The 57,671-nt window shown below is 71.4% G+C and carries 47 protein-coding genes and 3 pseudogenes (2 of these 50 running past the window's edge); 20 read left to right on the top strand and 30 right to left on the bottom strand.

From position 1 onward, the window contains the following. The 10 genes from ACTMTU_RS18705 to ACTMTU_RS18660 form a co-directional block, all read right to left on the bottom strand. Window positions 1–2,013: the beginning of an eCIS core domain-containing protein gene (locus tag ACTMTU_RS18705; protein ID WP_441264613.1), read on the bottom strand. It extends 4,743 nt beyond the left edge of the window; 2,013 of the gene's 6,756 nt are visible here — the first part of the coding sequence; it begins with the start codon at window positions 2,011–2,013; its stop codon lies off the left edge, out of view. Then, window positions 2,010–2,294: a hypothetical protein gene (locus ACTMTU_RS18700; RefSeq protein ID WP_441264612.1), complete on the bottom strand. Its 285-nt coding sequence runs from the start codon at window positions 2,292–2,294 to the stop codon at window positions 2,010–2,012. Before ACTMTU_RS18700 ends, ACTMTU_RS18705 begins: the two co-directional genes overlap by 4 nt. Continuing rightward, a complete protein-coding gene (locus tag ACTMTU_RS18695; protein ID WP_441264611.1) occupies window positions 2,285–4,543 on the bottom strand; it encodes an AAA family ATPase in 2,259 nt (752 codons plus the stop codon). Before ACTMTU_RS18695 ends, ACTMTU_RS18700 begins: the two co-directional genes overlap by 10 nt. A gap of 33 nt (window positions 4,544–4,576) precedes the next feature. Continuing rightward, window positions 4,577–5,458: a DUF4255 domain-containing protein gene (locus ACTMTU_RS18690; protein WP_441264610.1), complete on the bottom strand. Its 882-nt coding sequence runs from the start codon at window positions 5,456–5,458 to the stop codon at window positions 4,577–4,579. A gap of 4 nt (window positions 5,459–5,462) precedes the next feature. Next, window positions 5,463–6,179, bottom strand: a complete 717-nt coding sequence (locus ACTMTU_RS18685) for a hypothetical protein (RefSeq protein WP_441264609.1) — start codon at window positions 6,177–6,179, stop codon at window positions 5,463–5,465. Further along, on the bottom strand, window positions 6,172–6,936 hold the full coding sequence (locus ACTMTU_RS18680) for a hypothetical protein (RefSeq protein ID WP_441264608.1): 765 nt from the start codon (window positions 6,934–6,936) through the stop codon (window positions 6,172–6,174). Before ACTMTU_RS18680 ends, ACTMTU_RS18685 begins: the two co-directional genes overlap by 8 nt. Before the next feature lie 28 nt (window positions 6,937–6,964). Continuing rightward, window positions 6,965–7,489 carry a phage tail protein gene (locus ACTMTU_RS18675; RefSeq protein ID WP_159694533.1) on the bottom strand — a complete coding sequence of 175 codons (525 nt, stop codon included), beginning with the start codon at window positions 7,487–7,489 and terminating at the stop codon, window positions 6,965–6,967. Window positions 7,490–7,526: 37 nt separating this feature from the next. Continuing rightward, entirely contained in the window at window positions 7,527–9,377 is a 1,851-nt protein-coding gene (locus ACTMTU_RS18670) for a phage tail sheath family protein (RefSeq protein WP_441264607.1), read from the bottom strand. Window positions 9,378–10,115: 738 nt separating this feature from the next. Further along, entirely contained in the window at window positions 10,116–10,901 is a 786-nt protein-coding gene (gene nagB, locus ACTMTU_RS18665; protein WP_441264606.1) for a glucosamine-6-phosphate deaminase, read from the bottom strand. 267 nt (window positions 10,902–11,168) lie between these two features. Further along, window positions 11,169–11,756, bottom strand: coding sequence for a CGNR zinc finger domain-containing protein (locus tag ACTMTU_RS18660; protein ID WP_441264605.1), 588 nt, complete (start codon window positions 11,754–11,756; stop codon window positions 11,169–11,171). 163 nt (window positions 11,757–11,919) lie between these two features. Here ACTMTU_RS18660 and ACTMTU_RS18655 point away from each other — a divergent pair, with 163 nt between their 5' ends. From ACTMTU_RS18655 to ACTMTU_RS18640, 4 genes are all read left to right on the top strand, one after another. Beyond that, window positions 11,920–12,402, top strand: coding sequence for a VOC family protein (locus tag ACTMTU_RS18655; RefSeq protein WP_441264604.1), 483 nt, complete (start codon window positions 11,920–11,922; stop codon window positions 12,400–12,402). Between the two features lie 64 nt (window positions 12,403–12,466). Beyond that, a complete protein-coding gene (locus ACTMTU_RS18650; protein WP_441264603.1) occupies window positions 12,467–13,396 on the top strand; it encodes a pyridoxamine 5'-phosphate oxidase family protein in 930 nt (309 codons plus the stop codon). Further along, window positions 13,393–13,581 (top strand): ferredoxin, encoded by a 189-nt coding sequence (locus ACTMTU_RS18645; protein WP_441264602.1) that lies wholly within the window; start codon window positions 13,393–13,395, stop codon window positions 13,579–13,581. Before ACTMTU_RS18650 ends, ACTMTU_RS18645 begins: the two co-directional genes overlap by 4 nt. A 2-nt stretch (window positions 13,582–13,583) precedes the next feature. Further along, entirely contained in the window at window positions 13,584–14,816 is a 1,233-nt protein-coding gene (locus ACTMTU_RS18640; protein WP_441264601.1) for an NAD(P)/FAD-dependent oxidoreductase, read from the top strand. 264 nt (window positions 14,817–15,080) lie between these two features. Here ACTMTU_RS18640 and ACTMTU_RS18635 read toward each other — a convergent pair whose 3' ends face one another. After that, on the bottom strand, window positions 15,081–15,860 hold the full coding sequence (locus ACTMTU_RS18635) for an SCO2400 family protein (RefSeq protein ID WP_441264600.1): 780 nt from the start codon (window positions 15,858–15,860) through the stop codon (window positions 15,081–15,083). 491 nt (window positions 15,861–16,351) lie between these two features. Here ACTMTU_RS18635 and ACTMTU_RS18630 point away from each other — a divergent pair, with 491 nt between their 5' ends. Further along, window positions 16,352–16,867, top strand: a complete 516-nt coding sequence (locus ACTMTU_RS18630) for a hypothetical protein (RefSeq protein ID WP_441264599.1) — start codon at window positions 16,352–16,354, stop codon at window positions 16,865–16,867. Between the two features lie 31 nt (window positions 16,868–16,898). On the opposite strand, the gene map is transcribed toward ACTMTU_RS18630, so the two are convergent. Continuing rightward, window positions 16,899–17,666 carry a type I methionyl aminopeptidase gene (gene map / locus ACTMTU_RS18625; RefSeq protein ID WP_441264598.1) on the bottom strand — a complete coding sequence of 256 codons (768 nt, stop codon included), beginning with the start codon at window positions 17,664–17,666 and terminating at the stop codon, window positions 16,899–16,901. A gap of 62 nt (window positions 17,667–17,728) precedes the next feature. Here map and ACTMTU_RS18620 point away from each other — a divergent pair, with 62 nt between their 5' ends. After that, on the top strand, window positions 17,729–18,004 hold the full coding sequence (locus tag ACTMTU_RS18620; RefSeq protein ID WP_441264597.1) for a helix-turn-helix domain-containing protein: 276 nt from the start codon (window positions 17,729–17,731) through the stop codon (window positions 18,002–18,004). Between the two features lie 182 nt (window positions 18,005–18,186). Here ACTMTU_RS18620 and ACTMTU_RS18615 read toward each other — a convergent pair. After that, window positions 18,187–18,692 (bottom strand): annotated as a pseudogene (locus ACTMTU_RS18615) (GNAT family N-acetyltransferase). A 130-nt stretch (window positions 18,693–18,822) separates the two neighbouring features. After that, window positions 18,823–21,651 carry a glycoside hydrolase family 3 C-terminal domain-containing protein gene (locus ACTMTU_RS18610; RefSeq protein WP_441264596.1) on the bottom strand — a complete coding sequence of 943 codons (2,829 nt, stop codon included), beginning with the start codon at window positions 21,649–21,651 and terminating at the stop codon, window positions 18,823–18,825. A 353-nt stretch (window positions 21,652–22,004) separates the two neighbouring features. Between ACTMTU_RS18610 and ACTMTU_RS18605 the strand changes: the two genes are divergently transcribed. The 7 genes from ACTMTU_RS18605 (at window position 22,005) to ACTMTU_RS18575 (ending at window position 33,110) form a co-directional block, all read left to right on the top strand. Next, on the top strand, window positions 22,005–23,672 hold the full coding sequence (locus ACTMTU_RS18605) for an extracellular solute-binding protein (RefSeq protein WP_441264595.1): 1,668 nt from the start codon (window positions 22,005–22,007) through the stop codon (window positions 23,670–23,672). Window positions 23,673–23,709: 37 nt separating this feature from the next. Beyond that, a complete protein-coding gene (locus tag ACTMTU_RS18600) occupies window positions 23,710–24,768 on the top strand; it encodes an ABC transporter permease (RefSeq protein WP_441264594.1) in 1,059 nt (352 codons plus the stop codon). Next, window positions 24,765–25,694, top strand: a complete 930-nt coding sequence (locus ACTMTU_RS18595) for a carbohydrate ABC transporter permease (protein ID WP_441264593.1) — start codon at window positions 24,765–24,767, stop codon at window positions 25,692–25,694. Before ACTMTU_RS18600 ends, ACTMTU_RS18595 begins: the two co-directional genes overlap by 4 nt. A gap of 160 nt (window positions 25,695–25,854) precedes the next feature. Then, window positions 25,855–28,092 carry a WD40/YVTN/BNR-like repeat-containing protein gene (locus ACTMTU_RS18590; protein ID WP_441264592.1) on the top strand — a complete coding sequence of 746 codons (2,238 nt, stop codon included), beginning with the start codon at window positions 25,855–25,857 and terminating at the stop codon, window positions 28,090–28,092. 41 nt (window positions 28,093–28,133) lie between these two features. Beyond that, window positions 28,134–30,131, top strand: coding sequence for a beta-galactosidase (locus tag ACTMTU_RS18585; protein WP_441264591.1), 1,998 nt, complete (start codon window positions 28,134–28,136; stop codon window positions 30,129–30,131). Next, window positions 30,128–32,362 (top strand): glycosyl hydrolase family 95 catalytic domain-containing protein, encoded by a 2,235-nt coding sequence (locus tag ACTMTU_RS18580; protein ID WP_441264590.1) that lies wholly within the window; start codon window positions 30,128–30,130, stop codon window positions 32,360–32,362. The genes ACTMTU_RS18585 and ACTMTU_RS18580 overlap by 4 nt, the downstream gene beginning before the upstream one ends. 25 nt (window positions 32,363–32,387) lie before the next feature. Further along, window positions 32,388–33,110 (top strand): glycoside hydrolase family 12 protein, encoded by a 723-nt coding sequence (locus tag ACTMTU_RS18575; RefSeq protein ID WP_441264589.1) that lies wholly within the window; start codon window positions 32,388–32,390, stop codon window positions 33,108–33,110. Between the two features lie 59 nt (window positions 33,111–33,169). On the opposite strand, the gene ACTMTU_RS18570 is transcribed toward ACTMTU_RS18575, so the two are convergent. From ACTMTU_RS18570 to ACTMTU_RS18560, 3 genes are all read right to left on the bottom strand, one after another. Beyond that, window positions 33,170–35,194, bottom strand: coding sequence for a glycoside hydrolase family 31 protein (locus ACTMTU_RS18570; protein WP_441264588.1), 2,025 nt, complete (start codon window positions 35,192–35,194; stop codon window positions 33,170–33,172). A gap of 84 nt (window positions 35,195–35,278) precedes the next feature. Then, the gene (locus tag ACTMTU_RS18565) at window positions 35,279–36,295 is read right to left on the bottom strand and encodes a LacI family DNA-binding transcriptional regulator (protein ID WP_441264587.1); all 1,017 of its coding nucleotides are present in this window, start codon (window positions 36,293–36,295) and stop codon (window positions 35,279–35,281) included. A gap of 282 nt (window positions 36,296–36,577) precedes the next feature. Beyond that, window positions 36,578–37,414, bottom strand: a complete 837-nt coding sequence (locus ACTMTU_RS18560; RefSeq protein WP_441264586.1) for an SMP-30/gluconolactonase/LRE family protein — start codon at window positions 37,412–37,414, stop codon at window positions 36,578–36,580. A gap of 275 nt (window positions 37,415–37,689) precedes the next feature. Between ACTMTU_RS18560 and ACTMTU_RS18555 the strand changes: the two are divergent. Further along, window positions 37,690–37,968: pseudogene (locus ACTMTU_RS18555) on the top strand (phosphatase domain-containing putative toxin); the annotation flags it as partial. A 168-nt stretch (window positions 37,969–38,136) separates the two neighbouring features. Here the strand turns inward: ACTMTU_RS18555 and ACTMTU_RS18550 are convergent. Further along, entirely contained in the window at window positions 38,137–38,853 is a 717-nt protein-coding gene (locus tag ACTMTU_RS18550) for a MerR family transcriptional regulator (RefSeq protein WP_441264585.1), read from the bottom strand. 201 nt (window positions 38,854–39,054) lie between these two features. Between ACTMTU_RS18550 and ACTMTU_RS18545 the strand changes: the two genes are divergently transcribed. After that, window positions 39,055–39,252, top strand: a complete 198-nt coding sequence (locus ACTMTU_RS18545) for a hypothetical protein (RefSeq protein WP_441264584.1) — start codon at window positions 39,055–39,057, stop codon at window positions 39,250–39,252. Between the two features lie 127 nt (window positions 39,253–39,379). Here the strand turns inward: ACTMTU_RS18545 and ACTMTU_RS18540 are convergent, their stop codons facing one another. Continuing rightward, window positions 39,380–40,462, bottom strand: a complete 1,083-nt coding sequence (locus tag ACTMTU_RS18540) for a YihY/virulence factor BrkB family protein (RefSeq protein WP_441264583.1) — start codon at window positions 40,460–40,462, stop codon at window positions 39,380–39,382. Window positions 40,463–40,898: 436 nt separating this feature from the next. Between ACTMTU_RS18540 and ACTMTU_RS18535 the strand changes: the two genes are divergently transcribed. Next, the gene (locus ACTMTU_RS18535; protein WP_441264582.1) at window positions 40,899–42,104 is read left to right on the top strand and encodes an IS110 family transposase; all 1,206 of its coding nucleotides are present in this window, start codon (window positions 40,899–40,901) and stop codon (window positions 42,102–42,104) included. A gap of 135 nt (window positions 42,105–42,239) precedes the next feature. On the opposite strand, the gene ACTMTU_RS18530 is transcribed toward ACTMTU_RS18535, so the two are convergent. The 5 genes from ACTMTU_RS18530 to ACTMTU_RS18510 form a co-directional block, all read right to left on the bottom strand. Continuing rightward, entirely contained in the window at window positions 42,240–42,506 is a 267-nt protein-coding gene (locus tag ACTMTU_RS18530) for a DUF4235 domain-containing protein (RefSeq protein ID WP_441264581.1), read from the bottom strand. Next, entirely contained in the window at window positions 42,503–42,901 is a 399-nt protein-coding gene (locus ACTMTU_RS18525) for a DUF3618 domain-containing protein (RefSeq protein ID WP_441264580.1), read from the bottom strand. The genes ACTMTU_RS18530 and ACTMTU_RS18525 overlap by 4 nt, the downstream gene beginning before the upstream one ends. Continuing rightward, window positions 42,898–43,305, bottom strand: coding sequence for a phage holin family protein (locus ACTMTU_RS18520; RefSeq protein WP_441264579.1), 408 nt, complete (start codon window positions 43,303–43,305; stop codon window positions 42,898–42,900). Before ACTMTU_RS18520 ends, ACTMTU_RS18525 begins: the two co-directional genes overlap by 4 nt. A gap of 209 nt (window positions 43,306–43,514) precedes the next feature. Then, a complete protein-coding gene (locus ACTMTU_RS18515) occupies window positions 43,515–44,420 on the bottom strand; it encodes a recombinase family protein (RefSeq protein WP_441264578.1) in 906 nt (301 codons plus the stop codon). A 233-nt stretch (window positions 44,421–44,653) separates the two neighbouring features. Then, complete coding sequence (locus ACTMTU_RS18510) at window positions 44,654–45,289, bottom strand: TetR/AcrR family transcriptional regulator (RefSeq protein ID WP_441264577.1); 636 nt, start codon at window positions 45,287–45,289, stop codon at window positions 44,654–44,656. A 147-nt stretch (window positions 45,290–45,436) separates the two neighbouring features. On the opposite strand from ACTMTU_RS18510, the gene ACTMTU_RS18505 reads away from it, so the two are divergent. Further along, window positions 45,437–46,195 carry an SDR family NAD(P)-dependent oxidoreductase gene (locus ACTMTU_RS18505; RefSeq protein WP_441264576.1) on the top strand — a complete coding sequence of 253 codons (759 nt, stop codon included), beginning with the start codon at window positions 45,437–45,439 and terminating at the stop codon, window positions 46,193–46,195. Between the two features lie 47 nt (window positions 46,196–46,242). Here the strand turns inward: ACTMTU_RS18505 and ACTMTU_RS18500 are convergent. Both ACTMTU_RS18500 and ACTMTU_RS18495 read right to left on the bottom strand, forming a co-directional pair. Beyond that, window positions 46,243–47,987 (bottom strand): annotated as a pseudogene (locus ACTMTU_RS18500) (DUF4158 domain-containing protein). Window positions 47,988–48,441: 454 nt separating this feature from the next. After that, window positions 48,442–48,810 carry an ArsR/SmtB family transcription factor gene (locus ACTMTU_RS18495; RefSeq protein ID WP_159694553.1) on the bottom strand — a complete coding sequence of 123 codons (369 nt, stop codon included), beginning with the start codon at window positions 48,808–48,810 and terminating at the stop codon, window positions 48,442–48,444. A 121-nt stretch (window positions 48,811–48,931) separates the two neighbouring features. Between ACTMTU_RS18495 and ACTMTU_RS18490 the strand changes: the two genes are divergently transcribed. After that, entirely contained in the window at window positions 48,932–50,917 is a 1,986-nt protein-coding gene (locus ACTMTU_RS18490) for a heavy metal translocating P-type ATPase (RefSeq protein ID WP_441264575.1), read from the top strand. A 118-nt stretch (window positions 50,918–51,035) separates the two neighbouring features. Here ACTMTU_RS18490 and ACTMTU_RS18485 read toward each other — a convergent pair whose 3' ends face one another. From ACTMTU_RS18485 to ACTMTU_RS18470, 4 genes are all read right to left on the bottom strand, one after another. After that, entirely contained in the window at window positions 51,036–53,063 is a 2,028-nt protein-coding gene (locus ACTMTU_RS18485) for a CocE/NonD family hydrolase (protein ID WP_441264574.1), read from the bottom strand. 82 nt (window positions 53,064–53,145) lie between these two features. Continuing rightward, a complete protein-coding gene (locus ACTMTU_RS18480) occupies window positions 53,146–54,453 on the bottom strand; it encodes an ATP-grasp domain-containing protein (RefSeq protein ID WP_441264573.1) in 1,308 nt (435 codons plus the stop codon). Between the two features lie 191 nt (window positions 54,454–54,644). Then, the gene (folE, locus tag ACTMTU_RS18475) at window positions 54,645–55,280 is read right to left on the bottom strand and encodes a GTP cyclohydrolase I FolE (protein ID WP_441264714.1); all 636 of its coding nucleotides are present in this window, start codon (window positions 55,278–55,280) and stop codon (window positions 54,645–54,647) included. A gap of 25 nt (window positions 55,281–55,305) precedes the next feature. After that, complete coding sequence (locus tag ACTMTU_RS18470; protein ID WP_441264572.1) at window positions 55,306–55,446, bottom strand: hypothetical protein; 141 nt, start codon at window positions 55,444–55,446, stop codon at window positions 55,306–55,308. Between the two features lie 123 nt (window positions 55,447–55,569). On the opposite strand from ACTMTU_RS18470, the gene ACTMTU_RS18465 reads away from it, so the two are divergent. Then, window positions 55,570–56,385, top strand: coding sequence for a helix-turn-helix transcriptional regulator (locus ACTMTU_RS18465; RefSeq protein WP_441264571.1), 816 nt, complete (start codon window positions 55,570–55,572; stop codon window positions 56,383–56,385). Window positions 56,386–56,654: 269 nt separating this feature from the next. Next, window positions 56,655–57,671, top strand: partial view of an NAD(P)/FAD-dependent oxidoreductase gene (locus ACTMTU_RS18460; protein WP_441264570.1) — the 5' portion only. It continues 234 nt past the right edge of the window; the window shows 1,017 of its 1,251 coding nt (coding positions 1–1,017); its start codon is at window positions 56,655–56,657; its stop codon lies off the right edge, out of view.

Genomic DNA, 57,671 nt, shown 5'->3' with positions numbered 1-57,671 from the left:
GGCGTCCTCGTCCGCCTTGGCCAGGCGCTCGGGACCGACCGGTCCGCCGGCCGTCGGGGGAGCGGTTTCCGCACCGTCGGCGTTGCGAGCCTCCTCGTCCCACCGAAGAGCCTCGGCGTCCTCCGAACGCTGCTCCGCCTGTTGCTTCTCGGCGTCCCCTTCCACGGCTTCCGACGAGGTGAGCCCCGGCAGCGGCCCGCTGTCACCCGGCCCGCCCGTTCCCTCGGGGCCGAGGTCCTGCTCGGCCGGCATGACGTCCGACAGCTCCTGGGCGGTCCGGCTCTCGGAGTCCGCCTCGTCCGTGCGATCGGGGGCGCTCCCGGAGCCGTCGGGCTCCGCCGCTTCCTCGACGGGCTCCGGCTCCGAATCACTCTCGGTGGACGAGATCCCGGGCACCCGGCCCGCGCCCCTCTTGCGCCGCTGGAACAGCCGCGGGTCGTCGGAGGTCTCCGGGCCCGTCGGGCCGGCGCCGGTGTCCGCCGCACCAGAGCCCTCCGCCGCCCCGGCGTCCGGTTCTTCTGCCGCGTCCTGCTCGGATTCGGCCTCCAGCCCCAACGGTTCGTCGTCGACGTCCTGTTCGTTGTCCGGATCGCCCGTGGTCCGGACCGGCCGGGCATCACCGGTACGGGACCTCTCGCCGGGCTCGGCGCCGCTCTTGTCGACGGGCGACGGGGCGGCAGCCAGGTTCCCGGCGACCGCTGCCGCCTCGTCCTCACCTGCCGGCTGCTCTCCCGCCTGCTGCTCCGGCTCCTGCGGCGCCTCCTCCTGGCCTCCGGCCTCCTCCCGCTCCTCTTCGGCGGCCCGGTCGTCCTGCCTCGCCTTGTCCTTCTGCGCGCCGTCATCCTGGGCCTTCTGCTGCTGCTCCTGGGCGGAGGCGTTGTTGTCCTCGCGGACGGAGGCGTCCTTGTCCACCTGCTGGGACCGGGACCGGTCCTGCTGCCGCGCCCCGGCCTCCTCCTGGTCCTGCGAAGCGGCCTCTTCCGGCGGAGTGCTGCCCTTCCCGTCGCCGGCCGCTCCCTCCTTGCCAGCGGTCCCGGGCCGCCCATCGTCGCCCGCGCCGGGCTCGTCCTGCCGACCCTCAGGACCGCCTCCGGCGCCCTCCCGCCGTTCGCGGGCATCCGGCCGCTCATCGGCGGACCGGTCGCGCAGGCGCTCCTCCGCGATCTCCTCTCCCGCCCCGGGCAGAGCCACCGGCGCCACTGCGGCATCCAGCGGCAAGGGCCCAGCCGCCTCGGTCTCCTCGACGAGGTCCAGCACCCGGTCGAGGGCGGGTGCCGACAGCCGTATCTCCAGTCGGTCGAGGACCAGCTCCTGCAGCTGGGGTGCCAGGCGCGCCAGTTGCAGCCGGACCCGGCCCGATCGGTCTTCCGGGTCGCCGCGCAGGGATCGCAGGACGCCGTTCGCGACGCGGTCGATCAGGGTCGCGGGGTCCAGCTCCTCCATCCGGCGGCGATCGGCGTCCACGGTCGCGTAGCGCAGCCAGCCGGGCGTCGCCCGGCCGGTCCGGACGTCGGCTTCCTCCGGCCGTACGGCCTTCTCGCCCGATGTGGCTGCCGCCTCCCCTACGAGGCTCTGCGCCGCCGACTCCGCCTCGCGCTCCATCGCCTGTTGCGGCAGGCTCACCGCGCCCAGGTCGCGCCCGGCCCGCAGGGTGCCGAGACCGTGCGGGTTCTGCACCGTGTGCAGCAACTCGTGGGCGAGCAGGCGCTGTCCGTCGACCGTGCCGGGCCGGTAGGCGCCTTCGCGGAAGAAGATGTCCTGGCCGACGGCGACCGCGTCGGCGCCCAGCATCTCGGTGAGCGCGCCCGCGTCCCGGTCGGTGTGCAGCCGTACCCGCCCGAAGTCGTGGCCGAGCTGCTCCTCCAACTCCCTGCGCACGCTCACGTCGAGCGGCTGGCCCGCACCGCTGACGATGTTCTTCGGCTCCACAGTGCCCGACTTGGCGCGGTCCTTGCGCTTGCGCCGCTTGCCCGCCTGGTCCGGCCGTGACTCCTGCGAGTGGGAGGTGCTCATGACGTCACCTCGCCACGGCCCGACAGGCCGGCGTGCACCGCGCGCGCCAGCTCCTGGCCCAGACGGCGGGCGGACGCGGTCGCGGGCAGCGGCGGCAGCCCCGCGAGCCCGTCCAGCGCACGGCCGCCGTCAGCCGCGAGCGGCACGCCCCGTTCCCGTACGAGCCGGGTCAGTTCGGCCTGGAACGCCGCGGTGACACGCTCGGCGTCGACGCCCCGGCCGAATCCGTCGAGCGCCAGCTCGCCGATGTCCACCCGCACGGTCGCCTCGTTCAGACCCATCCGTGGACCTCCGAAGGTGTCAAGGAGCGGTCCAGCTTGAGATATTCGGTGCGCGCGGCCTCCAGCATGTGGCGCATCCGGAGCCGGTCGCCCTCCTCCGCCGCGAGGAACGCGCCGGACAGTGCGATGTTGCGGATGGAACCGCCGGCCACGGTCAGCCGGGCCAGCAGTTCGGGGTCGATGTCCTTCATCGGGGCTTGCGCGGGCAGCACCCGCCGCCAGATCTCGGCCCGCTCGCTCTCCCCCGGGAAGGGGAAGTCGACCACGAACCGGATGCGGCGCATGAACGCCGTGTCCAGTGCCTGCTTCATGTTCGTGGTCAGGATCGCGAGACCCCGGTACGCCTCCATCCGCATCAGCAGATAGCTCACCTCGAGGTTGGCGTACCGGTCGTGGCTGTCCTTGACCTCGCTGCGCTTTCCGAACAGCGCGTCGGCCTCGTCGAACAGCAGCAGCGCGCCGCCCCGTTCGGCGGCGTCGAAAACCTTTCGCAGGTTCTTCTCGGTCTCGCCGATGTATTTGCTGACCACCTGGGACAGATCGATGATGAACAGGTCCAGGCCCAGTTCCTTCGCCATCACCTCGGCGGCCAGGGTCTTGCCGGTGCCGGAGCCGCCGGCGAACAGGGCGGTGACGCCGAGACCCCGCCGCAGGGTGTGGGCGAAGCCCCACTCCTGGTACACGGTGGGGCGCCGGCGCACATGCGCCACGATCTCCCGCAGGATCTTCAACTGCCGCTCCGACAGGACGAGATCGCCCCACCCGGCCTTGGGTTCGATGCGCCGGCCGAGCTCGTCCATGCCCATCCGGGCCTCGGTGAGACCGGCACGCCAGGCGAGCCCCGTCGCGTCCAGCTCGTCCTCACCGGGCAGGTCGCGCGCGACGGCCGCACCGGCCGAACGCACAAGGTGCGGCGGCAGCGAGAACTGGGCCACGAGGTCACGGAGGGCGGCCTCCGGCACCTCGGGCACCGACGCGAACGCGTCGGTCCACACGCCGAGCTGCTCGTCGGCGTCGAGCGGGGGCACGGAGACGCGTTCGCCCCTCGGACGGTCCGTCGCCCGCGGTTCGAGGCTGGAGACGACGAGCGGGACGGCGGCGCTCTCGATGAACACGTCGGCGGCGGCCGCCTGTTCGCGATCCAGGTCGCCGAACTCCACCAGCAGGGCGGCGGGCAGCAGGATCGCCTCGCGCTGCCACAGCCGGGCCAGCCGGTCCCGGTCGGCCGGCGCGGCCGGGACGTCGGCCGCCGACATCTCGTACAGGCCGAGCCCGGAACGTCGGGCGGCCGCAGCCGCGATGTCCGCGCGGCTGCGCAGGTCCCCGCCGACCAGTTCCACCCGCAGCGGCGCCCCCGGGGCCGCGCCCGCCCAGCCGGCCGCGACCCGGCTCGCCGCCAGGTCGTACGAGGCGGGGAGGGAGTCCGGGACGGAGGTGCGGCGCAGCAGCCCGTGCAGCCGGGAGTCCAGGTAGGGGGAGCCCGCGAGGAAGTGCAGGATGCGCTCGTCGAGGCGGAGCCGGGAGGTGGTGAGCCGGGTCTCGTCGTCGAGCTCGACGATCCGCCACCGACGCAGCGGTGCGACGGGGGTCAGCGCGCTCCAGTGCGGCGCGTCGAGTGCCGCGAGCGCCAAGGAGAACGTGGGGTGGGCCCGCTCGGGATCCCCGCATGCCGCCGCGCACCGGGCACCGGTGGTGGGATCGAGTTCGGCCGCGGCGGCGAGCAGCACGATGTCGCGTTCGAAGGAACTGAGCCCGAAGCAGGCCACGAGCGCGTCGAGCGCGGTGGGCCCGTCGGCGGTTGACGCGTCGCCACGGTGATCCTCGCGCCGCGCGAGATCGTCGCCGGGGCCGTCGAGCGCCTCTGCCGCTCCGCTCGCCGGGTCCATGTCCGCGTCCGCACGGGAGGGTTCAACGCCTTGGGCGCCGCCCGCCGGGGGCGCCTCCGCCCGGGTGGCCGGGGCCTTGCCCGCGTGGCGCGGACGGACCGTGTCTGCTCCGTCCGGCGCGGCCTCGTCGTTCTGGGCGCCGCCCGCCGGGACCGTGTCCGCCCCGTCCGGTGCGGGCCTGCCGGCTCGATCCCGGCCGGGCACGGCCGCGGACGTGTCCGGCCGCGCGGCGCCGCCGCCCGTGTGCCCCGCCCGCGCCGCGTGCGCGTCGACACGAGCCAGGACCGCCCGGATCGCCGACGTCAGCGCGCGGCCCTGGGCCGCCGCCCCGGCGGGGCCGCCGCCCTCCTTGTACGTGCCCATGTCCTCACCCGCCCCCGTCCGCGACACCCCGGCTCAGCTCTTTCCGTCCTGCTGCGGCTGTGGCTCGTCGGGTCCGCCCGCCTTACGGGAACGGCCCGACGCCGCCGCCCGCTTGACCGCCTGCTTCGCCGGCGTGCGTCCGCCGGCCGGCTGCTCCTTTCGGGCGCGTGCCGGTACGGACCGCTTGGCCGCCGCCTCTACGCCCGCTCCGGCCCGAGACGTCTCCACCGGCCCGGCGGTCCCGTCGGGCGCCTCCCCGGTCTCTTCGGAGGGTGTGCCGGAGCCCGACGGCACCGGCGCGCCGGGCGCGCCGAACGGCAGTACCCGTACGGTCCGTTCCGTCACCGGCTTCGCCGGCACCGGCCGCTCACGGCCCTCGATCAGCACCAGCGACGCCTGGTACGCCACCGACAGGGCGTACGGGGTCTGGTGCAGCATCCCCCACAGCTTCGACGTCTCGTCGATGTCCATCACCGTCGGCGTGAAGCGGACCTTCTGCGTCGACTCGGCCAGATCGGAGCCCGCGAGGTACGGCGCCTGGGCCGCCAGTTCGATGACGTCCTTCGGCAGCACGGGGATCTCGTGGAGCGTGCGGATCACGCAACCGATGAGCCGCTGGCCGACGAGCGTGGCCTCTTCCCCGTAGGCGCTGATCAGATAGTGCAGGTCCAGTGCGGCGGCGGGGCGCTTGCGCAGGGTGCCGTCCGGGCCGCGGGTGGGCAGGTCGACATGGCGCATGGCCGGGTTGGGCGTCACCTGGTAGAGGAACACCGTGATGGTCGGGTCGGTGGGCGGCTCGTTCGGCGGCTTGCGCGTCTCGACGTTGACGGCGAGGTCCATCTCGGGGGCCAGATTGTCCGCGATGAGCAGGCTCAGTGCCTGGGTGACCGTCGCGACGGCGAGTGCGTTGCTCATGTCGTCAGTCCCTCTTCCCGCCGCGTGAGGCGCGTGACAGATAGTCGTCCAACGTCAGTGCCGGCGCGGCCCGGCCGGCGGGGGCCGCCGGCCGCCGGTCCTGGCCGGGCGGCGGAGCGGCGCTGACCTCCAGCCGGCCGATCTGCACATGCACGACCCGCTCGGCCGGCTTCGGCGCACGGCGGCCGACGGAGGCACGGGCCGCGCCGCGGGCGGCCGCCGTGTCGGACCCGCGCGGCACGGGCGTGGCAGCCGCGGGAGCGGGCCCGGCGGCGGACGGCTGCCGGCCGGCGGCTGCCGTGGTGGGCGGCGGAGTGCCCGGGGCGTCGGCGGTGCGGCCGCGCCGACCGGCGCGAGCCGGCGGCTGCTGCGGAACCGGCCGTACGGGGGTCCGTTCCGTGGCGGCGGGCCGCGGTTGCGGTTCCGGCGCCGTGCGCCCCGTCCGCGCGGAGTCGTCCGGCCGGATCCGCTCGGTACGCACCACCGTGTGACGCTCGGTGCGCACCTCGTGCTCGCGGCGCACGGTCGTGGACGGTGCGGCCGGTGCCGCCGGGGCAGACGGGATCAGCGCAGCGGGCTCGTCCGGGTCCGGCGGACCGTACCGGAGCGCCTCGACGCGCTCGAACGGTCCGGGCAGGCGCGGCCGCACACGCGCCGGCGCCGGCTCGGCCGCACCCAGCGGCGTGTACCGGGCGAGCAGCCGGTCGAAGTGGTCAGACATCTGCGCACAGCTCCAGGTAGTAGCGACGCCGCAGCGGGCTGAGCGCCAGGATCTCCGGCTCGCTCCACCCGTAGGCGGTGGCGAGCAGGTGGACGTCGAGCATCAGGTCCCGCGCCCAGGTGTCGAGTTCGGTCCACAGGTAGGAGGTGATGTCCAGCTCGGCCGGGGTGGCGTCGCCGCATTCGGGGCAGGCGACGGTGAGCCGCACGTCCGCCGTAGGGTCGGCCTCCGCCGCCGCCTCCGCGATCCGCCGCTCCACCCGCTCGGGCAGCAGCCCGGGCAGGTCGTCGGCGTCGACCGGTTCCCCGTGCCGCAGCGCCCGTACCGTGCAGCTCCGCACGAGCCGGCCGCGGGCCTGTGCCGGGCCGGACGCCGTCGCGGCCTCCGTGAGATCGGCGACGGTGGGCAGCCGGAAGTCGACCACCCACTCGCCCTCCGTCACCCGCAGCGGTTCCCGCGGCAGTTCGGCCCCGGCGCCCAGCACCCGGGTGTCGAGGTCGAACTCCATCTCCTCGCCGCACGCGCCGCACTCGACGCGCACCTGCATGCGCTCGCCGAACAGCGCACGGCGCAGCGCGAGCAGGTCCGCCTCCCGCTGCCCGACCGGTACCGACAGCAGCTCGTCGGTACCGGCCCCGGGCCTCGCGGCCCGGTGCAGCAGCAGTGAGCGGTCGGACGGGTGCTGTGCCAGCCCGGTCTCCCAGACGGCCAGCAGCTCGGCCGGCCCCGCGGCCGACGCCCCGATGGGACCGTTCATCGTTCGCCCCTCCGCGCGCGGACGGCGGTCAGGCCGGGTGCGTGAAGGACGGTTCGACCGGCTCCGGCACCTCGTAGTCCCGCTCCCAGCCCTCGCATTCGAGCTTGACGCTCTGGATGGCGACGGCGTTCGCGTTCGCGTCGAGCTCACCGAGGACCTGGTACTCGCTCACCCAGGCCCGGTAGAGCTTGTGCGAGACGGCCACCTGCCCGGCCTCGTTGAGGACCTGGATGATGATGTCCTTGCGGAAGTCGCGCAGGGACACCTCGGAGCCGAGCCCCGCACCGACCTGCCACACCTTGTTGGCCCATCGGTCGAACTCGGGATCGTGGGTGACACCGCGCTCCAGGGTGACGCCCTCGAACTCGGAGCGGCCCGGGGACTTCCGCGGCGAACTGGGATCGCCGCCGTGCCGGTGCTTGACCACCTCTGTGGTGCGCTTGAGCGGACTGATCTTGCTGATGCCCGCGACCGTCCGACCGTCCCACAGGACCAGGAACTTGAAATTCTTGTAGGGGTCAAAACGATGGGCGTTTACCTGGAACTCAGCCATCGGTTTCCTTTGTGTTCCTTTTCCTCGGGCCTGGAGACTATGAGAGGTCGAACTGGCCGGCCATCTGCTGGATCTTGACGATCACGAACTCGGCGGGCCTGACCGGCGCGATACCGATCACGACATTCACGACGCCCCGCTCGATATCGGCGTCCGTGGTGGTGTCCTTGTCGCATTTCACGAAGTACGCCTCACGGGGGGTGCCGCCCTTGAACGCGCCCAGGCGGAACAGATCGTTCAGATACGCCGACGCCTTGAGCCGGATCTGCTGCCACAACTGCTCGTCGTTCGGCTCGAACACGACCCACTGCAGCCCGCGGTACAGGCTCTCCTCGACATGGAGCGCGAGCCGGCGCACCGGCACGTACTTCCACTCGCTGTCCAGCGCGTCCGCGCCCTTGAGCGTCCGGGCGCCCCACACCAGCGGGCCCACGACGGGGAAGGTGCGCAGGCAGTTGACGCCCAGCGGGTTCAGCAGACCGTTCTCACGGTCGGTGAGCCTGACGGTGAGCGAACGGACGCCCGCCAGACGCGCCTCGGTGCCCGCGGGCGCCTTCCACACACCGCGTTCGCCGTCCGTGCGGGCGATGACACCGGCGACCGCGCCGGACGGCGGGAAGGCCCGGAGCCGGCCGGTGAGCGGGTCGGTGAGCTGCAGATGCGGGAAGTACAGGCCCGCGTGGTCGCTGCGTACGGAGTCGAACGCGCCGATCCCCGCCCGCGCCGAATTCACGCTGCCCCAGGTCGACGGCGAGTCGACCAGCAGGAAGATCCGCCGCTCCCGGCACAGTTGCTCCGCCGCGGAGATCACGGTGACCATGTCCTCCGTGGACGCGTAGGCCGCGAGTTCCGGAAGCGCCAGCAGGTTGACGTCGTCGACGTCGCGCAGCGCCTGTACGCCCGTCTTGTCCGCCGCGCTGCCGATGAGGTCGCGCGGCCCGGGCGGGTCACCGTCCTTGCCGCCCTCCAGCGCGAAGACCGGCGGGTTCACCGACGCCTCCAGGCCGAGGTCGTTGGCGCACTCGCCGACGAAACGGACGACGTCGTCGGGGTCCACCGAGCCGGCGACGACCTGGAGTCGGCGGCCGAAGGCGGTGACCTCGGCCCCCGCGTAGGCGTGCTTGCCCGGGGCGTCGGGCAGGGCCCGCAGCTTGCGCTCGAGCAGCAGGGCCAGTTCGGTGACGTCCGTCGGCGGTTCGCCGTCGCGGTCGGGCTCGTAGAACGTGAACTCCCGCTCCACGTCACCGATCTTGACCTTCACCTCGACGTTCAGGTTCGGCAGGTCGGCGGCGAACGGCTTGGACACGGTGCCCGACGGGTCGGGCCGGTCCTCGTCCAGGACCTTCACCCGCACCAGCGACGAGCCCGCGTTCACGACGGTCTCCGCGAAGCGGCCGTGGCCGGCGTGCATGGACAGGCCGGTGAAGGTCTCCCGCGCGTCGCCCCGCGCGTCCAGGACGTGCAGGTTGAACGTCTTGTCCGGCGTGGAGGTGTCGTGGTCCACTGCCACCCGCAGGCCGGAACCCCACACTCCGGGTTCCTTCGCGTGCACCTCGAGCACGGGGCACTCGCTGCGCCCCTCGGTGGATTCGAGCGTGACGCAGGCCTCTTCGCCGGTGCCGGCCTTGGCCACACGGACGACGACGGCCACCGTGCCGCCGTTGCCGAAGAACTGGTGCACCGCGTAGCCGACGGCGCTCTGGGCGGTGAGGCCGCCGAAGCGCCTCTCGAAGTCCGCGAAACTCGTGATGCGCACCGGTTGGTTGAGCGGGCCCCGGCGGGTGTGCCCCACGAACGCGGTCACCGATGTGGTGACCGAGGCGATGGTACGGACGCTGCTGGGAAGTTCCTCGATGTATACGCCGGGATAGCCCATGTGCGTCGGCATTCCCCCTCCATTCCCTTCCGCGCACCAAGAGATGGGAAGAGGGGGTCAAGAATTGGTCGCATGCGTAGAACGCATGCGACATCTTCGCTGTTTTCCCCCGCCGCACACCCCGTGCGATATCGGTCTCGCAGGGCCATTCGCAGGCGCATGCGCCTGTGGCTCCTGATGCATGAGTGCCACTGCGAGTCTCGTTCGTCGCTCGAGTGCGGGTCAAGAGACCGATTCGGTCAGTGGTGCGGATGGCGCATGTGAATGTCCGTCGGTCGGCAATCGCATGGTCAGCGGCGCGCGAGGGGTCGAATATGGAGACGAATTCACGATCACTTCACATGAATGGGACGTGTGAGGAGTGATTCAGGCCGATCGGGAACCGCCTTCGGCGCGCCGTCTTGCGTTCGTTGGCCGGGTACGGGTCCCTCGCTTCACTCGATCGTGAGCAAGTTCGACCGTGCCGTTCGAGTCGTTGCATGTGCGGTCCGGGACGGACGGGTGCGGGCGTACCTCGTGGTGGCCTGGCGGGTGCGTGCGGTGAGCCGCCTGCCCGCCCTCGGGTGTGATGACACATGGCCCGCTGATGAGGCTCCGGCCCGCTGCTCGTGCGTACCCGCATCGCCCGACGGCGTGCGTGTCCGGGTGGAGTCACGATGCGGCGGCGCCGAAGTGGCGGACGCTGACGTGAACGCGCACAGCGGGCGGCGGCCTGTCCGGCCGCCGCCCGCTGTGCCGTGCCCGAACCGCTCAGATGCCCTGCCAGTCAGGCTTGGCCGCGTAGGTGGCGCGGAAGTAGTCGGCGAGCTTCAGACCGGCCGCCGCCGCCTCGTCGACGACGACGGTGGCGTGCGGGTGCAACTGCAGTGCGGAGGCGGGCACCAATGCCGAGAGCGGGCCCTCGACGGCGAGCGCCACGGCGTCCGCCTTGGCCTCTCCGGTGGCGAGCAGCACCAGGTGGCGGGCCTCCAGGATGGTGCCGATGCCCTGGGTGATGACGTGGTGGGGGACCTGCTCGATGTCGCCGTCGAAGAAGCGGGCGTTGTCCACCCGGGTCTGCTGTGTGAGCGTCTTGATGCGGGTGCGGGAGGCCAGCGAGGAGCAGGGCTCGTTGAACCCGATGTGGCCGTCCGTGCCGATGCCCAGCAGCTGGAGGTCCACGCCGCCGGCCTCGGCGAGCGCCCGGTCGTACGCCAGGCAGGCCGCGGCGACGTCCTCCGCCGAGCCGTCGGGTCCCATGAAGGAGTCCTGGTCCAGCCCGAGCGGTTCGACGACCTCGCGCAGCACCACCGAGCGGTAGGACTCCGGGTGCCCGGCCGGGAGGCCGACGTATTCGTCGAGCTGGCAGACACGGGCGCGGGAGGCGTCCACCTCCTTGTTCGCGACCTTGGCCGCGAGGGCCTGGTAGATCGGGAGCGGGGTCGACCCCGTGGCGACGCCGAGAAGGGCGTCGGGCTTGCGTCGCAGCAGGTCGGCCATGGCTTCGGCGATGAGCTCGCCGCCCGCGGCGGAATCCGGAACGATGACAACTTCCACGAAGATCCCTGTCTCTGAAGCGCTCAGTGGTGTAGACCAATCTACCTGCTGAGGGGGCGTCCTGTCCTGTCCTGACAGCATGTGGACACGGCGAGGCGTCCGCGACGGGGCGGGATCGCCGCCGTCGCCGCGACCGTCGTTGCCGTATGTATGGGGCGGAGGCGCTCGCCGATCCGTGGCGGCCGCTTCGGGACGCGGAGCGCTCACCGGTCCCTGGGCCCGGGGTGCTCACGGTCCGTCGTCGTTGCGGCGCGTGGCGCGGGTCGCTCATCCGTCCGTGGTGGCCGGCGGGGACTGCTTGTGGCGGGCGTAGTGGCGGGAGGCCTTCGCCCGGTTGCCGCAGCCGGCCATGGAGCACCATCGGCGCTTGCCGTTCTTCGAGATGTCGTAGAAGTGCAGTACGCACTCGGGGTTGGCGCACTTGCGGATCCGGTCGGGGTGTTCGTCGAGGAGGCGCAGGTACGACTCCGCCGCCGTCCAGGCCGCCAGCCAGGCGGGGGAGTCGGTCTCGACGACGGAGAGGGGGCCCGTCCCGCCCAGCCGGCGCCGGATCCGGCCGTGGCGGAGGATCTCGTTCAACTCGTCGGCGGCCTGCTCCGCGTCGGCGCTCCCGTCCAGTAGCGCGGTCACTGCGCGGCGGGTCGCCAGGAGTGCGTCGAGGGTCTCCTGGTCGGGCGGGACGGTGTCGGCGAAGCCGGCGGACCGCAGCCAGACGGACAGTCCGCCGGGCCGCTCCAGCAGGTCGTGGCGGACCCCTTCGTCGATCCAGACGGTGTTGACCAGGTCCAGTGGCAGGGGTTCGCCGGTGAGGGGGCGGGGATCCGCCGCCGGTCCGCGGCCCGGTTCAGTGCTCATGGAGGACTTCCCTTTCGTGTCGTCGGGTCCATGCGATCACATCGACGGTGTTCTAACCCCTGAAAGCCATTTCAACGGTTGACCAAGTTGTGAGTCAACCGTTAACGTTCGTATCACCGGTTAGGCCGGGAAGTCGCCCGGCCGCCCACCGACGGAGGCCCTCATGACGCAGTCCATTGCCGACCAGCCCGTGCAGCACCTGCGGAACCTCGAGACCGGACACGTCGGTCTCAACGTCACCGACCTCGACAGGTCGCTCCCCTTCTACCGCCGCGTCCTCGGCTTGGAGATCCTCGCCGAGGGCAAGGACGACAACCGCCGATGGGCCTTCCTCGCCCGTGACGGCCGGCTCGTCCTGACGCTCTGGGAGCAGAGCGGCACCCCCTTCTCCACCAGCTCCGCCGGCCTGCACCACCTCTCCTTCCAGGTCGACACGATCGAGGACGTCGAAGCCGCCCGGGCCGTCCTGCGGGAGCTCGGCGCCGACTTCACCCACGACGGCGTCGTCTCCCACGGCGAGGGCGCCGGATCCGGCGGCATCTTCTTCACCGACCCCGACGGCATCCGCCTCGAGATCTACGCCCCCACCGGCGCCGAAGACGCTCCGGCCCCGACCGGATCCGCCCCGACCTGCGGCTTCTTCTAGAACGCCGGGCGCGGGCCACCGCGACCGGCGGCCCGCCCACCACCACAGAGGACGGAACCCGGCCATGGGCGTCTACCACCACGGAGAGCGCACCGTGCAGCAGCGAGCCGGCCTGAACGACCATGCGGGCTTCACCGCCGCCGCCATCAGGAACGAAATCCCCGACGTCGCTGCCGAGTTCCTCTCCCGGCAGCCCATGCTCGTCGTCGGCGCCGCCGACACCGACGGCGCCATCTGGGCATCGCTGCTCACCGGCGCCCCCGGCTTCGTCACCGCCACAGGGCCCACCGGCCTGACGATCGACGCCGTGCCACCCGACGGCGATCCGCTCCATGACGTACTCGCACGGCCCGCGCACGTCGGCATGATCGCCGTCGAGCCTGCCACCCGCCGCCGTATGCGGATGAACGGCAAGGCCCGCCCGGTCGCCGGCGGCCTGCACGTAGACCTCGACCAGGTCTTCGCCAACTGCCCCAAGTACATCCAGCAGCGCCGGCCGACGCCCGCACCGTCCGTGCACGGACCCGCCGCCCCGCCCTGGCAGGGCACGGAGCTGACACCCACTCAACTCGCCCTCGTCGAAGCCGCCGACACCTTCTTCATCGCCACCGCCGACCGGGCGGGCAACGCCGACGCCTCGCACCGCGGTGGCAGTCCCGGCTTCCTGCAGGCCCTCACCCCGACCCGCCTGTGCTGGCCCGACTACGTCGGCAACGCCATGTTCGCCACCCTCGGCAACATCGAGGTCGACCCCCGCGCCGGACTGCTCCTGCCCGACTGGGACACGGGCGCCGTACTCCAGCTCACCGGCACCGCCGCCGTCGACTGGGACCCCGGCCGTGCCGCCGCCGTCCCCGGCGCGCAGCGCATCGTCGACTTCACCATCGACCGCATCGTGCAGATCGACCGTGCTTCCCCGCTGCGCTGGACCGCCCCCGCGTACTCGCGCTTCAACCCGCCCGCGCCCACCGGAAGAGAAGAAGAACGACCATGAAGATCACCGTCGACATGAACCTCTGCGAGAGCCACGGGCAGTGCGTCTTCGTCGCCCCCGAGGTGTTCGCCTTCGACGATGACGACCGTCTCGTCCACGACGCGGAACCGGACGACGCCCTGCGCGGGAAGGCCGTCGAGGCCGCGGCCGTCTGCCCCGTCCGCGCCATCCGCGTCGAGGGCTAGGCATGCCCGGCCCCCGGAACTCGCCCGGCTCCCGCAGCATCGTGATCGTCGGGGCGTCCCTCGCCGGCCTCCGCGCGGCGGAAGCCCTCCGCGCCGCCGGCCACCACGGTCCCGTCACCCTCGTCGGCGCCGAGCGCCATCCGCCCTACGACCGGCCGCCGCTCTCCAAGGAGTTCCTCACCGGTGAGCGGACACCGGAGAGCATCTCCCTCGGCCGTACCGCCCACCTCCGTCTGACCGAACGCTACGGACACCCCGCGGTCCACCTCGACACGGCCGGCCGCGAGGTCCACCTCGACGACGGATCCGTCCTCGCCTACAACGGACTGATCATCGCCACGGGGGCGGGCCCACGCCCCTGGCCCGGCCCGCTGCCCGAGACCGGTGTCCACACCGTGCGCACCCTGGAGGACGCCCGAGCCCTGAAGGACGACCTCACCGGTACCCGCAGGCACCTCCTCGTCGCCGGCGCCGGATTCCTCGGCTGCGAGGTTGCCTCCGTGGCCCGCGGACTCGGCCACGATGTCACCCTCGTCTCCCGCGACCCGCTCCCGCTGGGTGGCGCGACAGGCGATCAGGCCGCAGGCTTCGTCACCCGGCTCCACCACGACGCCGGCGTCGAGATACTTACGCGGAGCACCGTCACCGCCGTCCACGGCCGTGCCCGTGTCACCGGCGTCACCGTCGACAGCGCCGCGGTAATCACCACCGACACCATGCTGCTCGGACTCGGCGCCCGCCCCCACACCGACTGGCTCGCCGGCTCCGGCCTGCGACTCGAACACGGCCTGCTCACCGACGAGTACACCCGCGTCCTGGACGCCCACGGCCGTCCGCATCCCGACATCGTCGCCGCCGGTGACATCGCCCGCTTCCCCCACCCGCACACCCCCGGCCCCATCTCCCTGGGCCACTGGAGCAACGCCGTCGAACAGGCCAGGTGCGCCGCGCACAATCTCCTCCACCCCGGACGGCCCGCGCCGTACCGCCCCGTCGCCTCCTTCTGGTCCACCCAGTACGGCGTCCGCCTCCGAGCCGTGGGCCTGCCGCGCTACGCCGACCACGCGGAAGTCCGCGAACTCGACCACGAGAAACGCCGGCTCGAGGTCGCGTACTACCGCCGCGGGCAGCTCGTCGGAGCCCTCACCGCCGGCCGTGCGGCCCGCATCACGGCGTACCGGGCGGAGTTGGCCCGGTCCCTCGCGGGCGCCGCGTCGCTGCCGACGGCATCCTGACCTGGGCGCCGGAAGTCCCCTGGAACGCCGGCCGGCTGGGCGTACGTCGCGTGCGCACCCTGTGGCCGGCCCGGCCCCCATCTCCGACGCACCCAATTGACGTGCTCACCAAGAATCTGCACACCGGGTGGAAAGACACGCTCTACAAGCCCCGGCGGCGCCCCTCCCGCCCCGGCGGGCCGACCATCCGGATCTCCGGGACCACGGGGTTCGGGCGGTTGAAGATCCGCCATGCGCGTCGTTGAGACTCCGTCCGGGAGGGTGTCACCCTCGCGGCTGACCGCCGGGCACCGGCACACCCGTGGTGCTCCGCGTGCCGGCGTTCGGCGGCGAGGCGCTGACACTTGCGGACGGGCTTGCGGGAGGACTTGCGGACGGACTGACGGGAGGACTTGCGGGAGGGGTCGCCGTGGGGGAGGACGCCGACTGGCTGGGGCGGGCGGTGGAAGGGCGGGGTGCCGGCCTGGCCTTCACGGGGGGCGGCGGGCTGGTAGCAGCGGGAGCCTGCGGAGCCGGTGATTCCGGGGGAGTGGCCGTCGCGCGAGGGCGCGGGGTCCCGGCAGGGCCCCGCTCCCTGACGCCTCCTCCTCTCGCCGGGCGCGTGGCCGGACGTTCCGGTGATCGGGAGACCGTCGGGGATCCGGCGACGTCGACATCGGCCTCGTCGGGAGAGGGCTGTTCCGGGCTCGGCAGTGCTCGTGGCGGGTCGGTGGAGTCCTGGGGCAGCAGTGACGCGGCGGCCAGGCCGCCGAGCATGGCGAACGTGGCCGCGGCAAGGGTCCGACCCCCGTACTTCTTCAGGCGTGCCGGTGGGCGGCGCCGGGCTGCTGGCACATCAGCAGAGGAGGTGGGGGACCAGGCAGCGTCGGGGGACTCCAAGCAGCCAGGTCCCTCGCTGAAGAGGACGTCCCACACCGCCGTATCGGCTGCCGGAGCGCCTACGCTCCGGTCGCTCGACGGTGCCGTGTCGGACTCGTACGCCCCGCACTCCGGGCACGTGACGGTGCCGTTGAGGGTGCGGCGACAGGGAAGGCAGTAGTCCATGCGCTCGACCGATCAGTGCGTGGATCGCTGGAAGGAACCGTGCGCCGCCGGGCGGGGTCGGCGGCAGTCACCGACGGCGGGAAGGCGACGCGCGTCTTTCGTCCTTGGCATGTGCGAACCTCACTCACTCACCGGTCTTCAGGTGGGTCACCGGTTACCGAGGAAAACGGGGCCGGGTGAGTCGCCGTTCAAGCATTGACTGAAACGTGGGATACGTAACTCCCTTGAGGTTGTGGCTGGTCACGCCGGTGCACCGCTCGATGTGCGGGCACGCAGCCACGGGCCGACAGGGCCGGATGCGTCATTTCCCGCACGCGCGGCACGGCACGGTGCCCGAGTGGTCCCCCCCACGGACCCCGGGAGGCGCGGCCTTCGCACCATTCCGCCGGGGCAGCCCCCGACGGTACTTTTCTGTTCACTCGGCTCAGGTGGCGGATCTGACCGACGGGGGTCCGGGGGATGCGGTCCGCTCTCCCGAGAGAGAGGTCTGCATGCGGTTGTTGGTGGCGGTACTCGCGGCCCTCGTCGGCGTCGGACTCGCGGCCTTCGGCCTCGGTTTCGTGCTGGTGGGTCTTCTGGAACAGCGCAGCGCCGGCGACATGTACCAGGTCGCGTTCCAGCGGGTCGGCAACGCGTGCAGGGGTGGGCACGAGTTGCACCTCGACATAGAGAACGGCGAACCACTGGACTGCGTGCCCAGCTACGTCATCGGCGGGTCCCCGAGAGTCGACCTGCCCGGCTTCACCGATGCGCAGAACGACGAGGTCGCCGCGCTGGGCGGACAACTCGGCAGCGGCGGGCTGTCGGACGCCGAACAGCGCCAGATCCAGGACCGGGTGGACAAGATCGCGGCCACAGTCCCGGCCGCCGACCGGCCCCGCCCCGACTCGGCCACCGTGTGGCTCGCCGACGCAGGCGTGTGGGGTGCTCGCCGGGCGTGGCTCGGGGGTGGATTGGTCGCGGTCGGCGTCGTGAGCACCGTCGCCGCCATGCGGATGGCGCGCTGAGCGGGGGCGGGTGGGGTGAGCGCATCCGGGGTCACGGCAGGGTGAGGATGCGGGGCCCGTCCTGAGTGATGGCGATGGTGTGTTCGATGTGGGCGGCGCGGCTGCCGTCGATCGTGCGCAGGGTCCAGCCGTCGGCGTCGGTGTAGTAGTCGTTGTGTCCTCCGGCCATGAGCATGGGTTCGATGGCGAGAGTGAGGCCGTGGCGCAGGGGGAAGCCGCGGCCGGGTCGTCCGTGGTTGGGGACGTGGGGGTCCTCGTGCATCTGGCGGCCGATGCCGTGGCCGCCGAAGTCGGCAGGCATGCCGCAGGCGGCCTTGCGGGCAACCGTGCTGATGGCGTGGGAGATGTCTCCGATGCGGTGGCCGACGGTGGCGGCGGCGATGCCGGCGTCCAGGGCCTGCTGGGTGGCGGCGATGAGTTCGACGTCGGCGGGGCGAGGCGTGCCGACGGTGAAGCTGATCGCGGCGTCGCCGGTCCAGCCGTCGAGTTCGGCCCCGCAGTCGATGCTGACCAGGTCGCCGTCGCGCAGGCGGTAGCCGTCCGGGATGCCGTGCGCGACGGCGTCGTTGACGGACGCGCAGATCACGGCGGGGAAGGGGACGGGGGCGAAGGACGGCTGGTAGCCGAGGAACGGAGAGCGCGCTCCGGCCTCGGTGAGAACAGCGCGGGCGGCTTCGTCGAGCTCGCGCATGCGAACTCCCACGGCTGCCGCTTCGCGGGCGGCCGCGAGAGCGTGCGCCACCACGCGTCCCGCTTCTCGCATCGCCTTCAGTGCCGTGTCGGTCTTGATCTCCACCATGTGACGTGACTCCCTGGGATACGCCGTTGTCCAATACTTATACCGGTATTAGTATCACGGGCATGGTGAGAGTTCCTTTGAGTCCGCAAGAGCGGCAACGCGGAGAGCGCTTCGGGATCCTGCTCCGCCAGGCCCGCGGTGACCGCAGCATGGTCGACGTGGCAGCCGCCGCCGGAGTGTCCGCCGAAACCCTCCGCAAGATCGAGACGGGGCGAGCCCCGACCCCCGCCTTCTTCACCGTGGCGGCCTTGGCCCACGCCCTGCATCTGTCGCTCGACGACCTGGCCGCCGCCTGCGCGGAGGACACCGAAGGCGGCGAGCCCGCCCTGTCGGCGTGACCTGACACGCGCCGGCCGAGGAATACTCGGTGGAGGCGGAACGGCCCGGCCGGCAGGACGGGTGGCGACCGTTGACGAGCGGGGAGGTGGGAGTGGGCCGGGGGTCTGATCCATCTCTCGGGCGGCGGCCGCCTCACGCCGTCGGCCCCGGCCCGTCCAGCATGCCGGGCGCGGGGGCCGGCTCAGCCGATGCTTCGGCGCATGGCCACGCGTGGCCACCGGTCGAGGCCGTGTTCCGCTTCCCGTTCGCGGATGGTGCGAAGCTTCGGACCGAGTGTGCTTTCCGGCAGGGGCAGGAAGCCGCAGCGCATGTAGTACGGCGCGTTCCACGGGACGTCCGAGAACGTGGTCAAGGTCAGCGCGGGGATGCCCTCGGTCGCGGCCCGGGCCGCGAGATGGTCCAGCAGGGAGCGGCCGACTCCTCGGCGTGAGGCGTCCGGGTGCACACCTGCTCGACGTGGAGGTTGCCGTCGACGTGGTCGGCGATCAGGTACGCGACCGGGACATCGGTCCCGTTCACTGCCGCCCATGCCCTACCGGCGCGCTGGTAGCGGGCGAGCTCCGGGACCGTCAGGGGCGGGTCGTCGGCGATGTCGGGCATGCCGATGTCGCGGAAGCACTGTCCCGCGGCTCGTTCGATGTCCTGGAGTACGGACAGTTCCCCGGTGCGGACTGCTCGGATGCGCATGGAGCCATTGTTCCCGCGGACCTGCCGCGGCTCCTCACTCATGTGTGCGTGGTGAGCCGTGCACCGTGAGCCGCGCGGCGGAGGACCGGCCAGGCCCCCGGTCCCCCGCCCGCCCGCGGCGGCCGCCCCGTCAGCGGGCGAAGGCCATCGCCGCCCACCGCACCGGTCCGCGGACCTCGACGTGGAGGTCGTGCACACCGGCGATCCGGATGTCCGAGCGAAGCGTGACGTAGTCGTGGACGCCTCCCGTCGCGGTGACGTCGACCGTGGCGAGGGCCGTGCCGTCCGGTGTCCGCAGGGTGAGCGTTCCGGGGCCGGTCGCCGCGACATCGAGCGAGACGGCGGTGGCGCCGTCGCCGAAGTCGCAGCGCCGGTAGACAAGTTCGCCTCCCTCGGCGCCCGCCGCCGTCACCGCGTCCCCCGAGACTCTGGTCCGGTCCACGATCACGGTGCCGCGCTGTTCGTCGTAGTCGACCGCGTCGAGCGGTGTCTCCAGCACCGCGCGCGGAGCGGGGGCGTCGCCGTCGACGTCGAGGACGGCCCGCTGCCGGATGTCGGTGCTGGAGGCGCCCGCCAGGACCTCGTACCGGCCCGGTCCGACCGTCCAGCGTCCGTGTGCGACGTCCCAGAAGCCCAGGTCGGTGACGGGGAACGAGAAGTCGAGGCACCGGCCTTCGCCCGCGGCGAGCCGGACCCGGCGGTGCGCGGCGAGCTGCCGTGAGGGCAGCGGCAAGGTGGGGTCCACGGCGCGGGTGTAGAGCTGTACGACCTCGTCGGCGGCGAGCGCGCCCGTGTTGGTGACGGTCAGCGAGACGGTGACGTGCTCGCCGTCGTGGCAGGCGGTGAGATCGTCGTAGGCGAAGGACGTGTAGGACAGGCCGTGGCCGAACGGGTAGAGCGGCGTGCCCTCGAAGTAGAGGTACGTCTGTCGGCTGCCGATGATGTCGTAGTCGAACAGGTCGGGCAGATCGGCGTCGGCCGCGTACCAGGTCTGCGGCAGCCGGCCCGCGGGGGAGACGTCGCCCGCGAGGACGCGCGCCAGTGCGGTGCCCGCGGCCTGGCCGCCGTGTGCCGTCCACAGCAGGGCGTGCAGCGCGGCGTGCGCGTCGCCGACTGCGTACGGGTACGAGGACACGAGAGCCAGCGCCGTACGGGGGTTGGCCGCGCGGGCGGAGCGCCACAGCCGCGTCTGGTGCTCGGGGAGGGCGAGCGTGCCGCGGTCCTCGGTCTCGCGCCCGTTGATGTGGGGGTCGTTCCCGGCCACGACGACGACGGCGTCGGCGGCCGCGGCGGCCGCGGCCACCGCGTCCTCGCCGCGTTCGGTGACGACGACCTCGAAAGGATCACCCTCTTCGGCAACCTTCAGGCCGTCGGCGGCGACAGAGACATACCGGCCCGTTCCCACATGCGCAAGGAGGTGGCCCTCGCCGTGCTCCTCCAGCCGGAAGGTCTCCTGGACGACCCAGCCGCCGGGCTGGTCGGCCGAAGCGCGCACATATCCGTCGTCCGCGACGGACAGGTAACCGCCGCCGGGCGCGCGGAGGGTGACCAGACCCTCGCCCCAGTCGGCCATCGCCAGTTCGGTCGGCTCCTCGCCGCAGGTCAGCGGAGGCAGGTCGGTGCGGCCGGCGAGCAGCGCAGGGTCCAGCGCGCCGTCGGCGCCGCGTACTTCGGCGGTCGCCGGGGAGTCGGGCACCCGCACCCAGCCGCTCGCGGTCCGCAGCCGTACTCGGTCGACGCCCTCGACGAAGGACACGTTGCCGGCCCCGAACCGCGTGCGGAGCCCGTCCAGCGGGGTGACACGGTGGATCAGCGTGCCGCTGTACCAGTCGAGTTTGCACTCGTCGGCGAGCAGTCCGACCACCGCGATACGCGTCCCCTCGGCCAGCGGCAGCAGTCCGTCGTTCTTGAGCAGGACGACGGCCTGTTCCGCGGCCTCCTGGGCGAGGGCGCGGTGCTCGGGGGTGTCGAAGGCCTTCTCGTCGGCGTACGGGTCGAGGTGCGGGTCGAACTCGCCCAGTGTGAAACGCATGGTGAGGAGCCGGCGTACGGCGTCGTCGATGTCCTTCTCGTCGATGAGTCCCTGTTCGAGGGCGCCGCGTACCCGGCCGGTGATGACGGACGAGTCCTGGCCGTGGTCGGTGAAGCTGTCGACGCCGGCGCGCAGGGCCGCGGCCGTCGCCTCCTCGTGAGTGTCGTAGTAGTGCTCGGAGTCGACGAGGTTGGACGGCGCGCCGGCGTCCGAACACACCACAAGGGACCTGTCCGTCCAGCCGCGCAGCTGCTCCCGCAGCAGGGGCGAGAGGTGGTTGGGCCGCCCGTTGACGAGGTTGTAAGAGGGCATCACACCGGCGGCGGCGCCCGCCCGCACGGCCGCGCGGAAGGCGAGCAGATCGTACTCGTGCAGCACGCGCGGCCGGACCGAGGAGGAGCAGGTGTCGCGGTCGGTCTCGTTGTTGTGCGCGAGCCAGTGCTTGAGCACCGGTGCGGTGCGCCAGTAGACAGGGTGTTCGCCGCGCAGGCCGCGGGTGTAGGCCACGGCGACGGCGGAGGTGAGCCGGGGATCCTCGGAGTAGCCCTCCTCGTTGCGGCCCCACAGCGGGTGGCGCAGCAGGTTCACCGTGGGGGCCCAGACGTTGAGCCCGACGCGGGGATCGTTCGCCCGCATCGCGCGCGCCTCGGCCCCGACGGCTTCGCCGATCCGGCGTACGAGGTCCTCGTTCCAGGTGGCGCCCATGCCCACGGCCTGCGGGAAGACGGTGGCGGGGCCCATCCAGGCCACGCCGTGGAGGGCCTCCTGGCCGGTGCGGAAGGCCCCGACGCCCAGCCGTTCGACGGCAGGCGCGAACTGATGGAGCATCGCGATCCGTTCGTCGGCGGTGAGCCGTGCGAGCAGGTCGTCGACGCGTTCACCGAGGGGCAGCCTGGGGTCGCGGAAGGGCGGGCGGGTCTCGGTCACGTGGGTCCCCTCGAGGGCGGTGGTTCCGGTTTGCTCGACTGTCTTCGAAGCGCTTCGATGCTGGGCTGCCCCGGCCGGTGTGTCAAGACGTCATCCGGGCGCGGGCCTTCCGTCGGTCCGGAGTCCAGGCCGGTGCGCCAGGCTGCAAAGTGCTGCGGTGAATTTCGCATCGACTCTTGAACGGCCCGGCATCGTCACTTAACCTCGCTGCAACATCGAAGCGCTTCGACAGATCGTCGCAGGGAGCGTGCGCTCCGACAGCGTCCCGCTTCAGCTCAGCCACATAAGCCGACACACATGCGCGAAGCCGATCCATGCCCGCCGGCTGCCCGCGTGAGGAAAGGGTTGACGCCATGCCCAACGCCCAGGCCCCCAGCCGGAGATCGTTCCTCGCCTCGACCGCGGTCGCCGCGGTCGCCGTCGCCGGCGGCGTGCCGCTGCTCGGCGCGTGCAGCGGCTCCTCCGGCGGCGACCGTACCGAAGGCGCCACCACCGGCAAGAAGCTCCAGGACATCCTGCCGACCTTCGTGGGCTCCGACGTCGTGCAGCCCGACGTGCCGAGCAAGAACGGTTCCGCGCTGGGCTTCACCACCGCACTGCCGGCCTCGCAACTCGCCGTCTCGGTCCCGCAGAAGCTCGGCAAGGGCAGCACGGTCTCGGTCATGGCTCCCCTGTGGGGCACGCCGCCCAAGTCCGGCAACCCGTACTGGACCGCGATGGACGAAGCCATCGGCGTCAAGGTGAACTGGCAGAACCAGGACGGCAACACCTACGGACAGAAGCTCGGCGCCGTCCTCGCCTCCAGCTCCATACCGGACGCGGTCGTCGTCCCCGCGTGGGAGCTCGGCGGCAAGATACCGAGCGCCATCAACAACAAGTTCGCCGACCTCGGCCCCTACCTGTCGGGCGACAAGGTCAAGGACTACCCCAACCTGGCGGCGATCCCCACCGGCGCCTGGCAGCGGGCCGTCTTCGGTGGCAAGCTGCGCGGCCTGCCCATGCCGGCCAGCGACATCCCCAACATCGCGCCGTTCTACCGGGTCGACCTCTTCAAGGAGAAGGGGTACGAGGCGCCCACCACCACCCAGGAGTTCTTCGACCTCGCCAAGGAGGTCACCTCGGCCAGGAACAAGGTCTGGGGCTGCGGCGACATGACCTGGGCCGCCTACAAGTTCTTCGGCGTGCTCGACGAGAAGCCCACCTGCTGGAAACTCGTCGGCGACAAGCTGGTCCACCGGATCGAGACCGACGAGTACCTCGAAGCCCTCGAATGGTCCCGCTCCCTGTACTCGGCCGGGCTCGTCCACCCCGACGCCAAGGCGGAGACCGGCGACCTGGGCAACCTCTTCGCGGCCGGCAAGGTGTGGATGTACAACGCGGACATCTCCGACTGGTACGGCAAGACCGTGGTCCAGCGCGGCGACAACCCCGACTTCTCCATGGCCGCCATGGACTACTTCCACCACGACGGAGGCAAGCCCCGCCTCTACGCCGGCTCGCCGTCCAACATCTGGGCGTTCATCAACAAGAACGCCGACGAGAAGACCATCCGCGACATCCTCGCGATCGCCAACTTCACCGCCGCCCCCTACGGCACCAAGGAGCAGCGACTGAAGGCCTACGGGGTCGAAGGCGTCCACCACACCGTCAAGGGTGACGAGATCACCAAGACGGAGACCGGCAACAACCAGGTCTTCGCCACCTACGAATACATCGCGAGCCCCCAGCAGTTCTTCGCCTACCCCAACCACCCGGACGTCGCCGAAGGCATGGTCGGCTGGCAGCAGCGCATGGGCGCCTTCCTCACCAAGCCCCTCTTCTACGGGATGCAGGTCCAGGAGCCGAACCGCTGGGCCGAGCTGAGCAGCCAGTTCGAGGACCTCGAGAAGGACATCGTCCGCGGCCGCAAGAAGATCGCCGACATGCAGCAGGCCGTCTCCGACTGGCGTTCACGCGGCGGCGACCAGCTGCGCGACTGGTACCGGAAGCTGCTCGACGAGTCCGGCGGCCAGGCGTCCTGAGCGGCCGCCCGGCGGACGGGGAGCGAGGAGAGAGAACGTGTCGCAGAGCAAGGTGGCGGGCCCCGCCCGTACCACCGACGACAGCACGGAAGAACCGTCGGAGGACGGCGGTCCGGCGTCGGCGGGACCGCCGGAGGCGGTGCCACCGGGCCGCGCCGCCGGCGGGGGCGGGATCACCTGGCGGATCCGGCTGCGGCGCGACCGCACGCTGATCCTGATGACGCTGCCCGCCGTGCTGCTGGTGCTGGTCTTCAACTACATACCGCTGCTCGGCAATGTCGTCGCCTTCCAGGACTACGACCCCTATGTCGGCGACAACGCGTGGCAGGCCATTGCCCGCAGCCCCTGGGTCGGGGTGGAGCACTTCGCGCGGATGGTGGAGGACCGGCTGTTCTGGCAGGCGCTGGGCAACACCCTGGCGATCTTCCTGGTGCAGCTCACACTGTTCTTCCCCGTGCCGATCCTGCTGGCACTCCTCATCAACAGCTTCGTCCGGCCACGGGTGCGTGCCGTCGCCCAGGCGATCCTGTACCTGCCGCACTTCTTCTCCTGGGTGCTGGTCGTCACGGTCTTCCAGCAGATGTTCGGCGGTGCCGGCATGCTCGCGCAGACGCTGCGCGAACACGGCCACGAGGGCATCGACCTCATGACGAACCCGGGGCTGTTCAAATTCCTCGTCACGTTCGAGATGGTCTGGAAGGACGCCGGCTGGGGCGTCATCGTCTTCCTCGCCGCGCTGTCCGCGGTCAGCCCCGACCTGTACGAGGCCGCCGCGATGGACGGCGCCTCCCGATGGCGGCGCATGTGGCACGTGACGCTGCCCGCGCTGCGCCCGGTCGTGGCCCTGCTGCTCGTTCTCCAGGTCGGCAACGCCCTGACCGTGGGCTTCGAGCAGATCCTCCTCCAGCGCACCGCCGTCGGCCCCACCGCCGCGGAGGTCCTCGACACCTACGTCTGGAACGTCGGCATCCAGTTCGGCGACTTCAGCTACGCGGCCGCCGTCGGCATCGTCAAGGGAATCTTCGGCCTCTGCCTGGTGCTGGCGGCCAACAAGGTCGCTCACATGATGGGCGAACAGGGGGTGTACAAGCGATGAGCCACGTTCTGGGCGTCAATCGGCGCGAGGGGACCCGCGGCCGGCTGCGCCCGGCCTGGGAGGAGGAGCCGCGCCCCGCGGGGCTCGCCGCGAAGGGCCTCGTCCTCGCACTGGCCTGCGCCGCCGTCCTCTTCCCGCTGTGGATCGTCGTCGTGACCAGCGTGTCGTCCGTGAAGACCATCACGGAGGCGGGCGGCCTCGTCGTCGTGCCCCGCGGCATCACGTTCGTCGCCTACCAGGAACTGCTCGGCGGCGGCCAGGTCACCAGGGCGGCACTCGTGAGCCTCGGTGTCACGCTCGCCGGCACGCTGTTCAGCATGACGGTGTCGGTCCTGTGCGCCTACGGGCTCTCCCGCAGCGGCTCCGTACTGCACCGGCCGCTGCTGATGATCCTGCTCGCCACCATGTTCTTCGGCGCGGGCCTCATCCCCACCTATCTCCTGGTGCAAGGACTCGGACTGACCGACACCTACCTGTCGCTGATCCTCCCCAGCGCGGTGAACGTCTTCAACATCCTCGTTCTGCGCTCGTTCTTCATGAGCGTGGCGCCCGAACTCATCGACAGCGCGCGGATCGACGGCGCCGGCGACGCCCGGATCCTGTGGCAGATCGTCATGCCGCTGTCCCGCGCGGTGCTCGCCGTCATCTCCCTGTTCTACGCGGTCGGTTACTGGAGCGCGTGGTTCAACGCCTCCATCTATCTGAGCGACCAGGACATGATGCCGCTGCAGAACGTGATGATGCAGCTGGTCCTCAAGCAGGAACGGCCGACGGGACTGGCGCAGGCCATCAACACCGGCCAGCTCTCGCCGCTGTCCATCCAGATGGCCGTCATGGTGCTCGCCCTGCTTCCGGTCGCCGTGCTGTCGCCGTTCGTCCAGCGGCACTTCAAGAAGGGCATGCTCACCGGCGCGGTCAAGGGCTGACGCCGGCAGTCGCCCGCCGCCGCGCGGCGGACGCGGGCCCGTGCGCCTCCTCGACGCACGTCCCCACAGCCGCCGCCGTGTCCGGCCGTACCTGACCACGGCCGGACACGGCGGCCTCCACCAACCCCCGCTCGCCCCCCCACGGATCGAGGTACCAGCCATGTCCCTGCCATCGAGCCACCCCGGCAGGCGCACCGTCCTCACCGCCGGCGCCGCCGCCGGCCTCACTGCCCTGCCCCTCCCGCACGGCGTGGCCACGGCCGCCGACCGCACGACCGCAGCGCCGGACCCCGGCCCCGCGGCGCGGGCAACCCAGGCGCACCGCTGGCGCAACGTCGTCATCGGCGGCACCGGATTCGTCACGGGCATCCTGTTCCACCCTCGCGTCAAGGGCCTCGCCTACGCCCGCACCGACATCGGCGGCGCCTACCGCTGGGACGCGCGCAAGCGGTCCTGGACGCCGCTCAACGACGGCCTCGGCTGGGACGACCACAACCTGCTCGGGGTCGAGGCGATGGCCGTCGACCCGCACCACCCCGACCGGCTCTACCTCGCCGTCGGCACCTACACCCAGAGCTGGGCGGGCAACGGCGCCGTGCTGCGCTCCGACGACCGGGGAGCCACCTGGTCGCGTACCGACCTGCCGGTCAAGCTCGGCGCCAACGAGGACGGCCGCGGTGCCGGGGAACGGCTGATCGTCGACCCGCGGGACCGCGACACGCTGTGGCTCGGCAGCCGCCACGACGGGCTGTGGCGCTCCACCGACCGCGGCGCGACCTGGTCACGGGCCGACTTCCCCGCCCAGCCGTCCCCGACCGGGCAGGGCATCACGTTCCTCGTCGCCGCCGGACGGGTGCTGTACGCGTCCTGGGCCGACGGCGGCCCCACCCTGCGCCGCACCCGCGACGGCGTCAGCTGGGAGGACGTCCCCGGCCTGCCGGGCGGGGCGGCGGCCCGTGTGCCGATCCGCGCGGCGTACGACGAGGCCGGCCGCGCCCTCTACGTCACCTTCGCGGACGCACCCGGCCCTAACGGCCAGAGCGACGGCGGCGTGCACCGGCTCGACACCGCCACCGGCTCCTGGACCGACGTCACCCCCGTCCGCCCCGGCGGAACCGCCGACGACGGCTCGCGCGACACCTTCGCCTACGGCGGTGTGGCCGTCGACGCCCGTCGGCCGGGCACCGTGGTGGTGACGACCAACAACCGCTGGGCACAGGTCGACACCGTCTTCCGGTCCACCGACGGCGGGCGCAGCTGGACCTCCCTGAAGGACACCGCCGTCCTGGACGTCTCCGAGACGCCGTACCTCCGCTGGGGCGAGCAGCGGCCCAAGTTCGGCTGGTGGATCCAGGCGGTCGCCGTCGACCCCTTCGACTCGCGGCACATCGTCTACGGCACCGGAGCCACGATCTACGGTACGCGGGACCTCGTCCACTGGGCGCCCGAGATCCGGGGCCTGGAGGAGAGCTCCGTACGGCAGCTGATCTCACCGGCCGCCGGCAGCGCCAGACTCATCAGCGGTCTCGCCGACATCGGCGTCATGTACCACGACTCCCTCACGGCCTCGCCCTCCCGCGGCATGGCGGAGAACCCCGTCTTCGGCACCGCCACCGGCCTCGCCGCGGCCGCCGGCAAGCCCTCGTACGTGGTGCGGACCGGCTGGGCATCCGGCGGCAACGGCGCGTACTCCCGCGACGGCGGCAGGACCTGGCGGCCCTTCAGGAGCCAGCCGGAGATCGCGGCCACCGCCCCCGGGCCCATCGCGGTCAGCGCCGACGGCCGGGTCCTGCTGTGGTCCTTCGTCCACTGGGACGGCTCCACGCACGCGACGCACCGCTCCACCGACAACGGGGACACCTGGACGGAGGTGTCCACGTTCCCGAAGGGGGCGACCCCGGTCGCCGACCCGGTCGACGCCGGTTGTTTCTACGCCTACGACACCACCTCCGGGACGGTGTACCGATCGGCCGACGGCGGGCTCACGTTCACCGCCGGCGTGGGCGGACTGGCCGCCGGCGACAGCCAGTTCCGCATCGCCGCCGCGCCCGGCCACCGTGGCGACCTGTGGCTCTCGGCCAAATGGAACGGGCTTTTCCGCTCCACCGACGGCGGCCTGACCTTCACCAAGGTCACCAGCTGCTGGGCCTCCTACTGCCTCGGCTTCGGCAAGGCCGCCGACGGCACCGGCTACCCGGCGGTCTTCCAGGTCGGCGCAACCGAGGACATCACCGCCGTCTTCCGGTCCGACGACGAAGGCGCCTCCTGGACCCGGATCAACGACGACGCCCACCAGTGGGGGTGGGTCGGGGAGACCATCACCGGCGATCCGCGCCTCCACGGTCGCGTCTACCTGGGCACCAACGGCCGCGGCATCCAGTACGCCGACCCCGTCTGACGCCCTTCCCCCAGCCACTTCGTGACGAAGCGAGTTCTCCCATGCCCTCCCTGTACGACGCCACCGGCCGCCGTGTGCTCTTCGGCGGCGACTACAACCCCGAGCAGTGGCCGGAAGAGACCTGGCTCGAGGACGTACGGCTGATGAAGGAGGCCGGGGTCAACTCCGTCACCCTCGGCGTGTTCTCCTGGGCGACGATCGAACCCCGCCCAGGGGCCCGCGAGTTCGGATGGCTCGACCGGCTGACGGACCTGATGCACGGCAACGGCATCGGGGTCGTCCTCGCCACGCCGACCGCCTCACCGCCGCCGTGGATGGGCTCGCGCCATCCCGAGACACTGCCGCGCGGCGAGGACGGGTCGGTGATCTGGTACGGCTCCCGCCAGCACTTCTGCCCGAGCTCGCCGGTCTACCGGGAGTACGCGGCGGCGATCACCGAGGACCTCGCGGCACGCTACGGCGACCACCCGGCGCTGCGGATGTGGCACATCAACAACGAGTACTGCACCTTCTGCTGGTGCGACGGCACCGCCCGCCACTTCCGCCGCTGGCTGAGGCACAGGTACACGACCCTCGACGCGCTCAACGAGGCCTGGGGGACCGCGTTCTGGAGCCAGCGCTACGACGACTGGGAGGAGATCATCCCGCCCCGCAAGGCCCAGTACCTGCGCAACCCGGCCTGCGCGCTGGACTTCCGGCGGTTCACCTCCGACGCGCTCCTCGAGTGCTACGTCGCCGAGCGGGACATCGTCGCCGCGCACTCCCCGTGGTTCCCGGTGACGACCAACTTCATGCCCTTCTGGACCGGGCAGGACGCCTGGCGGTGGGCCCAGGAGGAGGACGTCGTCTCCGTCGACATCTACCCCGACCCCCGCGATCCGCTGGGCGGACAGTACGGGGCGATGATCCAGGACATGACCCGTTCGCAGGCCCGCGGTCCGTGGATGCTGATGGAGCAGGCGGCGGGGCCGGTGAACTTCCGGGGCGTGAACCATCCGAAGCCCCGCGGTCTGAACCGCCTCTGGTCGCTCCAGGCCGTGGCACGCGGCGCGGACGCCGTCTGCTACTTCCAGTGGCGGCAGTCCCGGCAGGGCGCCGAGAAGTTCCACTCGGCGATGGTCACCCACGCCGGCGAACAGGGCCGCACCTACCAGGAGATCAAACGGATCGGCGCGGACCTCGCCGGGATCGGCGAGCACGTCGCAGGCGCCGGCGTCCCCGCCGACGTGGCGATCCTGCACGACTGGAACTCCTGGTGGGCGGGCGGCCAGGAGGGCCGGCTGTCCACAGGACTCGACTACCCGGCCGTCGTCCGGGCCTGGCACCGCGCCCTGTGGGAGAACGGCCTCACCACCGACTTCGCCCACCCCGAGCACGACCTGAGCGCCTACCGCCTCGTCGTCGTCCCGCATCTGTACCTGCTGACCGACGCCGCCGTCGACAACCTCGTCGGGCATGTACGCGGCGGCGGCACGCTCGTGTCCGGCTTCCTGACCGGCACCGCCGACGGCGACGACCGAATCCGGCCCGGCGGCATGGATGAGCGGCTGCGGGAACTCTTCGGCATCGCGACCGTGCACGAATGGTGGCCGCTCGAGGCCGACGAGACGGTGGCCTGCGAGACGGTGGCCTGCGACGGACCCGGCGCGTTCCAGGGCACCGTGTGGTCGGAGGAACTGGAGGTCTCCACCGCCGATACGGTCGGCGTCTACAGCAGCGGCGAACTCGCCGGACTGCCCGCCGTCCTGCGCCTGGGCAGCGCCTGGTACGTCTCGACGCTCCCCGACCCCCGGAAGCTGCGCGACCTGCTCGCACAGGCCGCCGAAGAGGCCGGGGTCCGTCCCGTGCTGCCGGACCGGCCGGACGGGCTGGAGGCCGTACGCAGGGGAGACCTGCTCTTCCTGCTCAACCACGCTCCCGGCGCCGTCACCGTCACCGTGCCGGGACACCACCGGGACCTGCTCACCGGTTCTCCGGTCCGCGGCCCGCTCCGTCTCGACCGCCACGGCGCGGCCGTACTGAAGGCAGAACAGCCGTGAGGCACGGGACGTGGGAGCCGCGCCCCGCCGCGCGGTGGGAGGACGCTTTCCTCAGCGGCAACGGCCGGCACGGCGCCATGGTGTACGGCGACACCGGCGACGAGCGTGTCGTCGTCAACCACCACACCCTGGTGTGCCCCAACGGCAGCGAGACGGCCGGCCCCCCGGAGCTCGCGGCCGGGCTGCGGGAACTCCAGGACGCCCTGCTCGCCGGTGACACGACGGCGGCCGAACGCTTCGGGGCCGGACATCCGCACCTGTGGGTGCAGCCGTTCCACCCCGCCTTCCAGGTACGCGTCCGGCGGACCCCCGAGGTCGCGGCCGGAGCAGGGACCTACCGCAGGGAGGTGGACTTCACCTCCGGCGTCGTGACCGCCGCGCGCGGCGCCCGGCGCAGCGAGGTGTTCGTCTCCCGCGCCGACGACGTGATCGTCCACCGGACCCGGACGGAACCGGGGGGCCTGAGCGCGGACATCACCCTCGACGAGCAACTGCCCGGGCTCCCGGCCGGACTCCGGTTCACCCGCACCAGCACCCTTGAGCACGAAGGGCCCGGCACCGCCCTGCTGAGCCTGCGCACCGACTACCCGAACGGGCGGACATCCTTCACCGGAACCACCCTTGTCACCGTCACCGGCGGAAGCACGACACGGATCCGCGACGGTCTGCGGGTGACCGACGCCTCCGCGGTGCTGCTGCTGACCCGGGTGGAGCGGCACCCGGCGGAACAAGATCCCGCGGCCGCCCAGGTCGCCGCTCTCCAGACACTCGTGACGCCGGCCGCCGGGCACACCGACGCGGCGTACACACGGCTCCTCGGGCGTCATCTCCCACCGCATCGCGACGCCTACGAGCGGGCCGGGCTGTCTCTTGACGCCGACCCCCAGGAGCGGGAGCTGCCGGGCAGTGAACTGCTCCACGGGCCCGCCGGCCCCGCCCTGCTGGAACGGCTCTTCGCGGCGGGCCGCTACCACCTGCTGTCCTCCAGCGGCATGCTGCCGCCCCGTCTGGTCGGCCTGTGGACCGGCGACTGGAACACCGCATGGTCCGGCGCCTTCACCACGAACGCCAACCTCAATCTGCAGATCGCCTCCGCCGCCGTCGCCGCGCTCCCCGAAGCCTCCGCCGCCCACGCCGAACTGGTCCACCGCCAGTTCGACGACTGGCGCGACAACGCCCGTGCCCTCTTCGGCGCGCGCGGCGTCGTGGCGCCCTCCCATACGGACGGGGAATCCGGCCACACCCGGCACTTCGAACGCGCCTACCCGCTCCACCTCTGGACCGCGGGCGCCGACTGGCTGCTGCTGCCGCTGCTCGACGAAGCCCTGTCCTGCGGCGCCCCGGACCCCCGGCTGGCACCCGCCCTCGCCGAAGTCGCCACGTTCTACGAGGACTTCCTCGTCCCCGTCGGTCCCGGCGGCCGGGTCACCGTCGTGCCCTCGTACTCGCCGGAGAACCGGCCGGCCAACGCGAGTTGGGGCACCGTAGACGCGACCATGGACATCGCCGCCGCCCGGCACGCCCTCACCACCGCGGCCGCCCACAACCCCGGCCATCCACGCGCCCCGCACTGGCGGGACCTCGCCGCCCGGCTGCCCGCCTACCGCGTCAACGACGACGGCGCGCTGGCCGAATGGGTCCCGGCCGGCCTGAACGACAACTACGACCACCGGCACATCAGCCACCTCTACCCGGTCTGGCCGCTCGACGAGATCAACCCCTACGACACACCGGACCTCGCGGCAGCCGCCCACCGCGCGCTCGAACTGCGCGGCGCCGAGAACGACTCGGCGCACGGTCATCTGCACACCGCCCTCGTCGCCGCCCGGCTCCGCGACGGGGACCGGGCCGGACGGGCCCTCGGGCAGGTGCTGGGCGGTGACTTCTTCCACGACTCGCTGATGAGCGCGCACTACCCCGGCCGCGACGTCTACAACGCGGACGCCGCGCACACGCTCCCCGCCGTACTGCTCGAATGCCTGGTCCAGTCGACCCCGAACCGTCTCGTGCTGCTCCCCGCGCCCCTGCCCGGCTGCACGGCGGGCACCCTGCGAGGCGTCCGCACCCGCTTCGGCGCCAGGCTCGACCTCAGCTGGCACGACGGGTCCGTCACCGCCGTGCTGCGGTCACCGGCCGACCGGACCGTCGAAGTGGTCGCCGGCACGGACCGCTTCCCCATGGCTCTCGTCGCCGACGAGAAGCACGTCCTCTCACTACCCCGGAGGACGTGATCCCCCCACCCATGGAAAGGACTCCATGGCACACCCCACACAGGGCGCAGGCCGCGCACTCCGGCGCGCGGCGCTCGCTCCGCTCCTCGCGCTGCTCGCCGTCGTCGGACTCGCGTCCGCCCCGGCGCACGCGGCCGTCTGGTACTCCTCCGACCGCTGGGGCACCTGGAACAGCGGCGGCTACACCCTCTACAACAACATCTGGGGCTCCGGAGCCGGACCCCAGACCATCTGGGCCGACTCGGCCACCGACTGGGGCGTCTGGGCCGACCACCCCGGAACCGGCGGGATCAAGTCCTATCCCAACGCCAAGAAGGTCGTGAACAAGAAGATCGGCGCCATCTCCACACTCACCAGCCACTACAACGTCTCGGTCCCCGCAGCCGGCGCGTACAACACCGCGTACGACATCTGGGACAGCGACTACGACCACGAGATCATGCTCTGGGTCAACCACCACGGCCCCGTCGGGCCGCTGGGCACCGGCCAGGGAAGGGTGAGCCTCGGCGGTCACACCTGGGACGTGTACCGGGGCGACAACGGCGCCAACGCCGTCTACTCGTTCCTGCGCACCAGCGACTCCACCTCCGGCACCGTCGACCTCAAGGCCGTGCTCGCCTGGCTGAAGAACACCAAGGGATGGATCGGTGACGTGACCGTCGGCGACGTCCAGTTCGGCTACGAGATCACCTCGTCGCCGGGCGGACGGGACTTCGTGACCCACGACTTCGGCGTACGGACGAGCTGACGTCACAGCAGAACGCCGCGGTGCGGCCGGCTCACCGCCGGACGCACCGCGGTCCCGTGTCACCCGGTGATCGGCAGTTCGGCGTCGTCCCTCAGGAACAGCGGGATCCGCTCCAGCGGAGCGTTCACCGTCACCGTGCGCCCGCCCTCGTACTCCTCGCCCGTCCAGGCATCCGTCCAGCGGGCACCGGCCGGCAGGTGGACCGCACGACCGGTCGCCCCCGCCTCCAGCACCGGCGCGACCAGCAGGTCCGGACCGAACAGATAGGCGTCGGCGACGTCCCACGCCCTCTCGTCGTCCGGGAACTCCAGGAACAGCGGACGCATCGGCGGCAGGCCCTCCTCGTGGGCGGCGCGCATCTGCTCCAGCACATACGGCTTGAGGCGCTCCCGCAGCCCCAGGTACCAGGACAGGACCTCCTCGGCCCGCTTCCCGTACGACCACACCTCGTTGGGGCCGCCCGTCATCGAAGGACCGAGCGGCATACCGGGGTCACGGAAGCCGTGCAGCCGCATCAGCGGGGACAGCGCCCCGAACTGGAACCAGCGGATCATCACCTCGCGGTACGCCTCGTCGTCCGGGTCGCCGCCGTGGAAGCCGCCGATGTCGGTGTTCCACCAAGGGATGCCGGACAGCGCCGTGTTGAGCCCCGCCGCGATCTGGTGCCGCAGAGTGGTGAAGTCGGTGCCGATGTCACCGGACCACAGGGCGGCCCCGTAGCGCTGACTGCCCGCCCACGCCGAGCGGTTGAGGGTGACGACCTCCTCCTCGCCGGCGGCCAGCATCCCCTCGTAGAAGGTGCGGGCGTTCTCGCGCGGATACAGGTTGCCGACCTCGAGGCCCGGTCCCGCGTGGTAGCGCAGGTTCGCGGAGAAGCCCGGCTTGAGCTCCGGCTCGCAGGCGTCCAGCCAGAACGAGCGGATCCCGTACGGCTCGAGGTAGTTCTCCCGCACCCGCGACCACACGAAGTCACGGGCCGCCGGGTTCGTCGCGTCGTAGAACGCGACCTGGACGGGCTCCGCGACCTCCTTGTCCGGCCAGTCGGCGTGTGCCGTCGGACCGTACTCGGTGCCGATGAAGAACCCGCGCTGCTCCATCGGCCGGTGGTTCTCGCTCAGCGGTGACACCGACGGCCACACCGAGACGACGAGCCTGATGCCGAGCTCCTCCAACTCCCGGACCATGGCGGCCGGGTCGGGCCACTCGGCCGGGTCGAACTTCCACTCCCCGAGGTGCGTCCAGTGGAAGAAGTCGCAGACGATCACGTCGATCGGCAGGCCGCGCCGCTTGTACTCGCGGGCCACGGACAGCAGTTCCTCCTGGGTGCGGTACCGCAGCTTGCACTGCCAGAACCCCGCCGCCCACTCCGGCAGCATCGGCGTCCGGCCGGTCACCGCCGAGTAGCGCTGCTGCGCCGCGGCCGGTGCGCCCGCGGTGATCCAGTAGTCGATCTGCCGCGCGCTGTCGGCGACCCAGCGGGTGCCGGTCCGCGCGAGCTCCACCCGGCCGATCGCCGGGTTGTTCCACAGCAGGGTGTAGCCCCGGCTGGAGGTGAGCACCGGAATGCCGACCTCGGCGTTGCGCTGGACCAGGTCGACGACCGCACCCTTCTGGTCGAAGAGGCCGTGCTGGTGCTGGCCGAGGCCGTACAGCTTCTCGTCGTCGTAGGCGGCGAAGCGCTGCTCCAGGCGGTGGTAGCCGTTGCCGTTCGGGGTGTAGAGCCGGGAGCCGGGCCACCAGAAGTGGGCGCGCTCCTCGGCGAGGAGTTCACGTCCGTCCTCGGTCGCCGTGAACCGCAGCAGCCCCTCGGCGTCGATCTCGGCGGTGATCGCCCCGTTGACCAGCACGCCGGCGCCCTGCTCCGTCTTGACGGCGGAGGAACTGCCGGGCGGGCCGTCGCTCAGGGCGCCCGGCAGACCGTCGAGCAGCGGCCCTCCGATCCTGGCGCGGACCCGGACGGCGTCCGGGCCCCACGGCTCGATGCGCACGGTCTCCTGACGTCCGCTCCACTCCAGAGCGCCGTCGCACTCGCGGACGGTACCCACGGTGGGGGAGGACTGGGCAAGGCTGGGTGACTGGTCCACGTAGGACTCCTGGGCGTCAGAGGGGCACTCTCGGGGTGCACCGCGGTGCGTTGCGGTGTGCTGGGAAGGGCTGGGACGCGAGGTTCAGGCGGAGGGAGCGGGCGCCGGACCGCTGCTGGCGCGCACGGTGAGTTCGGGCTCGAGAAGGACGACCTCGTCGCCGGCCCGCCCCTCGATCTTGGCGACGACCTGTTCGACGGCGTGCCGCGCCATGTCGCGCGCCGGGATGGCGACGGAGGTGAGCCGTACGGATCCGTGGACGGCGACCTGCTCCGGGCAGATCGCGACCACCGAGATGTCTTCCGGCACGGCCCGCCGTTGCTGGCGCAGCAGACCGAGCAGGGGCTCCACGGCGGACTCGTTCTGGACGACGAAGCCCGTGACGTCCGGGCGTTCGGAGAAGATCTGGGCGAGGGCGCCGGCCATGGCCGCGTAATTGCCCTCGCAGGGGCGGTGCAGCACCTGGAGCCCGAGGGCCCGTGCCCGGGCGCGCAGTCCGTCGATGGTCCGCTCGGCGAAACCGGTGCGCCGCTCGTAGACGGCGGGTGCCTCTCCGATGACGGCGATCTCACGGTGACCGAGCGCCGCCAGATGCTCGGCGCACAGCGCGCCGGTGGCGGTGAAGTCGAGGTCCACGCACGTCAGTCCGGTGGTCGTGGCGGGCAGCCCGATGAGTACGGCCGGCCGGCCGCTCTCGCGGAGCAACGGGAGCCGCGCGTCGTCCAGTTCCACGTCCATGAGGATGATGGCGTCGGCCAGCCCGCTGCCCACCACCCGGTGGACCGCCTCGGGTCCCTCCTCGCTGGTGAGCATCAGCACGTCGAACCCGTAACCGCGGGCATGGGTGGCGATCCCGATGGCGATCTCCGTCATCACCGGCAGATACATGTCCATGCGCAGCGGCATCATCAAGGCGATGATGTTCGACCTGTTGCTCGCCAGCGCACGGGCCCCGGCGTTGGGGTGGTAACCGAGCTCCGTGATGCTGCGCTCGACCCGTTCCCGGGTGAGCGCGGAGATGGTCCGCTTCCCGCTCAGGACGTAGCTGACGGTGCTGGCCGAGACTCCGGCGTGCTGCGCTACGTCGGCGAGTGTGACCATCGGATCTCCAGATGATGAAGCGCTTCGACAATGCGCTCCGCGTCGGTGACTTCGGATGTGGATAGACAGTAATCCGACGGGTTCGGCACTGTCCAGACCTCTTGTCGAAGCGCTTCAATAGATGCGACGGGTCGATCCGGCGGCTCTTTCAGGCAGCGCTGTGCGCGAGTTCAGGACGCGAGCCTTTACTCGTCGCGGAGCGGGGGAGGGGGCGCGCCGGCGCACCGAGGTGCCCGGAGCCGGTCCGCGCGGGGCGCCCGGACAAGGCAGGGGATCAAGCTGTCACGGCCACCCCGCTGCCGGTACGCCGACTTCTGTCGTGAGGACCTGGCCGGTTCCCGCCGGCACCGGTTCCGGTCCGTCGCTCCATTCGGCCGCGACCACGAACAGTGTCGTGCCGTCGGGGCCGCCGAGCGTGCAGGCGAAGCCGCCTCGGTCCAGCTCCACCGCCTGCAGGACCTGCCCGCCCTCCGCGACCCGTACGCACCGCTTGCCGGGCACGTCGGCGTACCAGACGGCGCCCGCGGCATCGAGGCAGATCCCGTCCGGTGTGCCGTCGCCGAGATGGGCCCACACCCGTCGGCCGGAGAGCCCGCCGCCGGCGTCGATGTCGAAGGCCGCGAGGCAGTGGCCGTAGGACTCGGCGACGACGAGGGTCGAGTTGTCGGCGGTCACCGCCATGCCGTTGGGGAAGGCCAGGCCGTCGGCCACCTGCCGAACCGTTCCGTCCGGCGTGACCAGGGCGACGAAGCCCGGCTCGTACGGCGCGCCGGCCATCATGTCGAAGCCGATGCTGTTGACGTACGCGTTGCCCCGGCCGTCCACGACGATGTCGTTCCAGCCCGGCCGCCCGCCCAGCTCGGCATACCTGACCAGCGCCCCGTCCCGCTCCCGGCGCAGCAGGAGTCCGTCGGAAGACGAGACGAGCAGCATCCGCCCGTCCGGGAGGAAGGCGGTGCACAGTGGCAGCGACGTCACGCGTGCGATCGTCTCGCTCCGGCCGGCGAGGTCCACGGCGATCACCTCGCCTGCGGACCAGTCGGAGAAGTACAGCCGGTCACCCCGCCATCGTGGCGACTCCACGAGGCCGTGTCCGGTCAGCAGTGTTCGCAGAGCCACTTGTGCCTCCGTCGTCGGCCGTGTACTGGTTCCGACCGCCGGCCGGCGCGGAACTCATCGCCCGTGCCCGGCCGAGCCGTCACTACGGACCAGCATCGGCGCCGCACGAGCGCCCTGCACGTCTTCGGGCGTGCCCCGAGGCCCACCCGCCCCGCAGGGTTCGGCGATTTCACGAACCCTGCTGCTCACGACCCATCCGTTCGAACGAAAGTGACACCGCTGTGCGACCTCGCCTCTTCACCGTCGATCTGCCCGGCCCCGGGCGGCTGAGCACCATGGCCAGGCCCCGGGGCGGCGACTGGCTCGAGGACGAGATGAGTGCCCTGCGCGCCGCCGGCGCCGACGTGCTCGTCTGCGGACTCACACCGGCCGAACTCGACGAACTCGGTCTCGCCCGTGAGGCAGGGGCGGACGCGGGACTGCGGTTCGTTGCTGTTCCCGTACCCGACCGCACCGTTCCCGACCTTGCCACGGTTCTGCCGGCGCTGCGGGACCTCGCGGAGAGCCTTCGCGAGGGGGCGCACGTCGTCACCCACTGCCGCTTCGGCACAGGACGCGCTTCTCTCCTCGCCGCAGCCCTCCTGGTCCTCAACGGCGTCGATCACGACCTTGCGTGGAACCGGCTCGAGCAGGCCCGGGGCCTCGCTGTTCCCGACACCCCGGAACAGCGGGACTGGACGGTCAAGCTCCTCGAATACGCACGGGCTCGAGGCACGAACGCGTCAGGTGGTGCGGCCCAGGTACCGCAGGTAGGCGTGCAGGGCAGCGGAGGCCCTGAGCCGGTGGAGGCTGCGGCGGTGGAGATCCCGCTGTCTGTTCTTCAGTTCGCCGAGCACGCGGTCGGGGCTGCCCGTGGCCCGCAGTTCGCCCAGTACGGCCTCGATGGTGGCCACCGGGTAGTGCCCTCGCCGCAGCAGTGCGACGACCTGTGCGGCGTGGAACTCCGAGCGGGAGTAGACGCGGTATCCCGTGCCCGGCTCACGGTCCGGTCGCAGGAGACCACGGGCCTCCCAGAGCCGGAGCACGGGAGGCCGGACCCCCACGGCGCGGGCGACCTGGCCGATGCGCATGCCGGTGGGCGAGGTGGCTGTTGTGGTCGCCGGGTGCGCGAGGACGGTGCCCAGGGCCTCGTGCACCGCCGCCAGGTCTGCGCGTTCACGGTCCAGTTGGGCATGACTGGCGTCGAGAGCGGCCAGCGCTGTCTCGAGGTCGCCGTCGTGGACGGCTCGCATCACGGTGCGGGTGGTCGCCCAGCCGTGGCCGGCGGCTGCCTCCCGAGCCGCGGCGAGGGCTTCGGCGTGCGCGGTGGTGAAGACGCGGTAACCACTGGCGGTGCGTTCGACCGGTGGCAGGACCCCCGTGTCCACGTAGTTGCGGACCTGCTGGACCGAGATCCCGGCCGTCCGCGCGAGGTCGACGGCTCGCAGCCGGTCACCCACGTCACCACCCCCTCGGCCGTCGGCGCCCGACGGTTCACTCTGGCGCCTCACCACTGGTTGAGACTTATCGGGCATGTCCATGGGCCGACCTGCGGTGTCGGTCCTCAAAGTCTCTCATAGCACTTGAATGAAACAATTGAAACCGCAGGCCCGGCCCGTTGTGGGCGGTGCCGAACCGTTCAGTGAGGGGAGACGAGGGACGTGAAGTTCGTTCTGGAGGTCGACGTGGACGCCGCGCGGCCGGCAGAGGAAACGGCGGGCGAGTTGGGCCGCATCCTCCGTTACTGGGGCGGGAACCTGAACCACTACGCGCTGAAGCCGGGCGACGGGTCGGCCGTCTACGACTCGCAGTACCAGGAGGTCGGCCGATGGCGGATCGTGGAGGCCGACGGATCGTGACCGGACGGCCGACGGCTGGGGCAGCGCACGGCAGTTGAGGCCGGGTCGGCCGAGGGCCGCGGGTGTCACGCGGCCCTCGCCGTCGATACCGGCCTCGTCGTCGACCCGGTGGGCCGACCGGGCGCCGTCAGCTCATTCGCCGTCGGTCCTCGTCGGTCCACTTGCGAGTGTCACGGGGCTCGACGTAGGGCTCCGCGTCCTTCGGGTGGCCCCCGGCGAGCGCGCGGACGCGGGCGAGTTCCGCGTCGAACTCGAGGCCGAGGAGGATGGCCAGATTGGTGATCCACAGCCAGACGAGGAAGATGATGATGCCGGCGAGGGTGCCGTACGTCTTGTTGTAGGAGCCGAAGTTCGCCACGTAGAAGGCGAAGCCGGCCGACGCGGCGAGCCAGATCACCACGGCGATGAAGCTGCCGGGGCTGATCCATTTGAAGCCCCGGACCTTGGCATTGGGCGTGGCCCAGTACAGAAGCGCGACCATCAAGCTGACCAGCACGACGAGCAGCGGCCACTTGGCGTACGTCCAGACCGTCATTGCGGTGTCCGCGACGCCGAGCGCCGTACCGAGCTGCTGAGCGATGTCTCCGGAGAGTACGACGATGAGGGCGCTCACACAGGCCATGATCATCAGGGCGAGAGTCACACCGAGGCGGACCGGCAGCACCTTCCAGGCGGGCCGGCCTTCGGGTACGTCGTAGACGGCGTTCGAGGAGCGGATGAACGCGGCCACATAGCCGGACGCGGACCACAGGGCGGCGAGCAGGCCCACGATCGCCAGGATCGAGCCGGTGCTCGAGCTGCCCTGAAGCTGGGTGACGGCGTTGGTGATGATGTCGCGGGCCGGGCCCGGGGCGAGTTGCTGGATGTTGTCGAGCACCTTCTGCGTGGTGCTCTCGCCCATGATGCCGAGCAGGGAGACGAGCACCAGCAGGGCCGGGAACAGCGCCAGAATGCCGTAGTAGGTCAGAGCGGCGGCACGGTCGGTCAGCTCGTCGTCCTTGAACTCCTTGAATGTGCGGCGCAGCACCTGTCCGAACGAGCTCTTGGGCATGTCGGTCGGCCTGTCCGGAGCGTTGCGCTCCACACTTCGGTCGGGGCCGGGCTCCTTCTCCGTGCCGGCAGCGGGCTGCGGTCCCGTGTCGGTGGCACGGTCGGCCTCGTGACGGGGGGCTTCTTCGTGACGATGCCGCAGATTCGCAAAACGGGTCATATGGCCCGTGTATCCGCATTCGCGGAAGACAATCAGCCGAACGCCCGCACCGCCGAACGCCCCCGCGCCGGCGCCTCCTTCGGCAGGCTCGGCCCTCGGCGGGCGCGCATTCCGCTCTGTGCCCGTCCGGTGACCCGTCTCGGCGGCAGGACCGACCCGGCGACGCGCCCTTGTGGACACGGACAGGGCTCACACGGAGAGAGCTCCTTACCTTCTTGGCGGGTCCGTTCCGCTCATTCGTACGATCGGGAGGCCCAGGGGTGCCGGGTGTGGCTCAAAAAGCTCATGCCGATGATGTGGCTTTCAGTGATTGGCCGCCCGGCACCCCGCGACGACACGGCCACTCATTGGGATGCGCGAACCTCATCGCTTCGTAAGGACACGTCGGCGTGGTCGTCTGCCGGGACCAGGAACACGGATCCTCGAGGAGGCACGAGTGCCGCAACTGTGGGCGGGAACGGACGCGGGCAAGAGCGAGCATCACTGCACGGTGATCGACGCCGAAGGCGAGCGAAGGCTGTCACGGCGGGTGGCCAACGATGAGACGACTCTGCTCGAGCTGATCGGCGATGTCCTCGAGTTGAGCGAGGGCGAGCCGGTGACCTGGGCCGTCGATCTGAACGCGGGCGGTGCCGCACTGCTGATCGCGCTGCTGGCCGCCCATGGACAGACAGTCCTCTACATCCCGGGCCGGACCGTCCACCACGCATCCGGCTCCTACCGGGGCGACGGCAAGACGGACGCCAAGGACGCCTACGTCATCGCCGACCAGGCCCGCATGCGCCGCGACCTGCACCCCCTGCGGGAACAGGACGAGATCGCCGTCGACCTGCGGATCCTCACCGCCCGCCGCTATGACCTCACCGCCGACCGCACCCGCGCGATCAACCGGCTGCGCGCCCAACTCCTGGAGTACTTCCCCGCCCTGGAACGCGCCTTCAACTACAGCACCTCCAAGGCCGCGCTCGTCCTGCTGACCGGCTACCAGACGCCGACGGCCCTGCGCCGGATCGGCCAGACCCGCCTGGCCGGCTGGCTGTCGAACCGCAAGGTGCGAAACGCCCAGACGGTGGCGGCCACCGCAGTGGAGGCGGCACAGGCCCAGCACACGGCGATTCCCGGTGAGAGGACCGCGGCGGCCATGGTCCGCACCCTGGCCGCCGCGGTGATGGCCTTGGACGAAGAGATCGCCCGCACCGACGCCTTGATCGAGGCGCGGTTCCGCGAGCACCGGCACGCTGCGGCGATCACCAGCATGCCGGGCATGGGCAGCCTCCTCGGCGCCGAGTTCATCGCCTGCACCGGCGGCGACCTGGACGCCATCGGCAGTTCCCGTCGCTTGGCCGGCATCGCCGGCCTGGCCCCTGTCCCCAAGGACTCCGGACGCATCAGCGGCAACATGCGCCGACCACGCCGCTACCACCGCCGCCTCCTGCGTGTCTTCTACCTGTCCGCCCAGGTCGCCGCCCGGTGCTGTCCGACGTCCAGGACCTTCTACGAGCGCAAGAGGAGCGAGGGCAAGTCGCACAAGCAGGCTGTCCTCGCCCTCGCCCGGCGCCGCCTCGACGTCTTGTGGGCCCTCATACGCGACCAGCGGACCTTCACCGTCGAGCCACCTCAACGTGGCCTCGCAGCGGCATAAAACGGTCACCGCTCGCTACCGCAGCCCTTGACAAACCTGATTGGGAATCACTGACAGAGCTCACCGGCCCGGGCGTCCGCGGCGCCCGGGCCCGGTAAGCGGAGGGGAAGCGGGAGCGAGGCCGGCCACGGCGTGTCAGCCGGGCCAGGTGCCGGTGAGCCGTTTCGTGGCGACCGCACCGCTGCGGTCGACGGCAGCCTTGACGACAGCGAAGATCGCGCCCTGGAGGGTCGCGGCGAGCAGCACCTCCCGCCAGCTGCGGCCCTCGTCGGTCGCGTCCGGCGCGTCCTCGTCGTGGCCCAGCTTCTTCCACACCTGGCCGAACACCGCCCCCGCCACGGCGCCGCTCGTGGCACCGATCGCCAGACCCACGGGCTTGTAGAAGACCTTCGATGCCTTCACCGGTGCCTCCTGTGCTTGACCAGCATCAGGAGGACGACGGCCACGGCGAACCCTGCTCCCGCTCCGGCGAGCAGCTTTGTGTTGCTGCCGTGTTCTGCGTGTGCCGCGTGTGCGGCGTGGTGCTCGTGGCGCGGGTGAGGGGTCTTCTCGCGGATGGTGTCGCCCACCGCGGCCGCGGTGGCTGCCACCTGCTCCTTGGCACGGGTGGCCTTGAGGCCCACCTGGTCCTTCATGCCCGCGGCCGTCTCCTTGGCCCGGCTCTTGACGTCGGCCTTGGCCGCGAGCGCCTCCACCGTCTCGCCGAGTTCGTCGCGGGTGTGCTGGATCTGCGTGCGCAGCTCATCGGCCGAGAGGGCGCTCGGATCCCTGCTGCTGCCTCGCCGGGAAGTGTTCATCGGTGTGCCCTTTCCTTGATCTCACGGACGTCGCGCTGCACGCTGCTGATCGTTTCCTGCGGCTTGGGCGGTCCGGCCCGCCGAATGCTCTTCTTTCCGGCCGCGCCGAGGATCGCGGCGATCACGAACAGCACTCCGGTGACGATCAGTGCCGCCGCCCACCACGGCAGGACCAGTGCGAGTGCGATGATCGCGGTGGCGACCAGCGCCTGCAGGGCAAGGACCGAGACCAGGCCGGCGCCCCCGAACAGCCCGCCGCCCATGCCGAACCGTTTGCCCTTCTCGCTCATCTCGGCCCGGGCCAGCTGCATCTCTTCCCGCACCAGCTGGGAGATCTGCTGCGAGGCACGGCTGACGAGCTCACCGACCGGCTCGTCCGTGGCCGTGCGATGGAAATTGCTCATCGGGTCCACCTCCTGTCGGGTCCACGCGCTCCGGTTACCCGAGAAGGCGCCGAGCACACAACGGCCGGGTCCCGTGGCCGCGCGCAGGCCTTCGCAGCGACGGCTCGGTGGGCTTTGCCGCCTTGGCGGACAGGGGCAGCCGGAAGGGCGGAGCCGTAAACGGCCTCGGGGAACATCGGTACAGCGGTTATCGGTGAGAACAATCTTGGTCAGGGCTTGAGGGCGCTGACCCGGTTCTCGTACTCGCGGCGGGCCTTGCGCTGGGCCGGGACCGCGGGGAGGCCGTGGCCGCCGTCGAGCGGCTGGCAGCGGTCGAGGAGCTGGCGGTGTACGGCGGGGACGGCGCCGACGCGCAGGGTGTAGCCCTGGCCGCGCCGTACGGTCGTCCCCTGGTCGAGCGCGGCCCGCTCGGCGGGCTCCAGCTCCGTGGTGCGGAGGTAGTCGGCGACCTTGCCTGGCATGTCGAGGGTGACTGGCAACTCCGGGGCGGGCGCGTCCTCCTCGGTGGCGGAGTGATCGGGCAGGAGGTCGGCGACGGCGGTACGGATCGCGCCGCGGCTGACGTGATGGTCGCGGGCGAGGGCGGCGATGGAGCGGCCTTCCAGGTACACGGCGCGTACGTCGGCGGTCTGCGCGGCCGCCACGGCGGGGCGGCGTCCGCCCTTGCTGCCCTTGGCCTCGGCGGCGCGCAGTCCGTCGTAGGTCAGCTCGCGCTGGAGTTCGCCGGCGGCGGCGAGGGTCTGCACCATGAACTTCACGGTGGACAGCAGCTCGCCGGTGCGCGGGTGGCGGGCGGTGAGGTCCATCGCGGAGAACGCGCCGTCGTGGATGCGCAGGGCGAGACGGTCACGGTGCAGGATGTCGAGCACGTCGAGGATGTGCTGGTTGCCGCGCACGAGGCGGAACATCTCGGAGATGTGCACGGTGTCGCCTGGCCGCGCGTAGGTGAGCAGCTCGCCGAACTTCGGGCGCTGGAGCGGGTGGAGGCGGCTGGAGGTGCCGGGGTCCTCCTCGAAGACGATCGGGTCCTCGAGCCCGGCCTCGTCCAGGACGAGGTCCTGCCGAGCGGTGGACTGCTGGTCGGTCGAGACCCGTCTGTAGACCAGGTTCGCCACCGGAGGCCCCTTCCTGACGGAGGATCGGACCTTATCTGTCACCAAACCCTGTCAGCATCGCCATCGGATCTGTTTGGATTCGCGCCGTCACGAAGCCCCGGATTGCACGGGTTCATTGGACGCGTCGCCCGCCTGTCGTCAAACGATCGTTTGCCGACAGCGAAGGTCCGCACGGCCGCAGCTCCGCGGGCCCCTCCAGCACCCGGTGCCGGCGTACGAATTCCGGCTTCGGATCAGGCTGGTCGATCGGAGGTGTAGCGGGCGAGCATGGTCTCTACAGCCTGCTCGACGGCGTAGCGGATGTCAGAGGCTGCGGGGTTCCAGTCGGTCAGCAGCATGCGGGGCCACAGGACGTAGTTGGCGATCATCCCGAGGAACTGGTTGGCGGCGCTCTCGGCGTCCGGGACGTCGGCGTTACCGGCCTCGTGCTCCGACTCCAGGTAGTGCTGGACTGAGGTGAAGTAGGGCAGCTTGCCGAGCTGGAACTGCATCCGTCCCAGTTCGGGGAAGCGGGGCAGCTCGGCGATGACGATGCGGAACAGGGCTGTCATGCCGGGCCGGCCGATCAGGTCGGCGTAGCGGTGGCCGAGGGAGGTCAGGCCGGAACGCAGGTCTCCGGCCTGAGGCCGTGCGACAGTGCCTCCGGCGTCACGCTGCCAGGACTCGGTGACGATGGCCTCGAAGAGGGCTGCCTTGGTGGGGAACTGCTTGAACAGGGTGGACTTCGAGACTGCCGCCCCTTCGGCAATGCGGGCGAGGGAAGTGCCGTCGTAACCGCGGTTCAGGAAGAGGTCCGTGGCTGCGGAGATGATCGCCTCACGCTTTTGCTGGGCGAGGCGGCGGTGATGTGTGGAGAGCTCTGCTGCCATGCGTGCAGTATGCCCTAGATCCGAGGCGAGTCACTTGACTCGCCTCCTTTGGCATGCCTACGGTGCGATGGAAAGGCGAGTCAAGCGACTCGCATCTGATTGCGGCGCCCGCCGTCTCTCGGGTGCCGTGCGATGAGGGAGCAGCTGATGACAGTCGAAAGGATCGCTTTGGTGACCGGTGCGAACCGTGGCCTGGGTCGGAGTACGGCTCTTGCCCTGGCGGCGCGCGGGGTGCGGGTCGTGGTCACCCATCGCGGTGATGCGGCCGGGGCCGAGGAGACGGCGCAGCAAGTGCACGCTGCGGGCGGGACTGCCGCTGTCGTGGGTCTCGATATCAGCGACGTCTCCTCTTTCGGAGCCTTCACTTCCGAGCTGAGCGGACTGCTTGAGCGCTGGGGGGCTTCGCGGCTCGATATCGTGGTCAACAACGCGGGGGTGGGTGTCTTCGGCCCGCTGGAAGCTGTCACGGCCGACGACTTCGACACGGTGTTCGGCACGAACGTGCGGGGCACGTTCTTCCTCATCCAGTCGCTTGTGCCGCTGCTGGCGCAGGGCGCCCGCGTCATCAACGTCTCGTCGTCGTTGACTCGCCACACCAGTCCCGCGACCTCGGTCTACTCCGCCTCGAAGGCCGCCGTCGAGGCCCTGAGCCGCACTCTGGCCGCAGAACTCGGCCCCCGCGGCATCCGGGTCAACTCCATTGCCCCGGGGCCGACCGCCACCGACTTCAACGGCGGTGCCATGCGGGATGACGCCGAGATGCGCCAGGGTCTCGCCGGGCAGACCGCGCTCGGCCGCGTCGGCGAACCCGAGGAGATCGGCGACGCCATCGCCACGCTGGCGTCCGAGGGCCTGCGCTGGATGACCGCCCAGCGCATCGAGGTCTCCGGCGGCGCCCTCCTCTGACCAACCGGGCGAGCCTGTGCCGGGCCGCAGGCAACGGCGGGCCGGATTCATTCCGCGCCGGTCTCGTCTTCGTCCAGTTCCGACGCGTCCGGGTCGCGCAGCGGGCGCAGGGCGCCGGCGGATGGGACGCTCGGGGTGAAGCTGTAGCGGCCGAGCAGGTTCAGGTTGCGGTGCTTGAGCGGGGAGAGCCTGGCGACGTCCTCCTCCCGGAGCTCGTGGCCCTCGGCCTGGAGCTGGACGACGGCGGCCTCGATGTAGCGGGTGGTCCAGAGCACGATGGCGTTGAGGACCAGGCCGAGCGCGCCGAGCTGGTCCTCCATGCCGTCGCGGTACGCCTGGTGGATGGTGCCGCGCTTGCCGTGGCACACGTCCCGGGCCAGTTTGTGGCGGGACTCCTGCACGGTGAGCTGGCGGTTCATCTGACGGCGGTAGGTGTCGTCGACCGGGTCGACCACCCGCAGCAGGTGCTCGGTCTTGGCGATCCGCCCGTACTCGGCGAACGCCGCACCCAGCGGGGTCGGGCGCCCCTCGCGTCCGAACATGCGCAGCAGGTCGTAGGCGCCCTTCGACTCGCCCAGCAGCGACAGGAACGGCCGCACCGTGGCGTACCGGGTCGCGAGCGCGGCCCGCATCGCGACCTCCGCCGAGCCCTCGTCCTCGGGCACCAGCGCCACCACCGTGGCCGCCGCCGTCAGCACCGCGGCGCGCGGCGCGACCTCCTCCACCGCCGCCCACAGCGCGGCCACATCCACATCCGCGCCGTGCTCCTCGACCAGCTCCAGCTCCTCCAACAGCACCTTCGCTGCCCGCGCGAGCGTGCGCGACGCCTTCTCCAGCTGCGGCAGCGTGGACAGCCGCTCCTTCTCCGTCTTCCGCTTCGCCGTGCTCAGCAGCCGGGTGGCCATGAGGACCTGGAACAGGTCCAGGGCCTCGTCGATCGCCTTCGCCTCCAGGTGACGCATCACCGCGGTGAGCATCGCCGTGCGCTTGGGCTCCGACGCCCGTTCCAGCAACGCCGCCTTCGACCCCAGCGCGTACCGGGCCAGCGACGCCATCCGGTTCGGCGGGATCTGCGACAGCTTCAGCCGCCCGAGCTGGAAGGCGCCGATCTCGTCCACCCGCTCCAGCGCGCGGGCGAACGCCGTCCCCGTCGTCCGCGTCGGCGGCCGGCGCAGCCGCTCCAGCTCCGAGAACCGGGAGCCCTCCGGAGTCTTCAGCGTCGCCACCAGATCGCCGGGCAGCGCAGGGTCCGCGCGGCGGGCGGCGCCCGCGACGGTGGCGTGCAGCCGCTTCTCCGCGACCTTCCGCACCTCCGAAACCTGCCGGGCCAGCACCGACACCCCGGGCAGCAGAACCCGGTGACGGCGCAGCCAGCCCACCGCGTGGTCGAACAGCGACTTCGGGCCCTCGGCGTGCGTCCACGCCCGCCCGTGCAGGAACGTACGGAACCGCCGGCCCCACTCGGCGTCCTCGTAGGGGGGTAGCCGTAGGAGTCCCGGATCTCCCACGCGTGGTCATACAGCGTCTGGCGCCGCTCCGTGTACCGCTTGACCACCGACGGGTCCTCGATGCCGAGCTGCACGGCCAGATGCTCGACCACTGGCCACGGCACCGCGAGCGGGTCCTCCAGGAACAGACCGACGTACCGCACCGTGCACATCTGGAGCGCGAAGCCGAGCCGGTGATGCTCTGTCCGCCGCAGGGCGATCAGGTCCCGGTCCACGTCGTCCAGGAAGAAGAACCGCTCCAGCTCGGGCCTCGGCGAACGTCCCGTACGCCTCGGCCTGCTCATCGCTCAGAAATTCCACCGGCACGAGCCGGACCGTAGCCAGCCTCGGACCGGGCCCGGAGGCGTTTCACAGAACCCCAGCGGCGAATCGGATCACTGTGCTAGACGGCCATGATCGTTCTCACCGATAACCGCTGTACCGATGTTCCCCGAGGCCGGTAAATGCGTCAGGCCGTCGCGCCGCAGCGGGGCGTCACCGACCGCGACGGTCCGGCACGGCCCGTTCCGGACGGCGGGTCAGCGAACGGCCACCAGCCGCCCGAAGGTGCTCACGTTCTCCTGGTGGCCCCGCCCGGAAGTTCCGCGGATCTCGGGACACGCACCTCGACGGGAACGACGCCAGGAGCGGCCCTGTGGCCTGCCGCTTCAAGGGGGGCCGATGGGCCGGGCCGCGGTCCGGCCCGCCGAACGAGCGCCGAGCAGGGCGCCGGAGTCGGCGACGGGGGCGCCGCGCCGGCTACTCGCTGTCGGCCGGCTCCGGCACGTCGCGGGTGCCCAGCCGAAGGTGCTCGATGTGGTAGACGGCCTCGTCGAGCAGTTGGGCGACGTGGTTGTCGTAGAGGCTGTACTCGATGCGCCGGCCCTGACGGGTGCCGGAGACGAGGCTGAGCGCCCGCAGCAGTCGCAGTTGGTGGGAGACGGCGGACTGCTCCATCTCGACCGCCTCCGCGAGCTCGGTCACTCCGCACGGGCCTTGGCGCAGCCGCGTGAGGATCATGAGGCGGGAGGGCGTCGCGAGCGCCTGCAGGGTGGCGGCGATGGTCGCCGCGGAGTCCGCGTCCAGATGCGCGGCCGGGGTGGTCCCGCCGCTGACTCCGTGTCCCATGGGGCACATCGTAGCCGCGCGACAGAAGTAACGAATGAAGACCTCTTCATGTATTCCGCTATGGTGGTCGGGTTCCGCCCACACCCCGTGCCCCGGAACCCGAAGAAGAGGTGTGCTCCCGATGGTTCCTCCGACGCCGCCGACGTCCCCGACCGCCACGCCGGTGCGCGACGCCACCACCGCGCGGCCCGCAGCAACACCTCGGGCGGCACCGGGCAGGCGGCGCACCCGGCTGTTCGCGCTGCCCGAGGTCCGCTGGGCGGCACTGTCCGCCGTCGCGTTCCTGTGCGCCCTGCCGCTCGACCTCGGCGGCGCCCCGGCCTGGACGTGGGGTCCGCTCTACGCCCTCTGCTACGCGGCCGGCGGCTGGGAGCCCGGCCTGGAAGGGTTGCGGGCCCTGCGCGAGAAGACCCTCGACGTGGACCTGCTCATGGTGGTGGCGGCCGTCGGGGCCGCGGCCATCGGGCAGTTCCTCGACGGCGGGCTGCTGATCGTCATCTTCGCCGTGTCGGGCGCGCTGGAGGCTCTCGCGACCCGCCGCACCGCCGACTCGGTCAGCGGCCTGCTCGACCTCGCACCGGCGCAGGCCCTGCGCCTGACGGACGGCACGGAGGAGACCGTCCCCGTGTCCGACCTGCGGGTGGGGGACACCGTTCTGGTGCGGCCCGGAGAGCGCCTGCCCGCCGACGGGACCGTGCTCGAGGGCGCCAGTGAGGTCGACCAGGCGACCATCACCGGCGAGCCGCTCCCCGTCGACCGCTTCGCCGGCCACACCGTCTTCGCCGGCACCCTCAACGGAACCGGCTCGCTCCGCGTCCGCGTCGACGCGGACGCCGCCGGGTCCGTGATCGCTCGGATCGTCGCGATGGTCGAGGAGGCCAGTGCCACCAAGGCACCCACCCAACTGTTCATCGAGAAGATCGAACAGCGGTATTCCACAGGGGTCGTGGTCGCCACCCTCGCGCTGCTGGCCGTGCCGCTCGCCTTCGGCGCCGACTTCACCAGCACCCTGCTGCGGGCCATGACGTTCATGATCGTCGCTTCGCCGTGCGCCGTCGTGCTGGCGACCATGCCGCCGCTGCTGTCCGCGATCGCGAACGCCGGACGTCACGGAGTCCTCGTCAAATCCGCTGTGGCCATGGAGTCGTTGGCGTCCGTCACACGCGTCGCGCTCGACAAGACCGGCACACTCACCGAAGGGGCGCCGCGCGTCGCGGAGGTACGTCTGCTGCCCGCCGGCGGCCTCGACGAGGACACGGCGCTGACGCTCGCCGCGGCGGCCGAACACCACAGCGAGCACCCGCTGGGCCGTGCCGTGGTCACGGCGGCACGCGAACGCGGCCTGCGGCTGCCGGAGGCGCGGCAGTTCGAGTCGGCTCCCGGGCGAGGCGTCTCCGCGCAGGTCTCCGGACGCACGGTACGCGTCGGCAGCCCCGCCGCTCTGCTCACTGGTGAGAGCGCCGAGGCGACGGCGATGGAGGCCGACGGCCGGACGGCCGTCGTGGTGGAGGTGGACGGCGAACCCGTCGCCGTGCTGGCCGTCGAGGACCGGCTCAGGCACGGTGCCCCGGAGGCCGTCGCGGCCCTCGCCCGTCTCACCGGCGCGGGGCCGACACTGCTCACGGGCGACAACCCGCGTGCGGCGGCCCGGGTGGCGGACGAGGTCGGCATCACCGACGTACGGGCCGCGCTGCTGCCGCAGGACAAGGTCGCGGCGGTGCAGGAGTGGGAACGGGCGGGCGACAGGGTGCTCGTCGTGGGCGACGGCGTCAACGACGCGCCCGCGCTGGCCGCCGCGACCGCAGGCGTGGCCATGGGCCGTGCGGGCTCCGACCTGGCGCTGGAGAGCGCGGACGCCGTGGTGGTGCGCGACGAGGCGGCCGCGGTCCCCGCCGTCGTGGCGCTGTCGAGGCGTGCCCGCCGGCTGGTCGTGCAGAACCTGGTGATCGCGTCCGTGTGCATCGGCGTGCTGGTGGTCTGGGACCTGGTCTGGCACCTGCCGTTGCCGCTCGGAGTCGCGGGCCACGAGGGCTCCACGGTGCTGGTGGGCCTCAACGGCCTGCGGCTCCTGCGCGAGTCGGCGTGGCGGCGGGCCGCGCAGGCCTGACCGCGGCGGGTGGGCAGGTCTGCTGAGCGCTCTCCCACCCGCCGTGCCCGCCCGCCCCGGCCCGCGGCTGACTCCGGCGCCTCGCCCGGACCGGAGGCGTTCCTCCGGTCCGGCTGCCTCACAGGTGGTCGCGGGGCAGTGTCTCGTTCCACGTACGGGAGAAGACCCGGCGGTCGTTCTCGAAGCCGTCCAAAGTCGCGTCGACGAAGAACTCGGTCTCGCTCGACGTCAGCGCCGTCCGGGTCTCCACCCGTACGTCCCAGTCGTCCCGGCGGAAGCGCATGGTCCAGGCGCTCTCCCCGCTGACCGACGTGAAGTCGTCGGCGACCGCGCTGTACTTCTCGTACGCCCGCAGGCCCACGTCGAGGCCGATGTCGTCGTAGCGCACCATGCCGCGGTCCTTGACGATCTCGAGCGCGGACCGGTAGCCGACCAGGTCCCGGGTGACCTCCCAGCGTTGCTCAGGGGGTGTCAGCCGGGTGGTGGTGAGGGGGGCTGTGCCCTCGGGCTCGCCGAAGGGGCTCTGGGGAAGGCCGTCGGGCGCGTCCGCCGGTCGCAGGGGCAGGGTCAGGCTGCTGGTGCCCTCGTAGACGCTGAGCAGCACCGGTCGGGGCGGTGCCCAGGCGAGCGGCCAGTAGGAGGTGGACAACGACAGCCGGATGCGGTGACCGGGCGGGAAGGCCTGCGCCACGCCGTTGAGCCGGACGGTGGCCCGGTACCGGGCACCCGGTTCCAGCGGCTCCGGCACGCCCGTCCCCTCGCGATGGGTGAGATTGAGCAGGCCGTAGGTGACGCGGGTGGCGCTGCCGTCAGGGGCCACGTCCGACAGCCGCGCGGCGACCATGGCGACCGGTTCGCTGACCGACAGGTCCAGTTCGACGCTGGGGGAGCCCAGGATCTCGACCCGCTCGGTGAGCGCGTCGGTCTCGAAGACCAGTGAGCCGCCGTCCTCCTCGCGCTGGTCGTAGGGCAGGTCGGGCGGGGCGTTGTACGAGGCCCACTTGCCGGCGAACTGCCCTACGGACAGCGGCGACTGCACGGTCAGGGCTTCCTTGCCCGACGTCGCCTCACCGGGGGCGCCGATGCGGTGCCTGCTGAGGGGATGGGCGGTCGGCCGGACATGTGGTGACGGCCAGGCAGGTTCGCCCACCCAGCGGCCGGGCCGGGATTCGTAGGACGTGGAGGGCGGCACGCTGTCCTGCATCCAGGTCCGGAGCATCGGCCCGTCCATGACCCCGTTGTCGACGCCCTTGAGCCAGTGGTCCCACCAGGCGACGACCTCTTGCAGGTAGCCGATGGCCGGGCCCGGCTCGCCGAGGTGGGGATACTTGTGCGACCACGGGCCGATCAGACCCTTGCGGGGCACGTCCAGGTTCCCCAGCAGACGCGTCACCGCGTTGGAATAGCCGTCCGCCCAGCCGCTGGAGGCCAGGACGGGGCAGCGTACGGCCTGGTAGTCCTCGCAGATCGAGGCGTGCCGCCAGTACGCGTCGCGGCGCTGGTGTCGCAGCCATTCCAGCGCCCACGGACGGGTGTTCTCCAGGCGTTCCTGCCACATCTCGCGCCAGCGCTCGCCGACGACGGCCGGGTCCGGCGGGCAGGTGGCGTAGGCGAACATGGTGCCCGCTTCGGCCAGGTTGTCCGACAGCAGCGCACCGCCCATGTAGTGCATGTCGTCGGCGTACCGGTCGTCGGTGAAGGACGCGATGACGATGGCCCGCAGGCTCGGCGGCCGGCGGGCGGCGACCTGGAGGGCGGCGAACGCGCCCCAGGAGATGCCCATCATGCCGGTGTTCCCGTCGCACCAGGGCTGCTCCGACAGCCACGCGAGGATCTCCTCGGCGTCGCTCTGCTCCCGTTCCAGGTACTCGTCCGCCAGAATCCCTTCCGACTCCCCGGTGCCCCGCAGGTCTACACGGACGCAGGCGTAGCCGTGACCGGCGATGTAGGGGTGATGGACGGAGTCGCGTACCGAGGACAGGTCGCGTTTGCGGTACGGGATGTACTCCAGCACGGCCGGCACCGGTTCCGCGTCGGAGGAGACGGGACGCCAGATCCGGGCCGACAGACGGACGCCGTCGGACATGGGGACGGCGACGTGCTCCTCTTCCGTTGTCGCGTGGGGCAGGTTGCTCACATAACGCATACGGCCGGCCCTCTCCCTCCTTTTCGGCTCGGCTGGGCGGCTGCCCAGGATCCTGTCCGGCACACCGGTCCGACGGCCTCCCTCAGACACTCTCCCCGGCGGGGTCGTCGGGCGCTGCCCGGTCGAAGGTGAGGTTCAAGGCGGCCACGCAGCGGTCGTACTTCTCGCGCAGGTCCTCTTCGCTGTCGCCCCCGGTGAAGATGTGGGCCAGTTCGAAGCTGTAGCTGTCCTGCTCGGGCATCTGAGACAGCCGCTGCCCCTCCTCGGGCACCATGTCGACCCGCACGCCAGGGATCTCCCGCTCGATACGCCGCAGGTCCTCGTCCGAGGGCACGTCGTGCACCACACCGTCGGCGAACCACCGGTAGTACCACTTGGCGGCGGTCTTGTAGCGCCCCGCGCCGTCCGGCAGTTCAGGGTTCCTGCCGAGCGCGAGGCTGAGCATGCAGTGGTGGTTGGGCACACCGTCGACGTACTCGAACAGTTCGGCGTGCGACTGCGAGTGCCGGGGATTGATCTCCAGCAGGTTGATCGCGTCGGTCCGCGGGTCGTAGAAGTACTCGATGCTGAACGTCGCCGCGTCCATCCCTATCTGCCGTATCACGCGCTCGGAGACATCGTGCAGACGCCGCACGACGGGCTCGGGGAGCGTGGAGGGGTACTGGTGGCGCAGAAAGGACGAGCTGTCGGGGTAGTTGATGGAGTCCAGTGCGCCGTAGACGGTGACCTCGCCGCCGTGGACATAGCCCTCGACCGCGACCTGGATGCCGGAGAGCGCTTCCTCGGCGAGACACACCTGGCCTCCGACGCCCTGCATCTCCGGCGGCAGGTCCAGCCGGTCGAGGATGTACTGGAACGGCCGGCCGACGCGGGCGACGCCCTCGCGGATCTTGTCCACCGCCGCGCGGAACTCCTCTTCGTTCTTCACACCGAAGGCGAGCTCCGACGAGTACGACAGCGCCGGCTTGAGCCACATCGGGTAACGGACACCCTCGGGCGGGCGCGGATCCCGAGCCTCCAGATCGACCGTGCCGAAGCGCGGGTGCTCGTCCACGACCTTCTGCTGCTCCAGCCGACTCCAGTACTTGTGCTCGCACTTGACGACCGACTCCAGAGAGGTGCTGCGCGTGCCGTACCGCTCGCTCAGGATCGGCACGAGCGTGCTCACGGGGAAGTCCCAGTACCCGACGATGGCGTCGACGCTGCCATCGAAGGCGTCAAGTATGCCCACTGCCTTCTCCAGCAGCGCGGGCACGGACACCTCGCCCACCTGCAGCTCCTGCGTGGTCAGGAGCGGATGGAAGCGGTACTCCCGGGCGTCGGGCACGCTGTGCAAGGTGTCCAGGTTGGCGTCGTCGAGGCCGATCACGAAAATGTTCTTCTCGGGCACTGATTCTCCTCGGGTCGGGCAAAGGTGGCTGCACGTCGGGGATGCCGCCCGGCTACCCCCCGCCCCGCGCGACATGCCCCACGTACCCGACCCGACCCGACCCGGCCAGGGACCCGGTCAACGGCAACGGCAGCGCGGCGAGTTCGTTCGACTCGATACGCGCCTGCCCTGCCCCCGCCCCGTGGTCGCTGTCAGTGAGGCAGGCCGGTCAGGGCCAGGAACTCACTGCGGGATCGCGCGTCGCTGCGCAGCAGACCGAGGAGAGTGGAGGTCATCGTCGTCGCCCCGGTGGCCTGGACGCCGCGCAGCGTCATGCAGGTGTGTTCGGCCTGGATGACGACGCCGACGCCTTTCGGCTCCAGGTGGGTCTGGAGCCAGTCGGCGACCTGCTTGGTGAGCCGCTCCTGCACCTGAGGACGGCAGGCGAAGTGCTCCAGGATCCGCGCGAGTTTGGACAGGCCCAGGATCCGCTGCCCGGGCAGGTAGCCGATGTGGGCCGTCCCGACGAACGGCAGAAGATGATGCTCGCAGACGCTCCGGAGCGGGATGCTCCGGGCGAGGACCAATTCGTCGTAGCCCTCGTCGTTGGGGAACGTGGTCAGGTCGAACGGGCGAGGGCTGAACAGTTCGGCGTAGGCGCGCGCCATGCGGCCCGGGGTGCCGCGCAGACTCTCGGAACCGGTGTCGATGCCCAGCGCCTGAAGGAACTGCCCCGCTGCGAGTTCGGCGGCCGTCAGGTCCACCCCTTCCACGTCGTGGACCACGCGTAGCGCGGCGGGCGCAGAAACCGGGTCAGGGGAGGGAGACGGGTCGGGGGCTATGTGCAAGGCGGAGTGAAGGTCCTGGGTCACGTCACTCACCCGACCCGAGAGCACTGCCCGCCCACGTACCGACCGGCCGGGTGAACTCGGGCGGAGCGGCCGGGTGCCGGTCCGAGTCCGCGGGACCGGCGCTGACCGGCTGTTTCGCCTGCTTGTGCAGTTCTGTGGGCATGGCGGGCTCCTCTCCAGAGTTTCACCAATCAGTATTGGACTTATTGAGGAAGTCGGTCAAGCGTGCAGGGAAAATCCAAGTCTCAGCGGTTCCGCCAGCGCTGATTGGAGTTATCGTGAAGGTATGACCTCAGGACTGACTCCGGCTTCGCCCCATCCCCGCGCCGCAGCGGGCGTGGAGGCGGTCTCGGTGCTCGCGGACGAGGTGCGCCGCACCCTGTACAACTTCACCCGGCGCGCACACCGGCCCGTGACGCGGGAGGAGGCAGCCGCGGATGCCGGCATCTCCGTCAAGCTGGCCGCCTTCCACCTGGACAAACTCGTCACTGCCGGGCTGCTGCACTCCCGTTACGACAGTCCGGGAGGCGTCCGCAGGGTCGGCCGCAAACCCAAGGTGTACGAGCCGGCCGGGACCGACATCCGCATCAGCATCCCCGAGCGCCGCCCCGACGTCCTGGCGGAGATCCTCCTCGACGCGGTCCTCGAACAGGAACAGGGCGAAGGCGCGCAGTCCGCCGCGCTGCGCACGGCCCGTCGGCGGGGTGAAGAGCTCGGAGCCGCGACACGCTCCAACAGCCGTCCCGGACGCCTCGGCCCTGAGCGGTCCATCACCCTGACGGCGTCCGTGCTGGAGGAGTTCGGCTTCGAACCCGCCCGTCAGGCCCCCGGCGAGCTGCGGCTGCTCAACTGCCCGTTCCATCCCCTCGTTGCCCGCTCGCCCCAGTTGGTCTGCGGCATCAACCACGCCTTCCTCGGCGGTTTCCTCGAGGGACTGCAGGCCGGCGGGACAGACGCGGTCCTCGCCCCCCGTCCGGGACGGTGCTGCGTGGAGTTGCGGGCCGCGGCCGACGGCCCGGGAGCGCCCGGTTCCGCCGACGGCGCCTGCGCGAAGGAGACGGGCGCTCAGCAGCCCGCCCCCGATGAGGGCACCACGCCGTAGCGACATCCCACGACGAAAGGGAGAACACCATGAGTGGCAACCCCGACCGGCAGGCCGCGCGCACCGCTGACTGATGCCGCCGGCCGACCGGCCTCCGGCGAACGGTCCGTTCACAGCCTCCGCCGATCGACCTGCCGGAGACACACCGGGGAAACAGATCAACCGACGACAGGGCCCGGCTGTCGACGACGATGGCCTGGCCACCTGCGACACAGCAGGGACGGAACGCCGTCCGCCTGATGGCCGGCCGACGCAGCAGAGGAGAGAACATGGCCGCGAGCACAGCATTCGTGATCGTCGGAGCCGGCCTGGCCGGTGCCAAGGCGGCACAGACCCTCCGGGAAGAGGGGTTCGACGGCCCCGTCGTGCTGCTCGGAGAGGAAAGCGAGCACCCCTACGAACGCCCGCCGCTGTCGAAGGGCTATCTGCTGGGCAAGGACGAGCGTGACACCGTCTACGTCCACCCTCCCCGCTGGTACGCCGAGCACGACGTCGACCTGCGCCTGGGCGTGGCCGTCACCGCGATCGAACCGGACGGACGCGAGGTGTCGCTCGCCGACGGCAGCCGCGTCGGCTACGAGAAGCTGCTCCTGACCACCGGCTCCTCGCCGCGCCGCCTGACCGTGCCCGGAGCCGATCTCGGCGGCGTCCACTACCTGCGCCGGCTCGCCGACAGCGACCGCATGAAGGAAGCCTTCGCGTCCGCGTCCCGCGTCGTGGTGATCGGCGCCGGCTGGATCGGACTGGAGACCACGGCAGCCGCCCGCGCGGCCGGTGCGGAGGTCACCGTGCTGGAGACGGCGGAGCTGCCCCTGTTGCGCGTGCTGGGCCGCGAGGTGGCCCAGGTCTTCGCCGAACTGCACACCGACCACGGGGTCGACCTTCGCTTCGGTGCGCAGGTCGCCGAGATCACGGGGAACGGCGGCCGGGTGAACGGTGTAGTGCTGGCCGACGGCAGCCGTATCGACGCCGACGCGGTCATCGTCGGGGTCGGCATCACCCCCGACGTCCGGCTTGCCGACGCTGCCGGCCTGGAGGTCGACAACGGCGTCCTCGTCGACGCCCACCTGCGTACCTCGCACCCGGACATTCACGCCGCCGGCGACGTCGCCAACGCCTTTCACCCGTTGCTCGGGAAGCACATCCGTGTCGAGCACTGGGCAAACGCCGTCAACCAGCCACAAGCCGCGGCCAAGGCGATGCTCGGCCAGGACGTGTCCTACGACCGCGTTCCGTACTTCTTCACCGACCAGTACGACCTGGGCATGGAGTACACCGGCTACGTC

Source organism: Streptomyces sp. OZ13, from assembly GCF_052068155.1.
Lineage (GTDB): Bacteria > Actinomycetota > Actinomycetes > Streptomycetales > Streptomycetaceae > Streptomyces.
The sequence above is the reverse complement of the archived record's forward strand: the minus strand, read 5'-3'. Positions and strand labels throughout refer to the sequence as shown.

Coding starts and splice junctions, on each gene's coding strand:
- ACTMTU_RS18695 (WP_441264611.1), bottom strand. CDS start 4,543: ATGGGCACGTACAAGGAGGGCGGCGGCCCCGCCGGGGCGGCGGCCCAG.
- ACTMTU_RS18525 (WP_441264580.1), bottom strand. CDS start 42,901: ATGAACACTTCCCGGCGAGGCAGCAGCAGGGATCCGAGCGCCCTCTCG.
- ACTMTU_RS18565 (WP_441264587.1), bottom strand. CDS start 36,295: ATGGTCACACTCGCCGACGTAGCGCAGCACGCCGGAGTCTCGGCCAGC.
- ACTMTU_RS18655 (WP_441264604.1), top strand. CDS start 11,920: ATGACGCAGTCCATTGCCGACCAGCCCGTGCAGCACCTGCGGAACCTC.
- ACTMTU_RS18605 (WP_441264595.1), top strand. CDS start 22,005: ATGCCCAACGCCCAGGCCCCCAGCCGGAGATCGTTCCTCGCCTCGACC.
- ACTMTU_RS18585 (WP_441264591.1), top strand. CDS start 28,134: ATGCCCTCCCTGTACGACGCCACCGGCCGCCGTGTGCTCTTCGGCGGC.
- ACTMTU_RS18700 (WP_441264612.1), bottom strand. CDS start 2,294: ATGGGTCTGAACGAGGCGACCGTGCGGGTGGACATCGGCGAGCTGGCG.
- ACTMTU_RS18650 (WP_441264603.1), top strand. CDS start 12,467: ATGGGCGTCTACCACCACGGAGAGCGCACCGTGCAGCAGCGAGCCGGC.
- ACTMTU_RS18520 (WP_441264579.1), bottom strand. CDS start 43,305: ATGAGCAATTTCCATCGCACGGCCACGGACGAGCCGGTCGGTGAGCTC.
- ACTMTU_RS18510 (WP_441264577.1), bottom strand. CDS start 45,289: ATGGCAGCAGAGCTCTCCACACATCACCGCCGCCTCGCCCAGCAAAAG.
- ACTMTU_RS18620 (WP_441264597.1), top strand. CDS start 17,729: ATGGTGAGAGTTCCTTTGAGTCCGCAAGAGCGGCAACGCGGAGAGCGC.
- ACTMTU_RS18645 (WP_441264602.1), top strand. CDS start 13,393: ATGAAGATCACCGTCGACATGAACCTCTGCGAGAGCCACGGGCAGTGC.
- ACTMTU_RS18485 (WP_441264574.1), bottom strand. CDS start 53,063: ATGCGTTATGTGAGCAACCTGCCCCACGCGACAACGGAAGAGGAGCAC.
- ACTMTU_RS18640 (WP_441264601.1), top strand. CDS start 13,584: ATGCCCGGCCCCCGGAACTCGCCCGGCTCCCGCAGCATCGTGATCGTC.
- ACTMTU_RS18635 (WP_441264600.1), bottom strand. CDS start 15,860: ATGGACTACTGCCTTCCCTGTCGCCGCACCCTCAACGGCACCGTCACG.
- ACTMTU_RS18490 (WP_441264575.1), top strand. CDS start 48,932: ATGGTTCCTCCGACGCCGCCGACGTCCCCGACCGCCACGCCGGTGCGC.
- ACTMTU_RS18690 (WP_441264610.1), bottom strand. CDS start 5,458: ATGAGCAACGCACTCGCCGTCGCGACGGTCACCCAGGCACTGAGCCTG.
- map (WP_441264598.1), bottom strand. CDS start 17,666: ATGGTGGAGATCAAGACCGACACGGCACTGAAGGCGATGCGAGAAGCG.
- ACTMTU_RS18660 (WP_441264605.1), bottom strand. CDS start 11,756: ATGAGCACTGAACCGGGCCGCGGACCGGCGGCGGATCCCCGCCCCCTC.
- ACTMTU_RS18630 (WP_441264599.1), top strand. CDS start 16,352: ATGCGGTTGTTGGTGGCGGTACTCGCGGCCCTCGTCGGCGTCGGACTC.
- ACTMTU_RS18685 (WP_441264609.1), bottom strand. CDS start 6,179: ATGTCTGACCACTTCGACCGGCTGCTCGCCCGGTACACGCCGCTGGGT.
- ACTMTU_RS18590 (WP_441264592.1), top strand. CDS start 25,855: ATGTCCCTGCCATCGAGCCACCCCGGCAGGCGCACCGTCCTCACCGCC.
- ACTMTU_RS18470 (WP_441264572.1), bottom strand. CDS start 55,446: ATGCCCACAGAACTGCACAAGCAGGCGAAACAGCCGGTCAGCGCCGGT.
- ACTMTU_RS18495 (WP_159694553.1), bottom strand. CDS start 48,810: ATGGGACACGGAGTCAGCGGCGGGACCACCCCGGCCGCGCATCTGGAC.
- ACTMTU_RS18540 (WP_441264583.1), bottom strand. CDS start 40,462: ATGACCCGTTTTGCGAATCTGCGGCATCGTCACGAAGAAGCCCCCCGT.
- ACTMTU_RS18595 (WP_441264593.1), top strand. CDS start 24,765: ATGAGCCACGTTCTGGGCGTCAATCGGCGCGAGGGGACCCGCGGCCGG.
- ACTMTU_RS18675 (WP_159694533.1), bottom strand. CDS start 7,489: ATGGCTGAGTTCCAGGTAAACGCCCATCGTTTTGACCCCTACAAGAAT.
- ACTMTU_RS18575 (WP_441264589.1), top strand. CDS start 32,388: ATGGCACACCCCACACAGGGCGCAGGCCGCGCACTCCGGCGCGCGGCG.
- ACTMTU_RS18505 (WP_441264576.1), top strand. CDS start 45,437: ATGACAGTCGAAAGGATCGCTTTGGTGACCGGTGCGAACCGTGGCCTG.
- ACTMTU_RS18670 (WP_441264607.1), bottom strand. CDS start 9,377: ATGCCGACGCACATGGGCTATCCCGGCGTATACATCGAGGAACTTCCC.
- ACTMTU_RS18680 (WP_441264608.1), bottom strand. CDS start 6,936: ATGAACGGTCCCATCGGGGCGTCGGCCGCGGGGCCGGCCGAGCTGCTG.
- ACTMTU_RS18465 (WP_441264571.1), top strand. CDS start 55,570: ATGACCTCAGGACTGACTCCGGCTTCGCCCCATCCCCGCGCCGCAGCG.